This window comes from Nostoc sp. (genome assembly GCF_036918015.1).
Taxonomy (GTDB): Bacteria; Cyanobacteriota; Cyanobacteriia; order Cyanobacteriales; family Nostocaceae; genus Nostoc.
This window is the reverse complement of record NZ_JBALEO010000071.1, coordinates 1-49941: the sequence shown is the minus strand read 5'-3', so window position 1 is coordinate 49941 and position 49941 is coordinate 1. Positions and strand designations below refer to the sequence as shown.

At 42.5% G+C, this 49941-nt stretch carries 50 protein-coding genes, 1 tRNA gene and 4 pseudogenes; 16 read left to right on the top strand and 39 right to left on the bottom strand.

Annotated features, from left to right (window positions below; translation table 11 throughout):
* The 4 genes and pseudogenes from V7K61_RS18960 to V7K61_RS18945 all read right to left on the bottom strand — a co-directional run.
* Positions 1–866 (bottom strand): annotated as a pseudogene (locus tag V7K61_RS18960) (CHAT domain-containing protein); the annotation flags it as partial.
* A 297-nt stretch (positions 867–1163) separates the two neighbouring features.
* Positions 1164–1442, bottom strand: a complete 279-nt coding sequence (locus V7K61_RS18955; protein ID WP_335055538.1) for a BrnA antitoxin family protein — start codon at positions 1440–1442, stop codon at positions 1164–1166.
* Between the two features lie 154 nt (positions 1443–1596).
* The gene (locus tag V7K61_RS18950; protein ID WP_335055536.1) at positions 1597–2031 is read right to left on the bottom strand and encodes a DUF5615 family PIN-like protein; all 435 of its coding nucleotides are present in this window, start codon (positions 2029–2031) and stop codon (positions 1597–1599) included.
* Entirely contained in the window at positions 1943–2371 is a 429-nt protein-coding gene (locus V7K61_RS18945) for a DUF433 domain-containing protein (protein WP_335055534.1), read from the bottom strand. Before V7K61_RS18945 ends, V7K61_RS18950 begins: the two co-directional genes overlap by 89 nt.
* Before the next feature lie 51 nt (positions 2372–2422).
* Between V7K61_RS18945 and V7K61_RS18940 the strand changes: the two genes are divergently transcribed.
* Positions 2423–2755 carry a hypothetical protein gene (locus V7K61_RS18940; protein ID WP_335055532.1) on the top strand — a complete coding sequence of 111 codons (333 nt, stop codon included), beginning with the start codon at positions 2423–2425 and terminating at the stop codon, positions 2753–2755.
* A 132-nt stretch (positions 2756–2887) separates the two neighbouring features.
* Positions 2888–3325 (top strand): hypothetical protein, encoded by a 438-nt coding sequence (locus V7K61_RS18935; protein ID WP_335055530.1) that lies wholly within the window; start codon positions 2888–2890, stop codon positions 3323–3325.
* 278 nt (positions 3326–3603) lie between these two features.
* On the opposite strand, the gene V7K61_RS18930 is transcribed toward V7K61_RS18935, so the two are convergent.
* Positions 3604–3675: transfer RNA gene (locus V7K61_RS18930), tRNA-Thr, on the bottom strand.
* A 33-nt stretch (positions 3676–3708) separates the two neighbouring features.
* Between V7K61_RS18930 and V7K61_RS18925 the strand changes: the two genes are divergently transcribed.
* Positions 3709–4002: a DUF3493 domain-containing protein gene (locus tag V7K61_RS18925; RefSeq protein WP_335055528.1), complete on the top strand. Its 294-nt coding sequence runs from the start codon at positions 3709–3711 to the stop codon at positions 4000–4002.
* A 353-nt stretch (positions 4003–4355) separates the two neighbouring features.
* Here V7K61_RS18925 and V7K61_RS18920 read toward each other — a convergent pair whose 3' ends face one another.
* Positions 4356–6050, bottom strand: coding sequence for a DUF1565 domain-containing protein (locus tag V7K61_RS18920; protein WP_335055526.1), 1695 nt, complete (start codon positions 6048–6050; stop codon positions 4356–4358).
* 383 nt (positions 6051–6433) lie between these two features.
* On the opposite strand from V7K61_RS18920, the pseudogene V7K61_RS18915 reads away from it, so the two are divergent.
* Positions 6434–6988, top strand: a pseudogene (locus V7K61_RS18915) (alpha/beta hydrolase).
* On the opposite strand, the gene V7K61_RS18910 reads toward V7K61_RS18915, so the two are convergent.
* From V7K61_RS18910 to V7K61_RS18880, 7 genes are all read right to left on the bottom strand, one after another.
* Positions 6985–7182: a hypothetical protein gene (locus tag V7K61_RS18910; RefSeq protein WP_322731568.1), complete on the bottom strand. Its 198-nt coding sequence runs from the start codon at positions 7180–7182 to the stop codon at positions 6985–6987. The pseudogene V7K61_RS18915 and the gene V7K61_RS18910 overlap by 4 nt on opposite strands.
* A gap of 160 nt (positions 7183–7342) precedes the next feature.
* On the bottom strand, positions 7343–7963 hold the full coding sequence (locus V7K61_RS18905) for a low-complexity tail membrane protein (RefSeq protein WP_094348541.1): 621 nt from the start codon (positions 7961–7963) through the stop codon (positions 7343–7345).
* Positions 7964–8066: 103 nt separating this feature from the next.
* Positions 8067–11228, bottom strand: coding sequence for a translation initiation factor IF-2 (gene infB, locus V7K61_RS18900; protein WP_335055522.1), 3162 nt, complete (start codon positions 11226–11228; stop codon positions 8067–8069).
* Positions 11229–11707: 479 nt separating this feature from the next.
* Positions 11708–11977, bottom strand: a complete 270-nt coding sequence (locus V7K61_RS18895; protein WP_334822236.1) for a YlxR family protein — start codon at positions 11975–11977, stop codon at positions 11708–11710.
* 148 nt (positions 11978–12125) lie between these two features.
* Complete coding sequence (gene nusA / locus V7K61_RS18890) at positions 12126–13409, bottom strand: transcription termination factor NusA (RefSeq protein ID WP_335055521.1); 1284 nt, start codon at positions 13407–13409, stop codon at positions 12126–12128.
* A 230-nt stretch (positions 13410–13639) separates the two neighbouring features.
* Positions 13640–14101 (bottom strand): ribosome maturation factor RimP, encoded by a 462-nt coding sequence (gene rimP, locus V7K61_RS18885; protein ID WP_289796851.1) that lies wholly within the window; start codon positions 14099–14101, stop codon positions 13640–13642.
* A gap of 215 nt (positions 14102–14316) precedes the next feature.
* The gene (locus tag V7K61_RS18880) at positions 14317–15765 is read right to left on the bottom strand and encodes a hypothetical protein (protein ID WP_335055519.1); all 1449 of its coding nucleotides are present in this window, start codon (positions 15763–15765) and stop codon (positions 14317–14319) included.
* 625 nt (positions 15766–16390) lie between these two features.
* On the opposite strand from V7K61_RS18880, the gene V7K61_RS18875 reads away from it, so the two are divergent.
* Positions 16391–17104: a peptidoglycan-binding domain-containing protein gene (locus V7K61_RS18875; RefSeq protein ID WP_335055517.1), complete on the top strand. Its 714-nt coding sequence runs from the start codon at positions 16391–16393 to the stop codon at positions 17102–17104.
* 35 nt (positions 17105–17139) lie between these two features.
* On the opposite strand, the gene V7K61_RS18870 is transcribed toward V7K61_RS18875, so the two are convergent.
* Together V7K61_RS18870 and V7K61_RS18865 are read right to left on the bottom strand one after the other, a co-directional pair.
* Complete coding sequence (locus V7K61_RS18870) at positions 17140–18033, bottom strand: SDH family Clp fold serine proteinase (RefSeq protein ID WP_335055515.1); 894 nt, start codon at positions 18031–18033, stop codon at positions 17140–17142.
* Positions 18034–18183: 150 nt separating this feature from the next.
* A complete protein-coding gene (locus tag V7K61_RS18865; RefSeq protein WP_335055513.1) occupies positions 18184–20076 on the bottom strand; it encodes a serine/threonine-protein kinase in 1893 nt (630 codons plus the stop codon).
* A gap of 295 nt (positions 20077–20371) precedes the next feature.
* Here V7K61_RS18865 and V7K61_RS18860 point away from each other — a divergent pair, with 295 nt between their 5' ends.
* The gene (locus tag V7K61_RS18860; RefSeq protein ID WP_335055511.1) at positions 20372–21292 is read left to right on the top strand and encodes a Tll0287-like domain-containing protein; all 921 of its coding nucleotides are present in this window, start codon (positions 20372–20374) and stop codon (positions 21290–21292) included.
* 212 nt (positions 21293–21504) lie between these two features.
* On the opposite strand, the gene V7K61_RS18855 is transcribed toward V7K61_RS18860, so the two are convergent.
* On the bottom strand, positions 21505–22755 hold the full coding sequence (locus V7K61_RS18855; protein WP_335055542.1) for a serine/threonine-protein kinase: 1251 nt from the start codon (positions 22753–22755) through the stop codon (positions 21505–21507).
* Between the two features lie 358 nt (positions 22756–23113).
* On the opposite strand from V7K61_RS18855, the gene V7K61_RS18850 reads away from it, so the two are divergent.
* Complete coding sequence (locus V7K61_RS18850) at positions 23114–23356, top strand: hypothetical protein (RefSeq protein ID WP_335055509.1); 243 nt, start codon at positions 23114–23116, stop codon at positions 23354–23356.
* Here the strand turns inward: V7K61_RS18850 and V7K61_RS18845 are convergent.
* Entirely contained in the window at positions 23345–24172 is an 828-nt protein-coding gene (locus V7K61_RS18845; RefSeq protein ID WP_335055507.1) for a Uma2 family endonuclease, read from the bottom strand. The genes V7K61_RS18850 and V7K61_RS18845 overlap by 12 nt on opposite strands.
* 441 nt (positions 24173–24613) lie before the next feature.
* Here V7K61_RS18845 and V7K61_RS18840 point away from each other — a divergent pair, with 441 nt between their 5' ends.
* Positions 24614–25081 (top strand): hypothetical protein, encoded by a 468-nt coding sequence (locus V7K61_RS18840; protein WP_099102204.1) that lies wholly within the window; start codon positions 24614–24616, stop codon positions 25079–25081.
* Between the two features lie 637 nt (positions 25082–25718).
* On the opposite strand, the gene V7K61_RS18835 is transcribed toward V7K61_RS18840, so the two are convergent.
* The 10 genes and pseudogenes from V7K61_RS18835 to V7K61_RS18790 form a co-directional block, all read right to left on the bottom strand.
* Positions 25719–26168: an HNH endonuclease gene (locus V7K61_RS18835; protein WP_335055505.1), complete on the bottom strand. Its 450-nt coding sequence runs from the start codon at positions 26166–26168 to the stop codon at positions 25719–25721.
* Positions 26161–26400: a hypothetical protein gene (locus V7K61_RS18830; RefSeq protein ID WP_335055503.1), complete on the bottom strand. Its 240-nt coding sequence runs from the start codon at positions 26398–26400 to the stop codon at positions 26161–26163. Before V7K61_RS18830 ends, V7K61_RS18835 begins: the two co-directional genes overlap by 8 nt.
* Before the next feature lie 129 nt (positions 26401–26529).
* Positions 26530–26781, bottom strand: a complete 252-nt coding sequence (locus V7K61_RS18825; RefSeq protein ID WP_335055501.1) for a DUF2283 domain-containing protein — start codon at positions 26779–26781, stop codon at positions 26530–26532.
* A gap of 102 nt (positions 26782–26883) precedes the next feature.
* Entirely contained in the window at positions 26884–27006 is a 123-nt protein-coding gene (locus V7K61_RS18820; RefSeq protein ID WP_335055499.1) for a hypothetical protein, read from the bottom strand.
* A gap of 101 nt (positions 27007–27107) precedes the next feature.
* Complete coding sequence (locus V7K61_RS18815; RefSeq protein ID WP_335055497.1) at positions 27108–27350, bottom strand: DUF3368 domain-containing protein; 243 nt, start codon at positions 27348–27350, stop codon at positions 27108–27110.
* Entirely contained in the window at positions 27347–27595 is a 249-nt protein-coding gene (locus V7K61_RS18810) for a UPF0175 family protein (protein ID WP_335055495.1), read from the bottom strand. The genes V7K61_RS18815 and V7K61_RS18810 overlap by 4 nt, the downstream gene beginning before the upstream one ends.
* Before the next feature lie 49 nt (positions 27596–27644).
* Positions 27645–28268: pseudogene (locus V7K61_RS18805) on the bottom strand (WD40 repeat domain-containing protein); the annotation flags it as partial.
* A complete protein-coding gene (locus tag V7K61_RS18800; protein ID WP_335055491.1) occupies positions 28213–28440 on the bottom strand; it encodes a hypothetical protein in 228 nt (75 codons plus the stop codon). The pseudogene V7K61_RS18805 and the gene V7K61_RS18800, both read right to left, overlap by 56 nt.
* Before the next feature lie 70 nt (positions 28441–28510).
* On the bottom strand, positions 28511–28750 hold the full coding sequence (locus V7K61_RS18795) for a type II toxin-antitoxin system HicA family toxin (RefSeq protein WP_335055490.1): 240 nt from the start codon (positions 28748–28750) through the stop codon (positions 28511–28513).
* The gene (locus tag V7K61_RS18790) at positions 28750–28974 is read right to left on the bottom strand and encodes a type II toxin-antitoxin system HicB family antitoxin (RefSeq protein WP_335055488.1); all 225 of its coding nucleotides are present in this window, start codon (positions 28972–28974) and stop codon (positions 28750–28752) included. Before V7K61_RS18790 ends, V7K61_RS18795 begins: the two co-directional genes overlap by 1 nt.
* An 81-nt stretch (positions 28975–29055) precedes the next feature.
* On the opposite strand from V7K61_RS18790, the gene V7K61_RS18785 reads away from it, so the two are divergent.
* Together V7K61_RS18785 and V7K61_RS18780 are read left to right on the top strand one after the other, a co-directional pair.
* Complete coding sequence (locus tag V7K61_RS18785) at positions 29056–29292, top strand: hypothetical protein (protein WP_289796837.1); 237 nt, start codon at positions 29056–29058, stop codon at positions 29290–29292.
* A pseudogene (locus tag V7K61_RS18780) lies at positions 29289–29741 on the top strand (HNH endonuclease). Before V7K61_RS18785 ends, V7K61_RS18780 begins: the two are co-directional and overlap by 4 nt.
* A gap of 63 nt (positions 29742–29804) precedes the next feature.
* On the opposite strand, the gene V7K61_RS18775 reads toward V7K61_RS18780, so the two are convergent.
* From V7K61_RS18775 to radA, 3 genes are all read right to left on the bottom strand, one after another.
* Positions 29805–30083 carry a hypothetical protein gene (locus tag V7K61_RS18775; protein WP_335055486.1) on the bottom strand — a complete coding sequence of 93 codons (279 nt, stop codon included), beginning with the start codon at positions 30081–30083 and terminating at the stop codon, positions 29805–29807.
* Positions 30084–30353: 270 nt separating this feature from the next.
* Positions 30354–31079 carry a Uma2 family endonuclease gene (locus V7K61_RS18770; protein ID WP_335055484.1) on the bottom strand — a complete coding sequence of 242 codons (726 nt, stop codon included), beginning with the start codon at positions 31077–31079 and terminating at the stop codon, positions 30354–30356.
* An 86-nt stretch (positions 31080–31165) separates the two neighbouring features.
* Positions 31166–32692, bottom strand: a complete 1527-nt coding sequence (gene radA / locus V7K61_RS18765; RefSeq protein WP_335055482.1) for a DNA repair protein RadA — start codon at positions 32690–32692, stop codon at positions 31166–31168.
* A gap of 170 nt (positions 32693–32862) precedes the next feature.
* Here radA and rpaB point away from each other — a divergent pair, with 170 nt between their 5' ends.
* Positions 32863–33591 (top strand): response regulator transcription factor RpaB, encoded by a 729-nt coding sequence (gene rpaB / locus V7K61_RS18760; RefSeq protein WP_185582014.1) that lies wholly within the window; start codon positions 32863–32865, stop codon positions 33589–33591.
* Positions 33592–33668: 77 nt separating this feature from the next.
* On the top strand, positions 33669–34307 hold the full coding sequence (locus V7K61_RS18755) for a cofactor assembly of complex C subunit B (protein WP_335055480.1): 639 nt from the start codon (positions 33669–33671) through the stop codon (positions 34305–34307).
* A gap of 336 nt (positions 34308–34643) precedes the next feature.
* On the opposite strand, the gene V7K61_RS18750 is transcribed toward V7K61_RS18755, so the two are convergent.
* Positions 34644–35558 carry a M48 family metallopeptidase gene (locus tag V7K61_RS18750; RefSeq protein WP_335055478.1) on the bottom strand — a complete coding sequence of 305 codons (915 nt, stop codon included), beginning with the start codon at positions 35556–35558 and terminating at the stop codon, positions 34644–34646.
* Positions 35559–35918: 360 nt separating this feature from the next.
* On the opposite strand from V7K61_RS18750, the gene V7K61_RS18745 reads away from it, so the two are divergent.
* On the top strand, positions 35919–36437 hold the full coding sequence (locus V7K61_RS18745; protein ID WP_335055476.1) for a DUF456 domain-containing protein: 519 nt from the start codon (positions 35919–35921) through the stop codon (positions 36435–36437).
* A gap of 551 nt (positions 36438–36988) precedes the next feature.
* Positions 36989–37675, top strand: a complete 687-nt coding sequence (locus V7K61_RS18740; RefSeq protein WP_335055474.1) for a PEP-CTERM sorting domain-containing protein — start codon at positions 36989–36991, stop codon at positions 37673–37675.
* A gap of 248 nt (positions 37676–37923) precedes the next feature.
* Here V7K61_RS18740 and nblB read toward each other — a convergent pair whose 3' ends face one another.
* The 7 genes from nblB to V7K61_RS18705 form a co-directional block, all read right to left on the bottom strand.
* Positions 37924–38589 (bottom strand): phycobilisome degradation protein NblB, encoded by a 666-nt coding sequence (nblB, locus tag V7K61_RS18735; protein ID WP_335055472.1) that lies wholly within the window; start codon positions 38587–38589, stop codon positions 37924–37926.
* Positions 38590–38690: 101 nt separating this feature from the next.
* On the bottom strand, positions 38691–39158 hold the full coding sequence (locus V7K61_RS18730; RefSeq protein WP_335055470.1) for a CBS domain-containing protein: 468 nt from the start codon (positions 39156–39158) through the stop codon (positions 38691–38693).
* A gap of 239 nt (positions 39159–39397) precedes the next feature.
* Positions 39398–39814 (bottom strand): 8-oxo-dGTP diphosphatase MutT, encoded by a 417-nt coding sequence (gene mutT / locus V7K61_RS18725; protein WP_335055468.1) that lies wholly within the window; start codon positions 39812–39814, stop codon positions 39398–39400.
* Between the two features lie 543 nt (positions 39815–40357).
* Complete coding sequence (locus V7K61_RS18720; RefSeq protein WP_099102117.1) at positions 40358–40702, bottom strand: DUF760 domain-containing protein; 345 nt, start codon at positions 40700–40702, stop codon at positions 40358–40360.
* Between the two features lie 222 nt (positions 40703–40924).
* The gene (locus V7K61_RS18715) at positions 40925–41881 is read right to left on the bottom strand and encodes an RNA polymerase sigma factor, RpoD/SigA family (RefSeq protein WP_335055466.1); all 957 of its coding nucleotides are present in this window, start codon (positions 41879–41881) and stop codon (positions 40925–40927) included.
* A gap of 639 nt (positions 41882–42520) precedes the next feature.
* On the bottom strand, positions 42521–45781 hold the full coding sequence (gene carB, locus V7K61_RS18710) for a carbamoyl-phosphate synthase large subunit (protein ID WP_335055464.1): 3261 nt from the start codon (positions 45779–45781) through the stop codon (positions 42521–42523).
* Positions 45782–46323: 542 nt separating this feature from the next.
* Complete coding sequence (locus tag V7K61_RS18705) at positions 46324–46878, bottom strand: Dps family protein (RefSeq protein WP_194044835.1); 555 nt, start codon at positions 46876–46878, stop codon at positions 46324–46326.
* 453 nt (positions 46879–47331) lie between these two features.
* Here V7K61_RS18705 and V7K61_RS18700 point away from each other — a divergent pair, with 453 nt between their 5' ends.
* The gene (locus V7K61_RS18700) at positions 47332–47583 is read left to right on the top strand and encodes an Asr1405/Asl0597 family protein (RefSeq protein WP_335055462.1); all 252 of its coding nucleotides are present in this window, start codon (positions 47332–47334) and stop codon (positions 47581–47583) included.
* Positions 47584–47652: 69 nt separating this feature from the next.
* A complete protein-coding gene (locus V7K61_RS18695; protein ID WP_335055460.1) occupies positions 47653–48321 on the top strand; it encodes a (2Fe-2S) ferredoxin domain-containing protein in 669 nt (222 codons plus the stop codon).
* Positions 48322–48896: 575 nt separating this feature from the next.
* On the opposite strand, the gene V7K61_RS18690 is transcribed toward V7K61_RS18695, so the two are convergent.
* Positions 48897–49907 carry a tetratricopeptide repeat protein gene (locus V7K61_RS18690; RefSeq protein ID WP_335055540.1) on the bottom strand — a complete coding sequence of 337 codons (1011 nt, stop codon included), beginning with the start codon at positions 49905–49907 and terminating at the stop codon, positions 48897–48899.
* Between the last annotated feature and the right edge of the window lie 34 nt (positions 49908–49941).

Genomic DNA, 49941 nt, shown 5'->3' with positions numbered 1-49941 from the left:
TGAGGCAAAGCTTCTCTGGTGTAGACTTTTAAAGCAGCAGTATAAGCAGCGATCGCAATTTCGATGTTATCTGCCCTGTCTCCTTTTATTCTATCGCTGTAGGCATTTGCGAGATTATTTTGCGTTCCTGCCCAATAATATTGAGGCAAAGCTTCTTTGGTTGTGACAGTTAAAGCAGCAGTATAAGCCGCGATCGCATTTTCGATGTTATCTGCCCTGTCTCCTTTTATTCTACCCCTGTAGGCAATTGCGAGATTATTTTGCGTCATTGCCCAAGATTGAGGCAAAGCTTCTCTGGTGTAGACTATCAACGCGACTTCATAGCCAGTAATGGCAATTTCCATATTACTGGCTTTGCTACCCAAGGGGAATTGCGCTATTAAATTGCTAAATTCAACAATAACTGCTGCTAAATCTTCCGCTTCATCTGCTGTCACTTCCCCAAGGCTATTTATCCCCCAACAGCGCAATATTTCTGTTAGCACTCCGTCGAGTTTGTCTGTATTCTTTGCCAACAAGGAGTAAACTACCTGGGAATTACCCCTACTTTCTGCGGTTGCTATTATTACCTTCATCAAGAATTGGAAATATGCCTGTATCTCCTCCTCACTGAGAGACTGCAAATCTACTTTAGTATCTAGATTTAACGCTTCCCTGAGTTGCATTGCCAAACCTTGCAACCAACTCGCTGTATTCTCATATCCCTGCTGCGAAAACATCGCCGCCTTCGCTTCTAGCGTCTGCAAGAAGCCAACATCCACTAATTCTTGGTTTGCTGCCAAAATCTCTCCGACTTCATCGTGACTACTGCAATTCAAAAGACTTTGAATGAAGTTGAGATAAGCTTGCTGTCGCTGTTCATTCATGGGTCAGGGCGTGAGATGCAACTCGATCATCAGAATAATTCAACACCAACGCCCTAAATTCCAGAAAAGTGTAAAATTTCATCACAGGTGATGCGTTCTCAACGATAAAAGAACTTCGTGGATGAGTATTTTTCACTCATGAACAGACAATACACTGATTTTGCGATCGCTTGATTTCCAAAAGATGCGATCGCGTTTTGCTAAGAAGCTTTTGAGTAAATATCAAGCAATACCCCCCGATATAAATTGCCATCTAATCGAGGGGGAAGTTCCGGTGTAAGATTGAATTTTAAATTTTTACACTGCTCTGTGTTCGTTGCAGTTTTCGATGTAAAGACGTAAAACAGAGTTGATTAAGGTTTTATATTCTCCGCTTTGAGCTTGAAACCACTCTAGTATATCTGGCTCAATCTGTACCAATTGCTGTGCTTGAGGTGCGGGAACGCGGAGAGTAGCTTTCTGAAAAAAATCTTCTGTCAATGGTGGAATATCAGAGTAGTCAATTTCTTCATCGTTCATTGACTCCAATGCTGTCCAGTTAGTACGAGAGGTATTTCTCAAGTTTTTGTCGCTCATACCGATTTGCCCTTCGTGCTGAAATGATCCGAATCACATTATTTTTGCGTTCTGTCCAAACTACAACGGCTACGCCAACGCATTTATAGATTTGGCGATGCCTACGGCGGGCTACGCCAACGCAAAGTTCTGTTTTTCAATTGATACGCTATTCTCATCGCCATTGATTTAACCAACGTATTTGCCCAGGCCAGTCTTCTGCTTGAGTTTCTGATAGCAAGCGATCCAATGCTTGAATGAGGTCAGACAAATTCCAACTATTTTGTGCCGCTAGAATAATGCCTCTATGCTGCGGATACTGAATAACCAAGGACAAGAAATCTTTGATGTTGAAGGTAAAAATACACCGTCCGTTATCTGTGGCTTTCAGCAGTTGCATTTCATCGCTAGCATCTTCTGGCATCCATTCATTGGGAGTGCGAGTCACATCATGACCACGAGCAACTAGAGCCGTATGCAATGCTTTAATGGAGGTGTCTGCATCTAAATGCAGCAGGAGTTTAGACACCAGCAGTTTCAATCGCTTGTTCTGTAGCGATCGCTTCATCAATCTCGGTACGATGGGCAGTGTAAAAACCCAGTGCGTCATTGATCTGAGCTTCAGTAATACCATACTGTTGGACAATTTGCTCGCAAGACCAGCCCCACTGATGAGCAGCAATCGCTAGAGTTTGCACTCGAATTCCTGTACCACTAACAACGGGAACTTTTTGGCCACTGCTTCCAATGCGATAGCTAATCAAGGGAAAGGAGGGGTCGTTTAGTTGATGGCGAAGGGAGGCAACTTTTTCTGCTACTGCCCACAAAATAAATTCATCGAGGGAAATTCCTTGGCTAGTTGCCCATTGCTCTATCTCTTGCTGTAGTTGAACAGGTAAGTTGACCAAGTAGGAAGGCATTTGCTGAAGCTCAATGAATTGATTTTTCATTACTTGCTTTATTTTAAGCGATCGCCCCGTAGCAGTTTCAATTTATCGTTTGTGATTTTGGCGATGCCTGGGTTGGGCTACTCCAACGCATTTATCGATTTGGAGAATGCAATTGCTATTTCGGAGTACGCAATTGCTATTTCGGAGTACGCAATTGCTATTTCGGAGTACGCAATTGCTATTTCGGAGTACGCAATTGCTATTTCGGAGTACGCAATTGCTATTTCGGGGTATGCAATTGCTATTTCGGGGTACGCAATTGCTATTTCGGGGTACGCAATTGCTATTTCGGGGTATGCAATTGCTATTTCGGGGTACGCATTTATTGATTTTGTGATTACTGTTGCTGATTGTACTTATTCTCAAACAATAAATCGATATTAAAAATGAGTAAAAACACAGGTAAACTCGTAATTATTTCGTTGAACTTTTAAGTAAATAAATCCACAAAACTACCCATCTCAGGCAAAAAGATACTCCACTATCTTGAAAAAGGAATTAAAAAAAGGATATCTCATGTCTTTAAAAACTCGTGGTTCTGCTGCTGTTGACAAAGCCCAACTTCGTCTCGCCTTGCTTAAATCTATTGATGAAAATCTGGATTTAGGACATGGGTTAACCATTGAAGCTTACAACCACTTAATCAACACTACCCGTGCGATGGTAGAAGCTAATAATACCCTGGTGTCCAATCTGGAAGAATCGCGTAAAACAGTAACCCAGATGGATAAAGCTCTTTCCGAAATGTCTGAACGAATGCTAAGTGGAGTTGCAACTGTCTACGGCAAAAACAGTATGGAGTATTCCAAGGCTGGCGGCTCCAATCGAAAACGAAGTAAACAATCTAGTTCAAAAGTTACTCCACTTATAGCGGTTCTTACTACTCAACCTACTCAAGCTGCAATTGCCAATGCCTCAACTAACGGTAATGGCACAACTCCCTTGCTGCAATAATCCACACCTACTTAAACAAGAAATCAGATCCCCGACTTTTTAGAAAAGTCGGGGATCTTTTTGTCGCCAACATTTTTTATGTCAAGGATGCGATCGCTCCCGAATTAGTAGTAAATACCTGAATTCCTGGCACTGTCACATAATCACTATCATCAGTAATAATCTAAGTTTGATGACAATAATTTGTTACAATGACATCAATGTGTCACCGATCGCAAATAATTAGTCACTGTACATGATTTGTGTCAAACTTGACTATTGAGCAATACTTTAATTAAAGCCGATGATGGGATTTGAACCCACGGCCTGCTGATTACGAATCAGCTGCTCTACCACTGAGCCACATCGGCGTACACAATCTAAGAGTATAACATGATTTAGTCATGGTGGATCAAAATCGCAAAAATCGCCTTAACCCTGAACAATACGCCAGCCTCAAAGCAGAAATAGCCGCTCCTTATCGCGGCTTAAGACAATTTATTTACATTGCTTTTGGTGCTTCTGGCTCTATTGGCGCATTCGTTTTTTTCTTCCAAGTGCTTGCCGGACGCGATGTTGAGAGCGCAATGCCAAGTTTAGCTCTCCAAGTAGGGATAGTTGCTCTAATGGTTTTCCTCTGGCGCTGGGAACAGCGTCGGCAACAACGCCCCCAATCGGGTAAAAATTCTAATTCCTGAAGGGAGAAATTTTAGCTAGTTAATTTTTGACTCCTTTCTTTGGATATATCTTTATATTCTTCAAATTTATTAATGCTTTGATGAATATTAAAATATCAAGAAAGAAAAAATAAAAAAATTATTAGGAAATCCTAAAAAGCAAAAATTTCTGAGAAAATAGAAATCATTGAAACGGGGTCAGCCAATATAAAGACCCTGACCATAAACCCAATCACATTCAAATGGGGTCAGCTATATTTAAAGACCCCAATTTTTATGTTTAAAAACTCCCAAATTTAACAAAACTCACATTAATTGGAAGCACCAGACTAACAAATTATTAGTCTGGTGCTTCTAATTTGCTAACTAGGCATTTACTGGGCTGTTACCAAATAGGATGAAGGAATTGGTTGGGCACGTCCAGCATTGACAAGTGCCTGGTAAACAAAGGCAGCAACCTCAGCTCTAGTTGCCTGACGATTAGGATTGAGTTGCTTCACTGTGGGATAATTGATTACTAGTTGCCGTGCAGTTGCCGCAGCAACAGGAGCGATCGCATAATTAGGAATCTGGGCCGCATCGGTGTAAAAAGAAAGGATATTTTGATTACTTGCGGTTAAGCCCAAACCATTAGCTAAAGCGACTAACGCTTGCACTCTGGGAATTTGCTGCTGTGGCTTAAAAGTGCCATCGGGATAACCAGAAACAAATTGACTCTGGTAAGCAGATTGAATAGCAGCGTAAGCCCAGAAATTGCTTGCTACATCCTTAAACTGAATGGCTGGGCGTTTGGCTGCTGGCGTTAAAGCTTTAGTAACAATAGTGGCGAATTGAGCGCGGGTTACAGGTTCATTGGGTTTAAAGCTGCCATCAGGAAAGCCCGCAATAATATTTTGGGAGGCTAAGGCTTCGATGTAGCTTTTTGCCCAGTAATTTGCTGGCACATCTTTAAAGGCAACAGGCCCTCCGGGGGGTACGTCAACACTTGCGGCAACAAAATCTACTGAGCCAAAAATCTTTTTCTGATCGATATCGTTGCCAACAGCGACAATCTTACCTGTTTTGGTGGCGTTGTTCACATCATAACGAGTGTTGTTGCGAATAAGATTGCCACCAGGATTTTCGTTAGTGCCAAGATCGGGTAAAGCATTAACAGTTGCTACAACTCCATCCCGCTTATTATTTTGAATGACATTCTTACGCAATACGGGCTTCGCTGACTCTGAGATAAAAAGACCGTCTTGGTTTTCGATAACTTGGTTTTCTACAACTAGAGGTGTGGAAGTGCCACCGATCGCAAGACCAAAACCAGTATCCTGAAATAAGTTACTCCGAATTTCTCCTTGGGCAGCTTTAGCAATTGAAATCCCATTGCCTTTGTTTTGTACAAAGAGGTTACTTTCAATTTTGGGATTGCCTGTACCCGTAACAAAAACACCCTCTCTAACACTGTTAGTAAAAGTACTGTTTTTGATAATCGGATTAGTTGACTCTACCCACACACCCGTACCCCGGCTATTTGGGTTGGTAACGGTGACACCTGCGATCGTGGTATCTTGCTCGGCCAGGATGGTAATGTCCTGTCTGGCAAAGGTGCGACTAGTATAAAAGCCTCCACCTGCAATCAATATCGCTTGACCTTTAGTAGCTTCATCACCGCGCAGTGTCACCCCTGGTTTAAGTAAAAGCGGAAAGGTTTCACCACTTTCCTGGTTATAGTTACCAGGTGCTAATTGAATCACTGCACCTGCTTGAGCTTGACTGAGAGCGAAACTTATGCTTTTGTAGGGTGCAGATGAGGTGGCACCAGCACCAGCCCTATCTGCACCAGTTGCTGGATTAACGTAAATTGCTGCGGCAGTTGCAGGAGCTTGCGCTGTGATAGTTGGGGCGATATTTTCTGGATGAGTCGCACCAGCATTAACCTCATTAGGTAGTAGTATTGACCCACTAGAAACAACAAGTATTGCCGTTAGTCCGGCTCCTACGCGCAAAGTATATCTGAGATGACTGCTAGAAAGAAGGCGAAAATTTTTCGCTAGAGAAATGTGATAACCCCGATATTTCATTTTTTGAGTCTGTGATGTGCTGAATTACGGTATGTCGAACAAGGTTAAAGGTAGCAGCTTTGTAGCTGCTGTAAAACCCATGCAAACTATACTGGATGATTAGCACTGATTCAGCTAAATTCCCTAGATAGATCACAGAACTTATACATTGCTTATATTTAGGACTTAGGCACAGTCATGGAAAATCAAACCACAGAGGACGCAGAGGAATAAAAGGTAGAGAGGTTTTTTGCGTAAGTCCTAATATTGTGTTATCTAGAAAATTTTCTTATGGGTACTATGGGGATGAGGCGATTTTTAGTATTTTTTAAAGCTAGATACCGCGACTAATTCTGCTGGAATTACGATCGCAGAAAAAGCAAACTTATTGGAAATCGAGAGAAATGCATTTTAATTTTTTATGGCTGCGTCGCGTCTTAGTTTTAGCGGGTAGTATCTGTCTTCTGTTTTTGTCCACTCCTGCCTTTGCGGCAGAACGAGTAGTCCTGAAGTATGGTATTTTCCGTGAATCACTTTCTGTAGAGGAACTATCCACCTTTGCCCAAACAGGTGAACTCTCAGGTTTACTAAAAGTTAATTTAGCTTAGGCGCGACAAGACCCCAAAGCCATTCGTCAGTATTTAACAAAGCCAGTGAAGGTAAACCCTGTATTTTTAGATAGAGTGCTAAATAGCCAGATTGGTAATATTATTTTGGATCAAATTCGTCAACTTACTTATATACCGTCTCGGAGAGAAGATCGGCAGGCTTTACGAGCCGCTTTAATACTTTCTGCGAGTCAAGACAGGCAAGTATCGCTGATTGAAATTATTAAGAATTATTCCACCAATGAAGTGGAACTTGATGGCGTAGTTTACCGCCGTAGGCATCGCTTGGAGAGTGCATACCGTCAACTCCGCCGCTTGCAAACAAACCTACAAGATTTATTAGGTATTTAGTAAGCTAAAGTTTCTAAAGTTTCTCGTAAATACCGTTGTACCTGCTGTTCCAAGCGAATTCCATGCAATTGAGCATCGCGTTCTAGTTGCCAGCGCTGAAAACCGGAACTATTGGAGATTGCACATTTGAGACTATACCAAATTTCAGTATCAGCAGAAAATTGGCGATCGCTAGAAGCTGGAATTTGAGCCATAGTTCCTTATTCCTTTATTTTAGACTTCAACGGTAACTGGATATTGGAAATGGGGCATTGAGCATTGGTTATTAGTTATTCTCCTCTGCTCCTCTGCACCCCTGCCTCCCCTGCTCTTCTCTCTAGCCCTTGAAAGCGAAATAATATACTTTATGGGCTACTACGAATCTGTATTTATCCTAAACAATGATTGCAATAATCGGGGCACGATTTGATTAACCCGCACTCCTAAAATGGTGAAATCTTGCTTAATCTTTTCTAAAGATAATGGTTCTATGCCAGCGAATTCTGTCTCATTAATCACCAAAACTCGCATTACACTCACAGGTATTTGTAAAAATAGATTGCTGCCCAAAAAGGCTAATCCCGCAAGCACTAGTGCAAGGCTGCGCCATTGTGGGAGAAATTTAGCTGAATTTGCTACTAATGGGGCAATTTGGTAAAGATTCCACAGTATCCAAACCGATAATACTGCTGCTACTAATGCCAGGACACGATTTAATTTTGTATTAATTAAACAGAGAATTTTCCGCTGCCGTTCAGTCAGATTTTCTGGCTTTAGGGCTATTCCTAAAAGAGCAAATATATAAAAGGGGCGACGCAACTGCATCCATAGCAGAGGGAGAACACCAATGGCGGCAACTAAGAATAGCTCCATCCAGACCGGCAAAAATGGCTCGCCTACAGACAAAAACAATAAGCAGAGTACTAAAAAAACAGGCAACGTCGCCAATCCAGCGACGTGAATCCACAAAATAGGTTCAGAGCGAAATGAATGCATAATAAAAAGTTATGAGTTAAGAGTTAGGAGTTAAGAATTAGTAGTCTTTAACTCCTAACTCCTAATGTATCACTCCTAACTCCTAAGCATTTTACCCTTAACACTATCTCGTTAAGGTGAGAGTGCGGCGTTTCGTAACCATCTGATAGGATTCGATGATGTCACCTTCAACCCAATCATTGAATTTATCCATGCCGACACCGCATTCATAACCGGCGTTGACCTCACGGGTATCTTCTTTCATCCGTTTTAGGGAATCAAGGACGCCTTCAAAGATCACCTTACCGCCGCGTCGCACCCTGACTTTGCAGTTGCGAACTAGCTTGCCAGATTGAACGTAGCAACCGGCAACCGCACCACGACCGACTGGGAAGACGGCACGGACTTCGGTTTGACCCAAGGGTTCTTCCACCAACTCTGGTTCCAAAAGACCTTCCAAGGCATCTTGGATATCTTCTAGGAGTTTGTAGATGACGTTATATTCTCTGACATCTACACCTGCTTCATCAGCGGCCTGTCTAGCGCCACTGGCAAAGGTGGTGTTGAAGCCGATAATTACAGCGTTACTGGCAGCGGCTAAATCGATATCTGTCTCGGTGATTTCCCCAGCAGTCGCCAACAGCATCCGAATTTGGACTTCGTTTTGCGGGATTTGCTTGAGCGCTCCCACAATAGCTTCCACGGAACCTTGTACGTCTCCTTTCAAGATCAAGTTGAGTTCTTTCAACTCGCCTTCTTGGGCTTGAGCCGACAGGGTTGTGAGGGTAACACGTCCTTGTAACAGGCGGGATAGGCGTTGTCTATCGGCGCGATCGCTAGCGAGGGATCTGGCTTCTTTTTCGTTGTGGAAGACCTCGAACTCGTCGCCGGCGGCTGGCACATCACTTAAACCTAGTACCTCGACAGCAAAGGAAGGAGAAGCAATGTCTACTCTCTTACTTCTGTCATCCACCATCGCCCGGACTTTACCAAAGGCCGAGCCAGCTACCAAGATATCTCCCACATGCAGGGTGCCATTCTGAATTAGGAGGGTAGCAACTGCTCCCTTAGCTTTATCCAGATGTGCTTCAATGACAGTTCCTTTGGCGGTACGATCTGGGTTGGCAGATAGTTCTGCAACCTCTGCTACCAACAGAATCATCTCTAAGAGCGTATCCAGATTTTCACCTCTGATGGCGCTCACGGGAACCATGATTGTCTCACCGCCCCAGTCTTCTGCGGTCAGACCATACTGGGTTAGTTCTTGTTTAACCCGCTCTGGCTGTGCCCCTTCTTTGTCAATTTTGTTGATGGCAACAACAATTGGCACTCCCGCAGCTTGGGCGTGACTAATGGCTTCAATGGTTTGGGGACGGACACCATCATCAGCAGCCACTACTAACACGGCAATGTCTGTTACCCGCGCTCCTCGTGCCCGCATAGCTGTAAAGGCTTCGTGACCAGGAGTATCCAGGAAGACGATTTGCTGTGGTTTGCCCTCATGTACTATATCCACATGGTATGCACCAATGTGCTGAGTGATACCGCCAGCTTCGCCAGCAGCCACCTTGGTTTTGCGGATTGAGTCCAGCAGGGTTGTTTTACCGTGGTCTACGTGACCCATAATTGTCACGACAGGCGGACGGCGATGAAGATATTCTTGGTCTTCTACGCCGACCATTTCCGTGATTTTCCGAGCTTCTGCTTCTCGTTCGACGGTTTCAACTTCTATTTCTAGTTCTTTTCCTACCAGGGTAATTGTGGGAATATCTAGATTTTGAGTGATACTCACCGCCATACCTTTAAGGAACAGGATTTTGACAATCTCTGTATCAGGAACGCCTAATACGTCAGACAGTTCTTGCACAGTCAACGGCCCTGTGATCGTCACTTTTTCGGGGCGATCGCGCTTTGTCTCGGCTTCTTGGCGACGGTTTTGGTGATGGTCGCGGCCCGAAGACTTGGAACCAGACCTAGAACCAGATTTTCTCCCTCTTGCAGTTGGGGCGCTAGCAAGGGTTGCACCTGGCATCTGTACAGGTCGAGTCGCTTTCGGTTTGGGAGGACGAGCGATAGAAAGGCTGACTTGGACTGTGGCTGGTGAATCTATATCGTCATCATCGAGCAAATCTTCTTCAAACTCATCATCAAGGATGGGTTTGATCCGCTTGCCTTTGACGCCAGCTTTTGCCTTCTCTTTAACTTCGTCAATTATTTCCTCTTCTACCCATTTTTTGCCGCCTTTGGTCGGTCGAGGCGGACTTGGGCGTTTCAAATCGAGGAGATCCGGTGTGACTGGTTCATCACCCAATCCTTGAGATTTGCCCGCTATGCCTGACATCTGTCTGGGTGGAGTAGCGATCGGCATTGCGGCTGCTACTGCTTCACCTGGACGTGCCGGTCTGGGTCTTTGTCCCTCTCCTAGTTGTGATGGTGCAGATGGTCTATTGCCCCTCGGCTCTGGTCTGCTGGGTGCAGGGGTAGGACGACTTGTCCTTTGTGGCGCACCTGGTGCGGACTGGTCGGTTGGCAGTTTAGCAACTCTCGGCTTAATTTGTTCGCGATCGCCTTCCGCGGGACGTAGCCGTTGGTCGCGTTTGAGGATCGGTTTATCTGCCTGAGATACTGGCTGCTCATCTACCACCTGGGCAACTTCTGCCTCAGGTCTGGCTGGAGGAGCAACTAGTTGTGGTTTGATCGGTTTTTCCGATTTCGGTCTCGGTGAAACTGTTTTTTCCGGTTTTTGGGATGCTATTTTTTCCGCTGCCGGATTTGGATTAGGCGTTTGTTCCAAGTCAGCGATCGGAGGTTGCTCTTGAGTCTCAGATTGAGTCCGGGGCACAGGTCGAGTTGGTGCTGCCGGTTTCAGGGGTGAGACTGGTGTAGCGAAAGGCCGTGGAGGAGAGGGAGGATTAGCTTCAGACAAGGCAGCTTGGGTATTGTTAGCAAGTGACGCCTCTGGGGCGTTGGGAGTAGTATTTCTCAATATTTTGGGTTTGCGTATTTCCAAAATTTGCTGTTTGTGGGGTGCAGCAGGTCGGTTACGTCCGCCGTTGGGTGGTGAATTTGGCTTATGGCTGGTTGTACCTAGTTCCTTTTTGGCAGACACACTCGTAGTTGCAAGCTTTTCTGCTGCCGCCCGGATGTTTTCTGCCTCGGATTCGGAAATCGTGCTGCTATGGCTTTTGACTGCAATATCGAGCTGGTCGCAAATTGCTAGTAGCTCTTTGTTATCCAAATTCAATTCCTTTGATAATTCATAAATTCTAACTTTGCCGTTGGTCATCCACTCTTCCCCTTTAATTTACAGTTTTAGCGGATGGTTGCCTGGTTTGCGACATCTCCATCCTTGGATTACTGTTTTTAGACTGCCGTTCAGTTTTTGCCGGTGCCTCCAATCAGGAAAGAGAGATGTTTCGGTTTAATAATGGCATCCCCACCAGGAATGATGGTTGAGGGATACCCATAAAAATTTCTTAAATAAAAGATTTTTATAGGAATCCTTGACGCCGAACTGCGCCTAAGCGCTACCAGGTTGCCATTTTGTAGTTTCTTGTTTTGTTGATTCTGAGTCTTCCACAACACAATCGATTACATCTTGTTCTGGGAGTGTTGCCTCGCCCCTCGTTATTGGAGAGCCGAATGCCTTTTACACCCATTTACTATTTTGGCACTAACCTTAACGATCAACGGGGAGTGTGATGAAAGCACGACTTCGGCTTTCGACACAATTCCGCTAATGATTACGTCACAAAGTTGTTCCAACTAAATTTGGTTTTGGGTATTACTGCGGGCTAGACGTTGCGACAAGCTTTGGTACAGTGCTTCTGGCACTGATGCATGTAGCGATCGCCCTAGTCGATTTTTTTTTTGAGCCGCTTGTAAGCAACTCGTTTCTGGACAAATATAGGCTGAACGCCCCATGCCCTGATCTAATTGTACCTTTCCCGATGGAAAGACGCGGACAATCCGCCAAAACTCATCTTTTGAGCCTACTTTACGGCAACTAATACAGCGCCGATAATTTGGTTTCATCGGTTCTTTGCGATCTCAGTCCAGGATTTTGGGTGTAAAAAGAAGTTTATTATTACTATTTTTTACTGATACCAAGTAACTTTTGAGAAAATAATCCTTGAGACTGAGACTACAATCTACAGTATCAAAACTTTACAAAATTAATCAATTATTCATCATCGTTATTGTCAAAACTATCTTCTTCTAATTCTTCCTGACTTTCATCCTCGAATTCTTCCTCATATTCAAGATCGTCTTCCTCTGATTCCTCTGATTGATATTTTGTTCTGACGGCTGCAAATTTGGCATCCTCTCCTGCAAAGTCATACTTAGCTTTGTCTTTGATGTCTATTTTCCAGCCAGTCAGACGGGCTGCCAAACGGACGTTTTGCCCTTCCTTACCAATGGCCAAACTCAATTGATCTTCAGCTACAAGTACGTGAGTTTGCCGCGATTCTGGGTCCATTAGGCGTACTTCATCTACCCGTGCTGGACTTAAGGCATTAGCAATGTATGTTGCTGGGTCTGGCGACCAGCGAATTACATCTATTTTCTCACCGCGTAATTCGTTGACTACCACTTGAATTCGCGATCCCCTGGCTCCAATACAAGCGCCTACTGGGTCTACATCGCGATCGAGAGTATCTACTGCTATTTTAGTCCGGGGGCCGACATAACGGGAGGGGGGGTTTGCCTCCCTAGCTACGGCAACAATCCGTACCACTTCATCTTCAATTTCTGGGACTTCGTTGGCGAAAAGATAAACTACCAAACCAGCATCAGCACGAGACACAAGCAACTGTGGCCCTCGTTGCTGACCTTGGGATACTTTTTTCAGATATACCTTGAAGGTGGCATTTGCCCGATAATTATCGTTAGGTAGCTGTTCTCGCTTCGGTAATTCGGCTTCTACTTCTGGCTGACCAAAATTACTGGTCACTGCCAAAACCACTGATTGCCGCTCAAACCGCAGGACTCTTGCTTGGAGAACAGTTCCTTCTAAATCTTGGAACTCTTCTTGCACCATCTGGCGCTGTTGATCCCGTAATTTTTGCGCCAATACCTGCTTAGTTTGCATCGCCGCCATCCGCCCAAATTCTCCTTGATCGGGGGTAACATCTAGCACCACAGAGTCGCCTAACTGGGCTTCGGGAGCAACTTGCTGAACTTCGTCCAGTGAAATTTGGTGGTCTGTGTTATCTACTTCTTCAACAATGGTTTTGGTGGAAAGAACGCGAAAGCCTTCTCCTTCAATATCGAGTTCTACTTCAAAATTCTCAAAATAATCTTCGTCAAACTGTCTGCGCTCTAAATTTTGGGCACGACGATAACGTTCGTAGCCTTTGAGTAGTGCTTCTCTAATCGCTGATTGAACTGCAAGCCGGGGTAAATTGCGATCGCGACTTATACTTTCAATTAATTCTTTTAATCCAGGTAAAGTAACCATTGACATAAGCAATCTCCTTTAAAAATTAGGGAGTGGGGAGAGATGCGATTAATCGCGTCTCTACTGAGTGGGGACTGGGGACTAGGGACTGAAAACTACGCACTAGAGCCAGGGATTAGAGAATAGCTTTAAACTAATCTCTAACCTCTAGCCTCTAACCTTTAGCCCTTAGTTCCTAATCTTTAGCCTTGAGCTAAGGTGCTCTAGTCTCTAACTCTTGAGCCATAGCCCTTTGTTTATCGGCGCTCCTCTAACTGCACCTTAGTAATTAGGGAGCGGGGAATTTCGACTACACGACCTTTTTGGTTTAAGTAAAGTGCTGTCTCATCCCGACGAATCAACAGACCAATCCACTCTTGTTGTCCGTCGTAGGGGGGCGTTGTGGAGATAATGACAGGAAATCCTTTAAAGGAAATAAACTCCCTGTCTGTTACCAGTTGCCGCGAAATACCAGGACTAGACACTTCCAAGACGTATGTATCTGGAACGATTTCCGCAGCATCTAAGGAGGCTTCTAAAGCACGGCTCATCCTCTCACAATCGTTCAACCCAGTGTCTTGCTCAGGATTGCGAATGTCTACCCGCAACACTGGTGGACTTTGGTTGGTGTGAAAAACCACGCCAACCACTTCCAATCCCAGTTCTTCTGCCACTGGTGTCGCCAAATCAATAATTTGTGGAACTAAAGGATGAGCCATGAGAGAATTCAATAAAAAAAGTGGGCATCGACCCACTTCCTGCGATAGGTATATCTTCCAAGAAGTCTTGTGACGAACCAAATGATGATTCGCCTAATTCGAGTTTAGCGCATTTCTTAGATAGTCATTAGTCATTAGTCATTAGTCATTGGGCATTGGCTTTAGTAATCCTCCTTGTCTCCCTGCTCCCCTGCCCCTCTGCCCCTCTGCTCTCCCTACCCTTCTCGTATTTTTGGGAGAGTAACGCCTTTATCCACTACCACCGGAACTGATACTTGTGTTCGTAGCTGCCTGGTTTGCTCGATAATTTGGTCTATGTCTTCTTGGGATAAACGCTGGACGTAGTTGAGTTTGATTTCCTCTAAGAAGTCAAAAAGTAAACTCTGAATTTCTGAGAGTACATGTTTTTCCTTGATTTGAGATCCCAATACCTTGGTGAAGCTTTCTACTAGCTGACTGGTGAGTTTTGCTCCTACAGGGTCTTCAACAGCGCTAACTAAAGTTTTGTAAAGATTAGTTGTGATTTGGGTCGCCAGTTGTTCGCTTAACTGGGTTTGGGCCTGACCCACGCCAGGGAGATTCTGGAGGTTGCGGTAGACGGGGACTTGATGGAAGACGGTTTCGATGTTGTGGCGCAGAATGGCAACGATCGCAGGTTGGATATCAGGTAGCACTTGGTAGACAATTGTTTTTACCAAAAGACCTGCGATCGCTTCCACTTCATTCACATTATTAATATCTATGTAGGGACGTAAATTTTCTTGTTGGGAGAGCCAACTTGTCAATTCACCCCGCTGAATTGAACCCTGAACCTGATTAATCACCCTCACCACGACAATTTCTGTGAGTTCTTCGGCAAAATTGGCGACAATCCCCTGATTAAGTTGCTTTCGCACTGGATGCAGATTCAATAACTGCGCTTGATCGAGGCGAATTAATACAGGTATAATTCGGAACTCTCGCCAAAATGGTAGTAGTAAAAATAAATCGTACCAACGCCACAATAGTGCTTCTAACCAGCTAAAACCAGGATGTTGGCGTTTGAGCAAGAAGGTGCGCCCCAGCAATTCTACGCCAAATAAAATCACAAAGGGTAAGTCAATAATCCAGAATTTATCAATAAAATCGCCATTTTCCCCGATTTGGCGGTAGTAGTTACTGGCGATTAAAGGACGAATGCTCTTGTTAAAAAAATTAATTTCTTCAAGCCAGCCATTTTGTGATATGTATGGCTGACTCCAAAAAGTAGCGAAGGACTGCTTTGCAGATTCATTACCGATGTGCGATCGCATCCTTTGTTTGATTTTTTCCAGAGTCCCACTCTTATTTGCTCCCGCAAACGGGTTACTGTCAATCATCTCGCTGCTAAGACGACTTATTTGTATTAGCCTGCTATTTACCTGAGGCGACTGTAACCCTGTTTGCCTAACTTGTTCTTCTAATGCGTCTACTGTTTCTAGATAACTTTTTGTGTCTCGATGACTTTCAATACCTTTGATTGGGTCATAAATCTTAGTAATTTGGGGAAGTTTTCGCAAGTAGAAATCTCGCCAAGGTACGTAACTTAAATCAAACAAAACTAAACTTAAATTTACGGTGGCAGCAATTGCCATAAATCTTTCAAACCAAAGATTACGCTGCTTAGAAGATTTTACATTTTTCATTTTCTGTAAAATATGATACTTGTTTGGGTATTTAAAATATAAACTCTTTCATTTAGAGTGTTCCAAAAAATAAATGATCCAAAACCCGTCATTGCGTTCGCCCTTCGGGAACGCCAAGGGCGAACGCAATGACAATTGGGCATTTTTTTACTTGGAGTACTCTTATTAATTTTCTTTCTGCCCTTTCTAACCAATTACAGCAATTTCCAGTCGAGTAGAACCCCAGCGGACACATCTGTTATGGATGTCAACTTTAGCCCAAACCAAAACCCCTTTTTCAACCATAGGCTGAAAATACTCCTCATTGAAGCATAGCCATAGGTCAAGAGACTGCCTTTCATCTTAAGTTGACACCAATGCACAGATGTGAGCTACACGGCAATTTAGTGTTAAAAAGGTGTATTTGATTTAAACGAGCGGATCGCTGTTGCACCTGCCACAGCAAGATGCTTCTTTTGATAGATGACACAAATTACTTTTTAAGTTGATAGCCAAATTTAACAAAAAAAAATCACAATTTGTTCAAAATTCATTAAATAATCGTGAAAAAAGTTATTAAACAAACTTAAAATGCAGCTGTTAACGTTTATGATCCTGCTGATTTAACCCAAAGGAGTTTTTAAGTATGTGGTGTGGGTTTGGAAAATCAAGCGCAACCTTTGCTGTTACTTGCCTGATGACTGCTAGTTTGGTAATTGCAGACACAGGTTTTGCAGCCCCTCAAAAAAGTTATACGCCCCAGCAATTCCGTGAGGTATTGCGGGGATTAGGCTATAACGTCAAGGTAACAAATACTGCTTTGACGGATGAGGAAACTAAAAAGGCAATTCGAGAATTTCAGACTGGTTACAAGCTAAAACCAGTTGATGGCATCGCAGGGCCAAAAACCCAAGATTTTGCTGGTAACATTGTTCAAATTCTGCACAAAAATTTGAATGCAGTGGTGAAGCCAAATCCTCCTCTGCCGCGCGATCATTTTTATGGTTCCCGCACGGAAGAAGTGGTGAAGGAGTATCAGAAGAAATATCAGTTGCAAGAAACTGGAATTGCTAATTTAGCACTCCGCCAAAAGCTGAATGAAGAAGCAAAGACACTCTTTAGCCAGCCGACAACTAAACCAACAACTAAGCCGACAACTAAACCGACAGCTAAACCAACAGCTAAACCAACAGCTACACCGACAGCTACACCGACAGCTACACCGACAGCTACACCGACAGCTACACCAACAGCTACACCAACAGCTACACCGACAGCTACACCAACAGCTACACCAACAGCTACACCGACAGCTACACCGACAACTACACCAACAGCTACACCGACAACTACACCTTAGTCCCCACAAAAAACTCCTACCCCAAAACTAGCCCCTCAGGTTATCTGATTTGGTTCCTCTAAGGGTCTGCCCTTGGGTGTAGGTAGAATTGGACGGAGATCGTTGTAAGGCATAGGAATGTACTGCACGCTGGGTCGTCCTCCTTGTGACTGTGGGTAAAGATCCATGAGATCATAAATAGAATGGGGCAGTCCGACGGTTACGGGCAGCCCCATTTCTGTTGCTTCTTCAATAGTGATGGGATAGTCGTGGGTGACGCGCCCAGTTGTCAAGGCTTCGATAATCGGTTCGATATTTTCTGGCAGAACTTTTTGTTTAGGTATACTGTCTTTTAGCAAAGTTCGTACAAATCGCTGTACCTGCTGTATGGCTTTGCGTGAGAGGTCGGCCATAATTAGAGTTTGGTCATCAATCTCACTGATGGGTTTATCTTCAACCACTTTCAGGATACTGGCTGCGGGGTAATTACCCAGTTGGGGATCAACTGGCCCCAGGACAGCGTTAGCGTCCATAATAATTTCATCAGACGCGATCGCAAGCATTGTACCGCCACTCATCGCATAGTGGGGTACAAAAACTGTGACTTTTGCTTGGTGGCGAATTAACGCTCTAGCGATTTGTTCTGTAGCCAAAACCAAACCACCAGGAGTGTGCAAAATTAAGTCAATCGGTACATCTGGGGGTGTGAGGCGAATTGCTCGTAGTATTTGTTCTGAGTCTTCAATAGTAATGTAGCGAGATATGGGAATTCCCAAAAAGCTAATGGACTCTTGGCGGTGAATCAGCAAAATCACCCGGCTTTTGCGTTCCTGCTGGAATTGTTGTAAAGCACGCAAGCGGCGATATTCTATTTGACGTTTTTGCCAAAGGGGTTGCAAAGAAGTCAGAAGGAGGAAAATCCAGAATAAATCACCAATACCAAAGCCCATATAATTTATTTTTGTTCAAAAATAACGGTTGCCGTCATTATTGTCACAAATTTAGGGCGATCGCAGTTCTATCTGTAGATTTATAGAAAAATTACGAATTACGAACTACGAACTTGTACTGAGCGTAGCCGAAGTATTACGAATTATTTACTACCCCCTTCGCCAAATTTTAATAGTGTCGTCATCACTACCACTAACTAGGGTTTGGCCATCGGGACTGAAGGCAACACATCTAACATAGTTGGAATGCCCTGTAAGTGTGCTGATTTCTATACCACTGTGTATATGCCACAGTTTGATAGTGTTGTCCCAACTGCCACTAGCGAGAAATTGTCCATCCTGGCTAAAGGCGACTGACCAAACTGAATCAGAATGACCAATGAGAGTACGAATTTCTCTGCCTGTATTTATATGCCAGAGTTTAACCGTGTTGTCACCACTACCACTAGCAATAATTTCTCCATTTTTGCTGAAGGCGATACAGTTTACAAAGAAAGAATGGCCTGTGAGTGTGTAAATGTTTCTGCCTGTGTATACTTGCCACAGTTTAATAGTGTAATCATTACTGCCACTAGCCACTAGTTGTCTATCCTGGCTATTGGTTGCAGGCGTTCTCGGAGAATAGGCGACTGACGAAACTGAGTCGGAATGACCTGCAAAAGTTTGGATTTCTATGCCTGTGTTTACCTGCCACAGTTTGATTGTGCAGTCAGCGCTAGCACTAGCCAAAAACTTGCTATCTGGACTAAAAGTGACAGAATTCACCCAATTAGCATGACCAGTGAGAGTACGAATTTCTTTACCCGTCTTGACATCCCACAATTTGATTGTATTATCCCAACTCCCGCTAGCTAAGATTCCCCCGTTCAGGTCTGTAACTCCCGCAGATTTGCCGGATTCGCCATAAGAAAGGTTTGAAGAGATTGGGCTAAAGGCGACGGAATGAACCATACTGGAATGACTAGAAGACCAACGACCCAGTTGACGCACTAACTTACCAGTACCGACTAGCCAAAGTTTGATGGTCTTGTCATTACTGCCACTAGCAATAAATTGCCCGTCTGGGCTAATGGCGATCGCATGAACCATACTAGAATGACCTTTGAGGGTCTGTACACATTGCCAGTTCTGCCGATCTAATACAACAGGTACAGGTACAGCTAGTTTCACTCTAGGCGTTATCACTAAAGTAGATGATATTTTAGTTATATCTTCCCCAGTATCAGAACCCAATAAATCCAACCACTCCTGTACAGACTGGGGACGATACGTTGACTCCAGATCCATGCCGCACATAATAGCCTGATTTACCCTATTGCTGATGTTGGGATTAAAATATTGTGGTGGTTCTAAATTAATATTGTGACGTCTATCATCTGCACTAGTTGGTACAACTGCGGTAAGCAAGTTATACAAAGTAGCAGCTAGGGCGTAAATATCAATGTATTCTCCTCGCGGCGCTTCTGATTCATACTGTTCAGGTGGGGCAAAACCAGGAGTACGATACACTGTATGCCTTTGGATCATATTAGGAACAAATTCTCTAGCAATGCCAAAGTCTATCAGCACTGCTTCTAATTTATCAATGCGGATCATGATGTTGCGTGGTTTGAGATCCCGATGCAACAGTCCTTTAGAATGGATTAGGGTCAAAGCATCGCCAATTTGTCGGATGTAAAGTAGCGCTTCTGCCTCTGATAGCACCCCTATTCGCCTCAAGCGCTGTGCTAAGTCTTCCCCTTCGATGTAATCCATCACCATGCAGGGCAAATTCCCCTCATCAAAGATGGTTTCTATCTGTACTATATGAGGATGGTGGCACACAGCCAGCCGAACTGCTTCATCACGAAAGTCTTGCCGTAACTTGTTTCGGTGGAGTATCCAGGCGGGGTGATTCAGGATTTCTTCTTTGAGGGTTTTAATCACTCGCTGTTGATTTCGTTGATTTCTGGCAAGATAAGTAATGCCAATTCCGCCTTCACCTAATTGGCCTTCAATAATGTAGCGTCCCCCGAATAAAGACTTTCCTGCATTCCACACCATTAGTAATATTTGACAATTGCTGGTATTTATTTTGGCAAGGTATCAGAACAGCCAACACGAATTTTTGGGAATTCCATTTGAATCGCTGTTGTAGCCTTTTGGAACTTAATTACTTAGATAACATTTTCATTAACCTCAATAATTACTAATAGTATAAAGTTTGGATATATCCTCATAGTTTTGGCTAAACCATGCCTTTACATGAAAATATGAAAGTTGATTGCTCATGCTAGAGTAAACAGTGACTTTAGACATATTTGTTCATAATAATTTGACTTGTAGGTAATCTAAAATTATGCTAAAGAATCTAAATTTGAAACAAAAATTTACAATTCTGCTACTGGTAATTTTGACATTTGGTCTGAGCTTGAGTGGATTTACTCTTTCTTCTCTACTGAGGGAGAATGCTAAACAAGATATTAGCTCCACTGGTCTCATGCTCATCCAAACAATGAGTTCTGTTCGTAAATACACCAGTACTCAAGTGAATCCAGAGCTAGTTGATAAATTAGCTACTGAATTTTTGCCGCAAACCGTTCCTGGATACTCAGCACGAGAAGTGTTTGAAATTTTACGTAAAACAACAGACTACCGTGATTTCTTTTATAAAGAAGCAACTCTCAATCCCACAAATCTTCGGGATAAGGCTGACGGTTTTGAGACGGAAATTGTAGAACAGTTCAGAAATAAATCAGACCTTAAAGAAGTTAGTGGATTTCGCTCAATTCCTGGAGGGGATATCTTTTATATTGCTCGTCCCTTAGCAGTTTCTGAACAAAGCTGTCTGGTCTGTCATAGTGTACCTGAAGCTGCACCTCAAAGTATGATTAGTCTTTATGGTGCTGCTAATGGATTTGGGTGGAAGCTTAATGAAATTGTTGGCGCTCAGATTATATCAGTACCTGCAAAGAATGTCATCAGCAAAGCCAATCAGTCTTCCTTAGTAATTATCTTGATTGTATCAGCTATATTTATAGCGACTATCCTGTTAGTCAACTTGTTCTTGAATCGACAAGTTGTGATACCTCTCAAACGTATGACTCGCATAGCCGAAGAAGTTAGTACGGGACACATGGAAGTTGAATTCGAGCAGATGTCTAATGATGAAATCGGTAATTTAGCTAAAGCCTTTAAACGGATGCAGTTAAGTTTAGAAATGGCGATGAAAAGAATCAAACGTACTCAAGGAGGTACAAGCGATTACAATAATTCCTAATCATGCTCTCTACAAGACGCTGCGTTTAGCTTGCTTAAGAGCACGGGTACGTAGATTAGCTACCGCTACGCTAACGTAATAACTTTCTGTAGAAGACGTTGCGTGTAGCTTTGCCAAAAACCCTTGTTACTTTTATTAGCTCTCTTGACTTAAACTTACATAATTGGTTAAGAGATGAAAAATTATTCATCAATTTCATGATGTCTAAATCTCTATGAAAATAAGCTTTTTTTGAATTCAAAAGCTGCTTGAAAGTTAGGAATTTCCTTAGTTACAAGTTCAATGAATTGGTCAGCTGAAATATAAGGATTGTGAGCTAGTATTTCTTCTATAATCAGATTTGCCATTGGGCCGATGTGGTAGGCTAATTCTTGCTGGCAATGTTTGATAAATGCTGGTTGGAGTGAGGATTGTTGTTGCTGTTGTTCAATTCGTCGCCCATTTTGTGGGCTAGTCGGTGAACTAAAAATTGTTTCTTCAGATTGGTTATATGACTGCGATATGGCTGACATAGCCTGAAATTCAGGGTTAAATACCGTGGCTGGCAAATCATCAACCATGATTGCAGAAGACATTTCTACTTCTGGTTCTCCAATACGCTCTAAATCTCTAAGAACTTCGCTGGCTGTTTGGTATCGCTTGTTAGGTCTATCTTCCAACATACAATCAAGTACTTGAGCAAACCCATCAGTAACATAGGTATAATCACGCCAGTTCCATTCAAGTGAGTATTGATCCATTAGTAAAGATGGATCTCTAGCTGTGAGTAATACAATAGCAGTTACACCCAAAGCATAAAGGTCACTAGAGGGTGAACATAAACCCAAACTAATCTGTTCGCGGGGAGCATATCCAACTTTGCCTACAAGGGACATTTTGCCAACAAACGTTACCTGGTGGTTGGAACTTCTCCCTTCGTTAATATCAGCAATTTGCTTACCTACCCCGAAATCAATCAGCACTGGCAGATCCTTACCATCGGGTAACATGATGTTGTCAGGAGAAATATCTCGGTGGATGATGTTGTGCTGATGGACATATTCCAAAACAGGTAGCAGATTCTTTAGCCACTGTATAACTTCGTCTTCAGAAAAATTTCTTCCTTGACGTTGAAGTTCTCCTAGCAGTCTCGAATATGTTTTACCGTCAACATACTCTTGTACTAAAAATAGTCGGCCATCTCCTTCAAAGCAAGCCAAAAACTTGGGAATTTGAGGATGTTGCAATTGATGAAGAATTTTTGCCTCTCTTTTAAATAAGTTACGATATTGTTCCAGTCCACTTTCGCCTGTGCCAATGGGTGCAAATTCTTTGAGAACACAGGCTTCATTAAACCGACGAGTGTCAAATGCTAAGTAAGTTCGTCCCAACCCTCCCTGTCCTAGAAGTTTTTGGATAATATAGCGGTTATCGATTAGAGTTCCAGCAGCTATTTCTGGTCTTGTCATAGGGGACTGTGACATCATCATCGCACTCCTAGCGATTTTGTTATTGATAAATTATCTAATTTGCTGAAAGTCAGAAACTCTAGCAGATAAGGGCTGATAACATTCTTTAAATTGAGGTTAGCACCACTATCGAGTCAAGGAAATACACTTTTCTACAATTTTCTGATGGTCTTGTGTTACCAAATAGACAATTTTAACCTGAGTAGTTAGATCGTACTACTCATACTTAAGTATTTTAGCCGCCGCAACATAATTAGTGTCTGCGGTAATATCTGCAAATGTTCAGGGTATCGCCTTTGAGAGTTGCTGCTGAACCTTATTTTCCCCTTAGTAACCCAATTGAAACTGGGTTGAGGGACAGTAAGGATATAGCGTGACATCATGGTTTTTCATACAAAATGAGGTTGCTATAGACTTGCTGAAAGAAATATTATATGTATTTCAACTGCTAAATATGCGATCGCTCTCAAAAATTAATCTTTATGAGAGCCAATATCGTTATCAGATAACTGTTTTAGCATCGGCTATCAAGGTTTTCAGTATAAATGATTCCTCAAAAGCAGAAAATGATACTGCGTATCAGAAAAGACTCCCGAAGCTACAATCATTCATCTAGTTCATCAGGATTCACGCCTAACTGACGCAAACGTTCTGCTAATTGTTCTGCTTTTCGTTTGGCTTGAGCTGCTTCTTGTTTAGCTTCCGTAGCTTCTTGTTCTGCAATAATAGCTCGTTGAGTTGCAGCAGAAGCTTCCTCTGTGGGTGCGGGAATTAGTTCTCCCGCCAAGGTGAACCACCTTAACCACAACCTTTCAATATCTCGAAATGAACCCTGCCATAAGCCTAAACTTAAATCTATCTCTGGCATTAGCAGGTATCCATTAGTCAAGTTCATCGGTTCATAGTGACCGCCGACTAACTGAAAAGCCCGAAGTTCACTAGTGTAGCGACTAAATACAACATAGTAGGGAATCCGTAAAATTCGCTCATAAACTTCCCATTTACTAGGAGGTTTATCTACTGCACTTTCTCTTCTTGTCCCTAAATCTTCGTCTTCCGTACCTGGAGATAATAACTCAACAACTACGAAGGGATTTGCTGGTTCTTGCCAAGTTACATAACTTAACCGTAAGTCTTGCCCTTTATATAATTTTCCTACGCCTACCACACCAAACCAATCTGGGCGCTTATACCACAAAGGATGCTGTAAATCATAGTAGAGATTAAGGTCAGCCGCACTGTAAACTAGTTCGGGATTACAGTTAATGGACTGAAAAGTTAAGTATAAAAGTAAGGGTTGTAAAAAGTGGAAATCGTCTGGCAAACCTGGTTCTTCTGGGTTGTCACTTGGTAAATCATACATCGTTGGTAGCGTTTCCCAAGGAGGAAGCGGCGGGTCAGATTGAGGGATGTAATGGGGAGAAGAAGTCATAATAAAAATTGGGTTTGATATTTTTCGGCTATTACTTTTATGGCTCTACCGTACTGATTATGCTAAATTTACAGCTTCTAAAAGGGAATAGGGAATAAGTAATAGAAGCGAATAGATGTGTACTGAGTTTTTTCACGCAATCAAATAGGATTGCTATAGAAGTAATAATGTTATTTCACAATTAGCTGCGAAGTGCTAGCGCACCGCTCTGCTAACGCCAAATTTTTAGATTACCTCTGCTACTATTATTCTCTAAATGTTCGGCTTCCTTGGGTCAAATGCCACTGGACTCCAATCGTGAAACTTGCTCAAGGTTGCTAATTAGCGAGATATCACGTATTTAAAGGTATAAAAAATTTTCTTAATTGCTTATAAATAACTATTACTTTCTAAATTACTTGGGGAATACTGAAATTTAGTACCATTAAAGGTGTATGGAAAATGGCAGATAATAAAGTCAGTGCAAAACTTTCCTCCGCAGACAGGGAGGCCGTGATGCAAGCTATTACTACTATCCGCGAAAAGTTACCGTTTTTGATTGATTTGACAACCGAGGAGCGTAAAGCTTTACCCAAGTTGGGGGATAAGAGTCGGGCGTTTGTGAGTAAGGCGTTGGAAATCGGTACACAAAACCCTGACTTCTTACCTCGTTCTTTTGACTTGAATGAAATGCGCCAAGATATCGAATTATTTGAAGCCCTTTATCCCATTTTGCTGTCGTTGACGCAACTGCAAGAACTGGTGGATGATACATCTGTGGCTGTTGGTAGTGAAGCTTATGCGGCGGGGTTGATGGTATATAACTATGCAAAAGTCAGTGGTAAAGGCGCGGGTTTAGAGTCAATGATTGATGATTTAGGACGCAGATTTGCCCGGAAAGCTAAAAAAGTGCAACCACAAAGTTCATAAGGGACTTCCAACAAATAAATTATCCAATCTTGTGGGGTGGACATCTTGTCCGCCCAAGGCTTAGGGCTATCGTGTCGCCCACCGCACAAGAAGTAGTTGAGTATTTTTTTATTTGGAGTTCCTAAGTCGAGAAATTAACTTAGCGCTTCTACCTAAAAACCTAAAACCTTGAGCTTCTGGGCTTAGGTGTTTCTGTTTCAAGTGAAAAACTTCCAGTCAGAAGCTCAAATTTTGCTGTTGTCAGCAAGAACGTTTTCGTTTGAAGTGAGAATGTTTTGGTTTTAAACAAGAACTTTCTGGTTTGAAGTGAGAATGTTCTGGTTGAAAACGAGAAGTTTTTGGTTTGAAGTGAGAATGTTTTGGTTGAAAACGAGAAGTTTTTGGTTTGAAGTGAGAATGTTTTCGTTTGAAGCCGGAAAGTATGTGTTTAGAACTAAACAGTTGTAGGTTAAAGAGCAATAGGGTTTGTAGGGCTTCTCGGTTGAGTGGAATAAAGACCTAACCCCCAGCCCCTTCCCTACAAGGGAAGGGGAGTAAGATTCAAAGGCTCTTTCCTTTTACGAGAGAGGAATGGAAGTGAGGTCAAAGTGTATTGCATACAAACGAGAACCGCTATAGATAAGGAGAATCTTAGCGACTAAGTAAGTCGGGGATCTTTATTAGGACGATGTAAGCCAGCTTGAAACCAAAAACCCCGCGCACTGCGAATGGCGTCATCTTCTGGATAGCGTTCATCCTTAATATCTAGTCGGTTGCAGGTTGCTCTACCAGTGGGAGTAACTCCAATAATTGTCCTATCATTTGCTGACCACAGAAAATGCTCTGACCAAATTTGTTGACGAGGATTAAATAGAGGTACTACTGCTTTAGTCTCTAAGTCATATCCGGCGACAAAGTTGTAGCGACGTTCATTACAACGACGACAAGCTAAGGCTAAATTATTAATTTCATCAGCACCACCAATAGATTTTGGTATAAAATGGTCTACTGTAAATCTGGTTGTGGAAATACGTTCGGGAGAATGGCAATACTCACACAAATAATTGGCGCGTTTTCGGACAATTTCTTTAGTAGCATCATCAATCATTGTGTTGAGCTACTAGCATCGCGTTGAGATGGGTGAAAATTCTATCTAGTTTTCCAATTTCTTCAAGTGCGATCGCTTCTTCTGGAGTTAGTAAATCAGCTTTTTTGCGTTCTAAAAGTTCTTCCATCCGTGCTTGCAGTTCATCATTAAATTTGAATAGGTTAAATTTATCCAGTTTTTCTATTCTGATACTGCCAATCAAGGATGAAGGTCTAGCAATTACGGTTGTCATAGTCAGCGCGATACAATTTATGATATGTGTTTCTCTAAAGATATTGTATCAAGGAAAAATTCTATAAATATCTTTACGATGTGCGACTCTTAGCTATGTTGTACCTTGGATCGTAAGTAATTTTCATTGTCAGGCTGTTGTTTTTTCAACATTTGTCATGTTTTCACTAGTAACTGACAAACCTATTCCTTCAATAATTACTTGGCGGAGAGTTTCTTGTCCGCCAAATCGTTTGACAGCATCTAATATCTCGATACCAGCTAATTGTCCTTCTGCATCATAATCGGCGGCGATTCCTTCAGCTAAATGTTGCGTTGTTACAGTGGTTTCGCGGAAAGTGATACTGAGAGCATCAACTTCGGCATCATAGCTAATTTTCATAGGAATATCTCTTTTACTCCTGTATTATCTCCTCTTGGACGGTCTACCATTTCTTTCAAGATGATATTTTGACGCTGTTATTCTATAATTAACTGCGAAGTGCTAGCGCACCGCTCTGCGATCGCCAAATTTTGATATTTCCGCTACTATCTCCAGCCACCAGCCAATTGCGATCGCGGCTAAAGGCGACTGAACTAGCTGAGTTAAAAAATTTTGATAATACACAAGTTAAAACTAATATGTTGTAAAACTGCGATCGCAATTTGATTACATAACACGCATCAGATTCAGATTGATAATTTTAGATTGCTTAAATGGTGTCTGTGTTACTCTGCCACAATATGTAGAATACGGGCATAGAGAGCATCAGCAACTCTAAACTCGGCGGTAGCAATTAGCTGATTAAGTAGAGGTTTAACAGCTAAAATAAATCCCTTTTGTTTGGCTTCAATCAGAACACCTAACAACCCTGTAATCCGCAATCCTATATTATATAGTTGCCTGAGTAAGTCTAATTGACCTATTGCAGCCAAGCTGGTGATTGGCGAGGTATCACTAATTACAATCACAACCTGCCTAACTCCCGCAAGTTTTTTAAATCGAGTTCAAAATCTTCTATTTCATAAGAATAAAGCGGAATTTGGCGTTCTTTGAGCAGTTGTCGAAACCGTACTTTATCCATTTCTGCTAACTTGCTGGCGTGTCCTACAGCCAACTTACCAGACTCAAACAATAGCAATGCAATTTCCTGTTTGAATTCGGTTGCGGTCATTCCACAGGCATTTAAGGTTTCATCCGATATAATGATGCTCATATTTGTTGATTGTTTGCAAGTATTACTTACTATTTTGACGCTGTTATTGTCAGACTAACTGCGATCGCCAAATTTTGATATTTCCGCTATCATCTCCCGCAGTCAGCCAATCTCCATCGGGGGTAAAGGCGACAGATAAAACTCCGTCAAAATGAGTCAGGCTATTAATTTCTTTACCTGTTGATATTTCCCATAGTTTGATAGTGTTGTCCCCACTACCACTAGCGAGAATTTGCCCATCACTGCTGATGGCAACGGAAACAACCCCACCGCAATGACCAGTAAGGGTGCGAATTTCTCTACCTGTTGCTATTGACCACAGTTTTATAGTGCTATCCAAACTACCACTAGCGAGAATTTGCCCGTCACGACTGATGGCTACGGAATGAACCGAATAGGAATGACCAGTGAGGGTGCGAATTTCCCTTCCTGTTGTCACCGACCACAGTTTGATAGTGTTGTCATAACCACCACTAGCGAGAATTTGCCCATCGCTACTGATGGCTACGGAATAAACCGACTCGGAATGACCAGTGAGGGTACGAATTTCCCTTCCTGTTGTCAAAGACCACAGTTTGATAGTTGTGTCGCCACTACCACTAGCGAGAATTTGCCCGTCACGACTGATGGCTACGGAATAAACCGACTCGGAATGACCAGTGAGGGTACGAATGATGTGGTATCCATTTGAGATCATTGAGTATTTGTTCTCTGAGGGTTTTGATGACTCGCAATTCACCGCGTCGATTTTTAGCGAGATAGGTAATCCCAACTCCACCTTCGCCTAATTTTCTCTCGATAATGTAGCGACTACCAAATAACTCCTGCCCTGGATTCCACGCCATTGGTCAAAACCGTAGTTTTACTGATATTTTATTTTGGCACACCATAAATATCAGTTTTTGGCATCTTTACTCAGCTTTGCTCATAGGCTGTTAAGAATTCGTCCCGTGAGATACCTACTTGAGTGCAAATTGCTCTTAATGTTCCTGATTTAATTTGAGATTGATTAGGCATTACTAATGGTGTCTGCGAGCCATCTTCATTTTCTCGCGCCATGACAATATGTTCACGTTCCCGAATAATAAGAAATCCTAACAACTCAAATGCTTTGATAACTCTCTTCTTCGGAGCATCGACAGGAAACTTCGGCATTAAATAGCCACCTCTGCTTCTGTCAGAAAAGCCTCAATTATTGGTGAGTCATCTTCGAGCATTTCTTTGCCAAATATTTCAATGTAGCAGCGAATAGCTGACTTGATATCGGCTAAGGCTTCTTCATAAGTGTCACCTTGACCAACGATCGCCCCTTTTATACCCAGAGGGTAGGCAACATAACCGTCAGAATGTTTTTCGACAATAATTTTGATTTGTTTCATCACTAGAGCGTTTAGCAAAGTAAACTTTAGGCAATTCTGATGCAGCCTACAATAAACAGTATATTCAATCGCCATAAACTTATGACACCAGCAGTAGTTAAACCTTCATCTTGGCTAACGACTGGTATCCGAGTCGAAAAAGTCAATAATCTTAATCTGTTTAAATTTACAGACGAATTGGGTTTGCGGATGCAAGAATTGCTAGATAGAAAAAAAGCTGATTCTTTGACACCAGAAGAAGCTGCTGAACTGGAGGCGATTGGGGAATTAGATGAGATTTTCAGCTATATCAATGCAATGATTGCATCTCAGGTATGACAATTCCTAATCATATCCAAGAGTTTGTTCGTAAACGTGCTGGCTTTCGATGTGAATACTGCCATTATCCTGAATCATTAAGCACGTCTCCTCTGACAATTGATCATATTCATCCACAATCTTTAGGTGGCTCTGATGATGTGGATAATTTGGCTCTAGCTTGTCGTCGATGTAACGAGCGTCATTATAATTTTACGGTGGGAATTGACCCAGAAACTAAGCAAGAAGTCGCCTTATTTAATGCCCGTCAGCAACAGTGGTCTGAACACTTTGTTTGGTCAGCAGATGCTACAAAAATTATTGGTATCACACCCACAGGTCGGGCAACTTGTAATAGATTAGATTAGAATGATCTACGCCGTAGCGATCGCTTCATTCAAAAATCCCGGCAACTTTGGATAAAAGGAGGTTTTCATCCTCCCTCTGAAGATCCACGACAGGAAAAATAGAGACCTTGCGCTGTTCAGAACCCCGACTTTTCAAAAAAGTCGGGGTTCTAAGTTAGATAGGGGTTATTGCGTTAAAATTTGACGGCTTAAAATACTCATTACTTCACTTGGGTTGGCGGTTGGTAGCAGTGGACTCCAATCTCCTACACTGGCATAGCCAATTACCTGCAAGTAGTGAATTGTACTGCTAACGGCTTTGGGAGAACCAATTAGTAGATGCTTAATCGGTTCTCTGTTGGGAAATGGCTGTGCAGTTGATTCTTTGCGGGTGGGTGTATCTAAATTTTCACCCAGGTATTGCTTTAACTGTGATTGGGCAGACTTTTGTAATTGTGCCATCATTGTATTTATCTCCTGATAAGGGGGACAGATAACGGCGATCGCATTCTTCTTTCCGGGATTAGGCGATCGCCTTTATCATGTCTTTATATTAAGGTATAAATTTATACTTGCCAACTACAAATTGAAAATTTATTATTAATAATTCCCAAGTTTTAACGGCAATAAATTAGACTGAATTCGAGTTATTTCAAATTTTATTACTCTAAAAAAAATGCTAGATTTAGCAAATTTTTAACTAAACCTAGCAAACCTAAATTATTTACAAAAAGTCTAATCTTCCGGCTCAATCCCCGCCGCCCGTAATTGTGCTGCTAGTCGTTCAGCGCGTTGGCGTTCTTGTTCAGTGCGTTGGCGTTCTTGTTCAGCTAATTCTGTTCCCCAAGGTAAAAGGTTTCCTTGTTCATCCCACCACCTTAACCACTTTCCTGTGCGGTTTTCACGAGTACCTTGGGACACTCCAAGATAAAGATTCATTTCTGCTATCCAGTAGCGTTGATTTTCATCAGGCTCTTGCAAAATGTACTGTTCATTTTGTAAGTGATACATCTCGAAACTACCGCTGTCTGGCTCAAATATGATGTAGTTTGGTACTTTTAAAATGCGCTCGTAGAAAAACCATTTTCCTGGGGGATATGTCGCTTTGATAGAATACTCTGTCTGCTGTGTATCGGAAACAAATTCCATCACAATTACGGGAATTTCACCTTGTAATTGAGGGGTGTAACTGCGTGCTACTTCTTCTCTACTAACATTAATTTTGGCAATGAAAGCCCAATCAGGAGCTTTAATGACCATTTTGTTGTTTAAAGTGGCACAAATGCCGTAATTAGTTGTTGTTAGGGCGTTAGCTGAAATTTTTCCGGCTAATTGTAGGCTTTCTGTGAGTGCAGCGGCTAAGGCTGGTTGGTTGATGTTGTCCACTGGATCGTCTGGTAGTTTGTAATCATCGGGTAGTTTTTCCCAAGTGATTTGGTAGTCTTGGGTGAGGGTTGTCATAGCGGGTTTTCCTTTGGTGTGTAAAAGGGACTGTTGAGTTAGGAGTGAAGAGTTAGGAGTTATTCTCCCTCATCTCCCCGTTATCCTTACTCATCTTCATCGGGTTCTAAATCGTCGGCTGTCAATTCTTGATGCGGAATGGCGGCGATAATTGCATCTATGACTTTAGATACTGGTAATATTTCAATATTCAGGTCAGGAAATTTTGTACCTTTGGGCACGATCGCTCTTTTAAATCCCAACTTAGCTGCTTCTTTTAACCGCAGTTCCATTTGGGAAACCGATCGCACTTGTCCACCTAAGCCAACTTCACCGATTAATACTGTACCGGGATCGACGATGCGATCGCGGAAACTAGCGACAATTGCGATCGCAATTCCTAAATCTACTGCCGGTTCTTCCACATTCAACCCACCCGCAGAAGCAACGTAGGAATCTAACTTGGACATGGGAATTCCCACCCGTTTTTCTAAGACGGCGAGAATTTGTACTAGGCGGTTGTAGTCTACGCCAGTTCCAGCACGCCGAGGGGAAGGGTAACTGGTGGGACTCACCAAAGCTTGCAATTCCACAACGATGGGGCGAGTACCTTCGCAAGCAACCACAATTGCCGTACCTGGCGCTGGATCGTCACGGTTGCCTAAAAATAACTCTGAGGGATTGGAGACTTCTCGCAATCCCTCGGCTACCATTTCAAAGATGCCGATTTCGTGGGTTGCACCGAAGCGATTTTTTACTGTCCGTAATAACCGATGGGAGGCAAAGCGATCGCCTTCAAAATACAACACTGTATCTACTAAATGTTCTAAAACTTTTGGCCCCGCGATCGCTCCTTCTTTGGTAACGTGTCCCACAATCAGCATGGTGACATCTTCATGCTTCGCCACCTTCATCAGTGCTGCGGTACATTCCCGTACCTGAGCTACTGAACCTGGTGCAGAAGTCAGTGCCGGAAAAAACACCGTTTGGATACTATCAATCACCGCCACATTTGGCTTGAGAGAGTCTATTTCCCGTAAAATTTCTTCTAAATCTGTTTCTGGCAGTACATATAAATCTGCACCAATACTGTCAGGGTCTATAGGAAGTGTAGGATCTACTACTACCTTAATATTCTCCTCATTAACCACACTTAGGGGTTTTGATACTCCCAAACGGGAAGCTCGTAATTTTACCTGCTGTCCCGATTCTTCACCAGTTACGTAAAGGATGCGGTATTTCTGTGCTAATTGATTAGATACTTGCAACAATAAAGTCGATTTACCAATACCTGGATCGCCACCAATCAGCACCATTGAGCCAGGGACAACCCCACCTCCAAGCACTCGATCTAATTCTCCATAACCAGACTCCCAGCGAGCGATTTGGCGATCGGTAATTTGATCGAATGTTAAGGAGGCTCGCGCTTTGGCTGGTTTAGCATGAGATTTGCCATTGCCTTGAGCGGATTGCCAACTACTCACCCCCCCTCGACTGGGTACATCTACTGAGGATTGAATAGAAATTTGTTCTTCTAGAGAGTTGTAAGTACCGCAAGCTGGACACTTACCAAACCACTGGGGCGATTCTGCTCCACATTCGTTACAAGTGAAAAAGGTTTTTGGCTTTGCCATTCTTAAATCTTATTAAATAATCTTAATATTTACTTAATTCTTGAAAAAAACTAAAAACTAATAATAGTGGTATTTAGAGCTTTTTCCAAATCAATTCATGGAATGATATCTTAATATTATGGTATTAAAAATTAATCATGTAAATTTTTAGTCAAGGAGCCTAGAGAAACTTGGAAAGTCATAAAGAAAAAATCTTGGTGGTAGACGACGAAGCCAGCATTCGCCGGATTTTGGAAACGCGCCTTTCCATGATTGGCTACGATGTAGTGACGGCTGGTGATGGGGAAGAAGCTTTGGAAATTTTTCGCAAAACTGAGCCTGACCTGGTAGTTTTAGATGTAATGATGCCAAAGCTAGATGGCTATGGTGTATGTCAAGAATTACGAAAAGAATCAGATGTCCCCATTATTATGCTAACAGCCTTAGGTGATGTAGCTGATCGCATCACCGGGTTAGAATTGGGTGCTGATGATTATGTAGTTAAACCATTTTCCCCCAAGGAGCTAGAAGCCCGGATTCGCTCGGTGCTGCGGCGAGTAGATAAAAACGGAGCTTCTGGAATTCCCAGTTCTGGGGTAATCCATGTTGCTAATATTAAAATCGATACGAATAAGCGACAAGTCTACAAAGGCGATGAGCGCATTCGATTGACGGGTATGGAGTTCAGCTTGTTAGAGTTGTTAGTCAGTCGCTCTGGAGAAGCTTTTTCTCGTTCGGAAATTTTGCAGGAAGTATGGGGTTATACACCAGAACGTCATGTGGATACCCGCGTAGTAGATGTGCATATATCACGTTTACGGGCAAAATTAGAAGACGATCCTAGCAACCCAGAATTGATTCTCACTGCACGGGGTACTGGTTATCTTTTCCAGCGGATTATTGAACCAGGAGAGGAGTGAAAATAGTTAGGAGTGAGGAGTTAAAAGTGAGGAGTTAAAAACTTTCTTCAACTCATAACTCATAACTTTTCCCAAGCATGACTAAACCTGATCCTAATCGAGTTTTGCGGCGTCTACCTATTGTCGTGGGTGGGCTAGGCGCTTTACTTTTATTGATTAACCGTTTATTGACACCGGAATTAACCCAGTCTCAATCGCGTGGTGATGTAGTGGGTGTGATTTTGAGTGCGGTGTTAATTTTGACGGGTTTAATTTGGCAGCAAGTTCAGCCGCGATCGCCTGATATTGTAGAACTAATTGGAGAAGAAGGGTTTGTACTTGCAGCAGATTTACCCGAAGCCGTGAAAACAGAGCTAGCCTGGGCATCTCATTTGTTGTTGACTAATACAGTAACGCGATCGCTTGTGGTTTTTTATCAAGGTAAAGTTTTGTTGCGTCGCGGCATTCTGGGTACTAAATCTGAAGTTGTGCCAGGAGTAATCTTAAAACAGGTACTCGAAAAACAAAAACCGATTTATCTAGTTGCTCTAAAAATATATCCAGGTAGGCTTGAATTTGATTATTTACCAGAAAATACTCAAGGTGTAATTTGTCAACCTATTGGCAACCAAGGGGCATTAATTTTGGGAGCAAATGCTCCTCGTAGTTACACCAAACAAGATGAAAACTGGATTGCGGGAATTGCTGATAAATTAGCCGTTACTCTTAGTACTTAGGTTGTCAGCTAGTTTAAAAGCCAGCCAATTTTAGTGAGACAAGGGGCTTAGAGGGTGTTTGAAAAGTCTAAATTATTACTACCCTTGGCGACTAGAAGTCACGGCTACACAGACAAAACCCACCTACGTGGGTTAAATTTGATTTTGTGTTAGTCCGCGTAGGCGGACTTTGCTTGTGTAGCCGCGATTTCCAATCGCCCAAAACTTTTCAAACATCCTCTTAAGCCCCTTGTTTGGGAGCAAGCTCACAGCTAATCGGTATTAGTAAGTTATTAGGTGTCACAAGCGCATTTTAAATTTAAAAATTAAATCTAAAATCTTAAGTTTTAAATTCAATCACCAAGAAGTTAAAAAATTCCAACCTTCCTTTTCTTGCGGTGTCTTTCCTTCTTTTTCTTCTAATTCTTCCGGGATCTTTAAATTTGTCTGTTGAATTAAATTATCATATTCTCCTGAATCAACCCATTTCAATAACTCGCCAGCCCGCATAACTACCCAAGAAAGCCCAGATTCTGTATAGCTTAATATTTTGGTGACTTTATCCACACTATCAAAGTTATTGGATGCAAACTCACGGGCTTGAATGAGAAAATCTTCAATTACAGCAGTAGTCAAGTACTCATCTGGTAAACCCGCGAGTTTCATCAGTGTAGTAGTTGCTACGTCAATATCCTGACAAGCTAGCATTGCAGCCCGATCGGCAGTAAACCTAGCCATCATCCGCCAATTATACAAACCTAGTTCCATTCCACCAGCTACTAAGCCACCGACTCCCAGTGTGGTACTGCTCAACAAATTTTTCAAGGTTGGCATAACAATTGCCATTTGGTGATAAACCATGTGCTGACTCTTGATGCGAGCAACTTCATGTCCGAAAACGTAAATTAATTCATCCGAGTCAAGCCACTCCATTGCATCTAAATTGATACCGACAAGGGGTTTTTCCACGCCAACAATGTAGGTTTGAATGTTACCTGTGCCTCGAAATAGATACAATTCAGGAAGTGGATCAACATCAAGAATTTGGCAAGTTTCTACAAATGCTTGATGTAATTGGGGAAAATTACGGGGTGAAATTCTGATTTCACTACCAAGGCTTTGCAGTCTGAGTAGGCGATCGATACCGTATTCGTTAATTTTTTTAAGTAGTAGGGAGACACCGGGCATATTTTGCAAAGAAGCCAAGGCTTTGCGATCGAAGGGGTGCTCGTAGGCTTTAGAACTTAGTCCAGTTAATATTTTTCTCGTCATAGGTTTTGAGCTTTTAAATAGCAGTTTAGAAGCATTAGGCAAACTTGCACCACATTGTACGAGGCATTTTTCGCTATCTTACCCAGATAGAATAAACAGTAGGAGCGCGCAGATGTGCATACGTGTCAACTTAACGCTAAACCCGCTTGGTGACAACGTTTTGCCCTCACCACCCTGCCTCTTCCATCCGTGAGAGGGGAGTAAGACATTCAATATCCCCTTCTCCCAAGGAAGAAGGGGTTAGGGGATCAGGGCGTGAGGGATTTGCAAAACGCCTGTCCGATATAGTTTTCGGCTTAAGTTGACACCAATGGCAGATGTGCGTCCCTATGAGAAAATTTGGAAATTTACAATTAATCTATGCAAATTATTTATTGGCTATTAATTGCCGTAATGCTTGTGGGTATTATTGGTGCTGTAGTTCCCGCGATTCCCGGTAGCAGCTTAATTTTAATTGCAATTATTGTCTGGGGAATCGTTAGTAGTTCCTTTGCAGCTATTAAAATTCCCCTAATTGTGACAATTATAGTTTTACTACTCAGTGTCGGAGTAGATTTTTTAGCTAGCTATGTAGGGGCAAAACAAGCTGGAGCTAGCAAGTGGGGGCAAATTGGCGCAATTGTTGGTTTGGTGGTAGGATTTTTGGGATTATTGCCAACTTTACCTTTTGGGGGGCCGCTGCTAGGAATTTTACTAGGCCCGCTTTTGGGAGCAATTATTGGTGAGTACCTTTACCGACGCGAATTTGGGTTAGCAGTTAAAGCAGGTATAGGAATTGTAGTCGGATCTTTGGTTGGAAATTTGATTCAAGGGTTGTTAGCGATCGCCGCAGTTGTAGTTTTTGTTGTGACAACTTGGCCACAAGTATTTGGCTCTTAGTATTTGAAAAATCTGACAGGTTTGAGAACAGCGTTAATAGCTAGTAATTAGCTGTTTGTTACAAACAATTCAATTTGATCGCAAAGACTATCCATAGTAAACAAATACAGCGGTTCCTCCCATTTATTCTATGAGAGGAACCGTTTCACTAAATATTGGCAACTCGAAAGATTATAGATACACTGCATACTCCATTTATCTAAAATATGATTGAGTTGTTTACGTATAAAAATATACTTTTCTTATAATTACGTAAATATTTTTTCTTAAAGCCAGAGCTATTGTCAATAATTTAAACCCTAGAGAGTAAGAGATATACGAAGCGCAGATATGTAAGAAATTAAAATTTTATGAAGACTATTTGTTAGTTGAAGATGTGATGAAGACCACTCAGTAAATATTGCAGGTTCTAAGTCTATGTGATTTTATGGAGATAAGAAATACATCACGCAAGTTTTGCTTTCACTGACAGTATTTTAAATAGATTACTGATAGTAAAAGTCAAGCAATCAATTTCTCTGTTCCGTTATTATTAGGACTCTCAAAGGCTCATGATTAGTTTAAAATCTAAATTAGTAAACGCGACTCTGGCTGCTACTTTCGCAATCCCCTTGGCTACTGCTGGGATGTTTGCCTCTGCTGGTTCTGCTCAAGCGGCTTTTCTTAGTAGTGTTTCTTTCTCGGGAAATTTGACTCTTCAAGAAACAGGAAAAAATACTCCAAACATTGAAGTAGCCCAATTTGATAATCCAGCAACGGTAACATCTGCTAATGGTATATTTACTGGTGTACAGAAAGTTACAGTAGGGAACAACGACCCTTACAGCTTAATTTTAGATCTACTTCCAGGCACCACAAAATCTAAACCTACAACGGTATCAGCAGATTACAAAGTTCGTGTGAGTTCAATAGTTGACCCATTCCTTAGTTTTGATAATGGGATAAAGTTTAAGGCAACTACTATAGATGACATTACTAGGAAAAATACAAAGAGTATAAACAACATATATACTACTAGCTTAGATGCATTTAAAATCTATGGAACATTCTATAATGGTACAAATGCCATAGGGGATGGATCGGTTACTACTCTAAAGCAAGGTAATAATCCTGGTCAGTATATATTTCAAATAGATGCTATCTCACAATCCGTTCCTGAGCCAACAACAATACTAGGCTTAGGTGCATTAGGTACAGTCATGGCTATGTCTCGCCGTCGCAAAACTCTGGCTAATTAATGAAAAATATCCAGCAGATAAATTGCTGAGAAAAAAGGTGGTAGAACAATTGTAAAGACTACCACCTTGTACAAAATCTATCTAATTAGATCGGTTGTCAATGAAATGTTATAGGTTTTGGGTTCGTAGTAATTTAGCGATTACTGCGAACCTTTAATTATTTCCAAGAAAAACTTTATTGAAAACGACTTTTCCAGTTTCGGTAATTCTATGGAAAAATCAGGTTAACTATTCCTAGAAAGACGAATTCAGACTGACTGCAAAGAATTTTTGGCTTCAGTTGCGATCGCCTCTACTTCATCATTAGCCAAAATTTCTAATATAGATTTAGCTTCTGGATTACTTAAACGAGCCAAGGCTTGTACAAGTCTGTAACGAATTTGCCAATCTGGGTTGGTAGCATAGGGAGCCAACAGAGGAACTGCTTGTACATCTCCCAAGTCACCCAAAGAACTAATAGCAGCAGTTTGGACTAATTCATTTTCTGATGAGAGTGCCTCTTTGAGTAGTTCAAAGGCTCGCGGATCGCCCAATTCTCCTAATGTAGCAATAATACTGAATTGTATTAGCCATTCACCGGTTGTATGATAAAGCTGCTGTAAATCTTCAAAAGCTTCGCTTAACTTTAGAGCGCCCAAACAGTCTGCTGCTGCTGCTTGTACATCTACTTCGGAGTCATGAAGCAAGCGATCGCGCAAGATATCCAAGGATAACTGTAAATCTTGGGTTCCAAGTGTATCCATTTGACTCACTGCTGAGTAACGGACACGGGAATTGCGATCGCCAATAGCACTTTGAATTAATTCAAAGCCAACCGCAGGTTCCAATTGGCGGATTTGATTTACTGCACGTAAGCGATCGCCTAAATCCTCAGAACTGAGCAATTGCTTAACAGACTCCGGAGTAATACTCATTTAGTTATCCTTGATTTTCAAATGTATAAAAAAGACAGACGCGATTAATCGCGTCTTTATTTTTGGCTTTTGTATGCGATTAATCGCGTCTCTATTTTTGACTAATCTTGACTAGCAGCCATAGCCCGAATAATATCACCACGAGTGAGGATACCAATTACTTGTTGACTCGTGCCCTCAAGTACTGGTAAGCGGTGAACGCTGCGATCGTGCATGATTGTAGCTGCTTCTCTTAAAGTTTTATCAGGGGAAATAGCGATCGGGTTTTTACTCATCACCTCCCCAACGGTTTGCCCTAGAGCCTTGTGCAAATCACGGTCATACGTAGCAGGATTTTTTAAATAGATAACACTATCAAGAAACATAATGTACGCAGGTGGAGTAACACCAGTTTCTTGCCACATCAAATCGGTTTCCGAGATAATGCCCACCAATTTACCGAGATCGTCCACAACAGGTAGTCCGCTGATATGGCGTTCTGCGAGAATTTGGATAGCTTCCTTGAGTGGAGTTTCCTCCCGGACAACAATAGGATCGCGGCTCATCACATCGGCAACGGTTTTAGGCATTTATTTCCTGACACCTTAAATCAAAGTCCCTGCGCCTATTGTAGAAAATTGCGGGACTCAACCTGATGCAATTAATAGATTGTTACGGGATTGGTCATTTGTCATTGGTCATTTGTCATTGGGCATTTGTCATTGGGCATTGGTTATTAATTATTCTCCTCTGCTCCCCGGTCACTGAGCGTAGCCGTTCGCGGAGCGTCTCGTAGAGAAGCTGCTCCCCTGCTCCCTCTGCTTCTTTCCTAGCCCCCACTTCCTTTCAATGCAGCAATAATTTGAGCATTTGCTTTCGGAAAATTAAAATGCTCCAGTTCTTCCAAAGTTACCCAGCGAATTTCATCGGATTCCAAAGGTTGGGGGATACCTGTAAGATGGCGGCAGTGATGTACTGTAAGGGTAACGCGCAAGTTTGTATAGCTGTGGTCAATAGTAATCAGATGCTCTCCCACTTCAATCACTATTCCCAGTTCTTCGGAAATTTCTCGTTGAATACATTCTTGGATGGTTTCACCAGGCTCAATTTTACCACCAGGAAATTCCCACAAACCACCCATCGCTCCTTCTGGACGACGGCGGTCAATTAAAATTTGCTTTTGGTCATTCCAAATTACTGCAACACCAATGATTTTATGGGGTGGGAAAGAACTGGTTTCACTCATAGTTTAATAGGGAGTAGAGAAATAATTCCTGAATTTTGATTCTTGACTAATAACAAAACTCGGCAGACTAGTTGTAACTCTGCCGAGTTTTGATTTATTACAAAGGTGATTTAGCGCTGTTCGTTTATCCACAAATGTGCATTCATCATTTATAAATAAGCCTCTAGTATCATGTTCGGTTAAATACTTAATTATTCAGACCGCAAAAAGGTTTAGAGGAGAGGGATTTTTATGCTTTCTGCATAGGTTCGGGAGTTATAACTAACTAGCCTGACATCCCTGATATCATACATATAATTGATTGAATTAATCACAAAATTACAGGAGTTTACAGAGAAGCGAAATCAAAGACTCCGCGTTCCTCTGCGTTGAAATTTCAACCTGAATTCGTCACTATTTTGGATATTTTAAAAAACTTAGCTGATGTATAATCGGGAATTAGCAGCAAAAATTTCACAGACACTTATTTTCAATTCGCATCGCTGTAACTATGATTAGCTCTCAGTCCAACAATATTAATTGAATTTCCCGAATTTTACATTTCTAGTCAATTTCGCTGTTGTCGGTTTCAGATCCTTGTAGAGCCATTTCAAAATTCATTCTCTGTTCAGCGTTACGCAAGAAATAACCACTAATCATCGCAGAAGCAAGAAGCCTACCTAGATTTTCCCGATTTGTGGTTACAGTAACACCAAAGTGTTCTGAAGGTAAATTACCTAATAGCCCTGTAATATTCCGTTCCATCACCTGAAAGACTTCGGCAGACGTGGGTTTGGATAGCTGGGTAACTGTCTCTGGACTCAAGGATTTAACGTACTGCCAGAGTAAATCGTTAGTTTCTGATTCGCTATTAAAAAATTCTGAGACACGATTGGATGGGTTACTCATTTTTTAGCTCCTTAACTACCACTATTGGCTGCGGTGCTTGTGATTTGAATATTAAATGTCTGTTTTGGATTTGACTTAGTTATTTTGTCTTCCTGTCAACTAATGTAACAGCCTAGCGCAAGAGTGGAAGTAGGTGTAACCGTACCAAACTCAGCGTATTTTCTCACCCCAATAAATAGGTGAGGAGTGGGGAGTTAATTACAAACTCATCACTCCTAACTTCTAACTTGCCAAATATTCATCCATATTGGCTTTAGACTTGCGAAGTTTGCTTAAGGCTTCCCGTTCAATTTGTCGGACTCGTTCTCGACTGATGTTCAATATTTCACCAATTCTAGCCAGAGTCAGGGCTTGCCCATCAGTTAAGCCAAAGCGCAATGTGATTACTTCCCTCTGTTGTGGTGTGAGATCGCCCATCAGACGATCTAAGTCATAAGATAGGGAAGATTGCATAACAAACTCTTCGGGAGAAGCGCCTGGATCTTCCAGCATTTCTCCGAGTTCGGTGTCGTAGTTATCACCCAGCCGCAAATCTAAAGAAAGGGGCAAACGCGCCTTTTCTAAATACTCTCGTACTTGTTTGGGGGTCAATTCTAATTCTTCAGCTAGCTCACCAGCCGTAGGAGCGCGTCCCAATTTTTGAGACAGTTGGCGCTGTGCCTTTTTAATCTTATTTAATTTTTCGGTGATATGGATCGGCAGGCGAATGGTGCGAGCTTTTTCGGCTATTGCACGAGTAATCGCTTGCCGAATCCACCAATAGGCATAAGTAGAAAATCTGTACCCTTTGGTGGGGTCAAACTTTTCTACGCCCCGTTGCATACCAATACTACCTTCTTGGATCAAGTCCAGTAAATCGACGTTGCGCTTGATGTATTTTTTGGCAACGGACACTACCAGCCGCAAATTGGCTTCTACCATCTTGCGTTTGGCAATTTCACCATCTGCGATCGCTTCGTTCAACTCTGCTGGTTCTAGGTTTGTTGCTGTGGCCCACTCTTCTAGAGTCGGTTGACGATCTAGCTGGGTGGCAAGAGATTCCCTTGATTCGTGCAAAACACAGGAACGTTGCACCTGTTTACCATAGAAAATCTCTTCCTCGTGTGTTAAGAGTGGCACACGGCCAATCTCACGCAGGTAAGTCCGCACGAGGTCTGTGGCTGTCTGAGCGGTCTTCATGGCGCTACTCTTTGGTAATGATGGGGTTGGCGGTAGGGTCATTAAGGGATAGATGCTTTCTTTATTTATTAGGGTGCTACCCAGTCAGACTGGGAACCCATGTTATGGTTTGCAACTTACGCGCCTGAGAAACTCGGCTGCTCATAATCATCAAATTTAGGCTTCTTAACTGCTAAAACTACAGTTATTTCCTAGTTTTCACAAGTATCTACAGTTAGATAAAAGGTTGCTTTTTAAACATTTTTTATGGAAGTCTTATTAAAAATTGTAACATTTATGAGAAGATTTTGGCTAGATAACGACAGGAAATCTTCTGGTTTTTCCAGTTAATGCAACGTTGCCCTCTATCTTAAGGCTGACTAAAAGTCAATTTAAGAAATTATCTGGTTCAAATAATTTTCCTCATATTTGTTAAAGTATCTCAATGAGAACTATATTCATTCTCTTCTAACAATTGTTTAATTTTTTCTGGGAATTGGGGATGGGGCATTAGGAGTACTGTTAGCGGTAGCGGGGCGTTTAGCCCGTGCTGAGTTAGGAGTTAGGAGTTAGGAGTTAAGAGTTAGGAGTTTTGTTTACCCCCTTGTCCTCTTGTCCCCCCATCTCCCCCTGCTCCCTCTGCTCCCTACTTCCTACTCCCTAATCCTTCGCACAGTACTCTTGGATAGTTTTTACATCCAAAGTCGTATTTTGTAAGGAACGGATGGCGGCGACGGTAGCTTTTGCACCGGCAATGGTAGTAATGATGGGAATTTTGTAAGCTAAGGCTGTGCGGCGGATTAACCTAGCATCAGTCTGGGCTTCTTCCCCTGATGGTGTGTTGATAATAAGTTGGATTTTCTGGTTTTTGATCGCATCGAGGACGTGGGGACGACCTTCATGGAGTTTTAAGACTAATTCAATCTTTAGCCCCTGTTCCAGAAGAACTCGGCGTGTACCAAGGGTAGCCATCACTGTAAAGCCCAAATCGATAAATTCCTTCACCACACCACTTGCAGCAGCTTTATCGCGATCGCTCATTGATACAAATACAGTTCCCGTTAACGGTAAACGCTCCCCAGCACCCAATTCCGCTTTGGCAAAGGCACGGCCAAAGTCGCTGTCAATCCCCATCACCTCACCAGTCGATCTCATTTCTGGGCCCAATATTGTATCAGTTCCTGGGAATTTATTAAAGGGTAATACTGCTTCTTTTACAGCAATGTGGGTTGGTATGACTTCCTCGGTGAAATGTAGTTCCTCTAAGGTTTTCCCCGACATAATTAAGGATGCTAGTTTCGCTAACTGTACGCCTGTTGCCTTAGAGACAAAGGGCACTGTGCGGGAGGCGCGGGGGTTAGCTTCCAGTATGTAAACTTGGGGAGAATAACTACTTGCACCCACAACGGCAAACTGAATATTCATCAATCCCACAACTGACAGCGCTTGTGCTAGCTGCACCGTCCAAGTGCGAATTTGATTGAGAACTGCTGGTGATAGGGAAATGGAAGGTAGAGAACAAGCGGAATCTCCTGAGTGAATTCCCGCTTGTTCGATGTGTTCCATGATGCCACCAATTACCACCCGTCCCGTATGATCGGCGATCGCATCGACATCGACTTCAATGGCGTTTTCCAAAAACTTATCAATCAAAATCGGATGTTCTGGTTCCACTAGTACCGCAAAGGTCATGTAGCGTTCTAACTCAGCATCGGAATAAACGATTTCCATCGCCCGTCCCCCCAACACATAGCTGGGACGCACCACCACCGGATAGCCAATACGTTTAGCAACAATCAGTGCGTCTTCGTAACTCCGAGCGATACCATTAGGCGGTTGGGAAATATTCAACTGTTGGAGAATCTTTTCAAACCGTTCCCGGTTTTCTGCCATATCGATGGAATCTGGTGATGTACCCCAGATTTTAGTGACTAGTCCAGAAGTGTTATTGCTAAGGAATTCTTGTAATGGGATAGCCAACTTCAGCGGTGTTTGTCCGCCAAACTGGATAATTACCCCAACTGGATTTTCAGTTTCGATGATGTTTAGGACATCTTCTTTTGTTAAAGGCTCAAAGTAAAGGCGATCGCTGGTATCATAATCTGTCGAAACTGTCTCTGGGTTAGAGTTGACCATGATTGTCTCATACCCCGCTCCCTTCAAAGCATAAGCGGCGTGACAACAACAATAGTCAAACTCAATTCCTTGCCCAATGCGGTTGGGACCACCACCCAAAATCAACACTTTGGGCTTGGTTGCAGGCAAAACCTCTGTTTCTTCTTCGTAGGTAGAGTAGTAGTAGGGGGTAAAGGCTTCAAACTCAGCGGCGCAGGTATCTACGGTTTTGTAAACTGGGATGATTCCTAGTGACTTGCGGTAAGCGCGAACTTCATCTTCGGTGGTTTTGGTGGCATAAGCAATTTGGCGATCGCTATATCCGTCCCGCTTCACTTCATAAAGTTGCTCTTTTGTCAATTGCTGCAAAGGTGTCCGCTTCAGGAATTTCTCGACATCTAGCAGTTGCTGAAATTTATCTAGGAACCACGGGTCAATACCAGTCAGTTCATAGATTTCCTCAGCACTAATTCCTAGTTGCAAGGCATGGCGGACGGAGAAAATGCGATCGGGGTTAGGTGTCCGCAGTTGGGCGCGAATTTGTTCGCCACTAGGTAATTTTTCGGCTTTATCGCAACCCCAACCAGCGCGTCCGGTTTCGAGCGATCGCAGTGCCTTTTGAAAGGATTCGTTGAACGTCCGCCCAATTGCCATTGCTTCCCCGACTGATTTCATTTGGGTTGTCAGCACTGGGTCAGAACCGGGGAATTTTTCAAAGGCGAAGCGGGGGATTTTTGTCACCACATAGTCAATTGTCGGCTCAAAGGATGCCGGAGTTTTCTTGGTGATGTCATTTTTAATTTCATCCAAGGTGTAACCCACAGCCAATTTTGCGGCCATTTTGGCGATGGGGAAACCCGTAGCTTTGGAAGATAAAGCCGAACTACGGGAAACGCGGGGGTTCATTTCAATTACAACCACATCCCCATTCAGCGGATTGACGGCAAACTGGATATTAGAACCGCCAGTTTCCACCCCAATCTCGCGGATGATTTTAATTGCCATATCCCGCAGCCTTTGATATTCTTTATCAGTCAGGGTTTGCGCGGGAGCGACGGTAATAGAGTCCCCTGTGTGAATGCCCATCGGGTCAAGGTTTTCGATGGAACAGATAATCACCACGTTATCTGCCAAGTCACGCATCACTTCGAGTTCGTATTCTTTCCAGCCGAGTAAAGACTGATCGATGAGAATTTGCGAAACAGGACTAGCATCTATACCCACCTGTGCCATTTCTTCAAATTCTTCTTGGTTGTAGGCAATACCACCGCCACTTCCACCCATTGTGAAAGCTGGACGAATAATTAGGGGATAAGTACCAATTTGGCGGGCAACAGCTTTGGCTTCTTCTAAAGTTTCGGCTGTGTCGCTGGGACACACAGCTACCCCAATCCTTGCCATTGCTTCACCAAACAACTTTCGATCTTCGGCTTTTTCGATCGCTGGGAGTTTAGCGCCAATTAACTCAACACCGTACTTTTCCAACACGCCATTTTTGGCTAAAGCAACGGCGAGATTGAGGGCAGTTTGTCCTCCCATCGTTGGTAGTAAAGCATCGGGGCGTTCTTTCTCAATAACTTTTTCGACCAATTCCGGCGTCAGCGGCTCAATGTAAGTGCGATCGGCCGTTTCCGGGTCGGTCATAATCGTTGCAGGGTTGGAGTTGACCAAAACCACTTCATAGCCTTCTTCTCGGAGCGCTTTGCAGGCTTGAGTGCCAGAGTAGTCAAACTCACAGGCTTGTCCGATCACAATTGGACCAGAACCTAACAGTAGAATCTTCTGGAGGTCGTCACGGCGGGGCATAGTCGTTGCCTTGGAATATGAGAATAGAAATCCTGATCATTTTAAGGGTCTTTATCCCCTCTGGTGCTTTTTATTATTAAGTTTTCTAAGTTTGATGACAGGAAGGGAGTGGGGAATGGGGGAGCAGAGGGGCAGAGGGGCAGGGGAGCAGAGGGGCAGGGGAGCAGAGGAGAATAATTAAGAATTAATGCCTAATGATTATTTTGTATTTTTAATTTTATTTAATTATGATGCTCAAATTTCTGAAGCTTTTGCGAATCTTTATTATTTAATCTGATAACTCTTGCGATAAATGATGATTTATTTTGGTATGTATCTGTCTGCCTATTTATGCACAAATAGATTACTTAGATAAAAATTTATCTGAACTAGCTAATTGCTAAACATTTTCAACGTTAAATATTATATAAATATGTTTACTTAGATTAAAAATGGCAGAGAAATAGGGATACCATTCTCTGCCATTTTTTATAATATTTTAATAGTTGGTGCTGCCAACTTTTCCTTTCAGTCTAGTTAGACAAATCTAGATTATGAGAATTTTAGCTTTGAGCAGCTTGGACAAACCCTAAAGTTAAGCTGTCTTTGGCGAGGAAGTGAGATAAATGATACGCACGTTCCTCAGTTTTCAACAAAATCTTTTCGTATAGATAGCGTGTGCCCCGATCGCCTAAACTCTCTGCCTGAGCGGCTTGGCGACGAATTACGCCAATGATTGCTTGTTCGGCAGCTAGGTCATTTTCCACCATTTGGCGAGAGGAATATACGCCTTCAGATTCTTGCTCAAAACAGGTTAATTCTGCTAATTTGCTGAAGGTAGCTACTGGCACACCACCCAGTCCATCCAAACGTTCTCCAATTTCATGAACGTGGTCTTGTACTTGGTTGTAGCTTTCGTTAAAAAACTCATGCAGAGAGTAAAATTCTGAGCCTTCAACTACAAAATGATGCTTTTGGTACTGCAAGTACAGTGCCTGGAAACTAGCTAATACAACGTTAAATCCTTCTGTAACTGGAGCGGTTACACTGTGATCCAGCAATACAGGATTGTCATATACATGACCAAAATTCCGTAACAAAGTTTGCGTTTCAGACATTGTTCTCCTCGTTATTTAGCAATTATAGATTTTAACTGCTTATTCCTTACATATTAACATTTTCACAATAAGAGCAAGCCAATTTGCCATCACGAGATTTTGTATTTTTGTTTACTAAAAATCTTAAGTTTATTGTTTGCTGGATTATGGCGCGCTCATCAAGTTGTGTATCTTTCTCATTACTGTTGACATTAAGAGTTAAATGTGCGTGTATTCCGAAGGAGTGAGGGGAGATGGAGGAGTAAATGCCTCCTTGCCCTAATACTCCTTGTCATCCCCCGATCTCTCTCATGGAACGATCGCAAGAATTTTATTTTTTTTGCAAAATTAATGAGAATTGTTTGCACTTAAGGTATGCTGGTTTTAAGAGGCTAGACTACTAATATTTTCAAAAAGCAGGGAGTTAAATGGCGGTAGTTACTGCAAGTTTGTTGCACTTTGAGGGCAATTCTCTTGAAATCGTATAGTTCAGAAATAGAAATAAACCACCTTGTAGAGGTGAATTGGGTAGACCGCTGGCAAGTCTATCAACGGTTAGAGGAGTTAGACATTCCCTGTAGTTGTGCGGCTAACCAGCCATTAAAAGTTGAAATTAGCAATCCGACTGCGGCTGTTCAACTTTGGAGTGTAGTACGGCGATTTACAGCCTCTCGTCAAGACCAGATTTGGACTCTTGAGTGTTGCTGGAAAAGTCGCTATCAATAGTTCTAATTTTTAGCTACTGCTGAGAATATCTCGCTTGACAGCTTGTATTAACTAAAAGGAGGTTAAAAAATGGGTGCATCTCACAATATGGAAGTATCAGAATTTTGCCTTGAGGGCAGATTTATAGATTTTGTGATTAAAGACGGCTATAAGCTGAAAGGTTTACTGCTGAGTACTCATGAGGGTGAATGCTACGTTAAACTTGCTAAACATTTACGGGCTGCTTTTGATTTGCGGCTACCAGCAGGTACTTGGCTACAAGTTGTTGGTTATAAAGAATACGATATAAAAAAAGACAAAGTTACACTGAAAGCTGAACGTGTGATGGCGGCGAATCCTGAAATGGCGGCAGTTAAAACGATCGCAGCACCACAAGAACCCCCATCTATTGATAATGTCAAGGTAAAACCAGCTAAGACTAAGGCCACCATTTTGGTGTGTCAAAAGTCTGATTGTATGAAACGCGGTGGTAATGGAGTTTGTCAGGCATTGGAAGCCGCTTTAAGCGATCGCGGTTTAGAAGACCAAGTTACAATCAAGGGCACTGGTTGTATGAAGAACTGTAAAGCTGGGCCGAATTTAGTAATGCCAGATAAAACCCGCCATAGCCGAATTCAAGCTGCACAGGTTCCAGCCTTGATGAATCAGCATTTTGGCGACAAAAATTTGTCAGCACAGCCTGAGAATTTAAGGGAAGTAGCGACATCTAATGGCAAACTTTGGGGAAGTAGTTCATAAAATCTTGACATTTGAGTGAGAAAGCTTAATAATATCTTCTCAAGTGTGTTCCGTTAATACTCGGCCGTAAAGTCCGCTAGAAGTTTGCAATAAAATCAAAAAACTGGCTTTAATTAAAGGCCAGTTTTTTGAATGAAGAGGATTTTTATTAAGCAATTTTTAACTGGGATGCTTCGGTAATTTGGAAAGATTCAAGGGAACGTGATTGATTGGTGAGTAGGTAGACGTACTGTATCTAACATCTCTATGCAATTGAATTGAGCGATCGCTTACGATTTGTCATGAGCAAGGCAAAGTAGTTGCGTAGGCGTAGCCCGCCGCAGGCATCGCTTAATATTTGTATGTAATTAATTTTAGCCGCCAGTCTCCCGAAGGCAAGCTAGCTGGGATTTTGCATTTACCCATGCGTCCGCCAGAGATTGAAATCTCAGGCTCATAGCGCAAGTCCACTCAAGTGGACTGAAACCCTTTTCCGGTCTTGTTTAGAAGACTTTAGGTATAAGAAGGGGAATTGATTCCCAGGCGGTTGTTGGGACTTGTGAGTTTTCTGGTGGCTAGGTTGAAAATTACATGACCTAAGTTAGAGAAGACTGCAACAACTGTCGCATGGATGTAGCCTGCACATGGTCAGGGAAGACAGTTAAAAAGTAATTTAGGTCTTGGATAGCTACGTAGATACGCTCTAAGGAAGCACCTTGAGATAAAACATAGCGATATAACTGCTCTGCTGGTTGATTATATTGAGCAGCTAAATAGTAAAGAGCTAAGTTAAAGGCATTATTCCAGTCTTTAGCATCTTTTTCGTAATGCTGTTTAGCAAGCTTGATCGCAAGTGCTAGGTCAGCCCATGCTTTATCTGGTTGGTTAAGGGCTTGGTAGGCTAAAGCGCGATTATATAAATACCAATTACTGTCAGAATCTAAGTCAATAGCGCGGTTGAAATCTGCAAGAGCCTTATTATATAACTTTAGCATCAGGTAAGTTTGACCGCGACTTGCGATCGCCCAGTCAGATTTGGGGTTAAGTTCAATAGCGCGGTCAAAATCTTCTAGGGCTTCTGGGTAACGCTTCATTAAGCGGTAAGTTTGACCGCGATTTGCGATCGCCCAGTCAGATTTGGGGTTAAGTTCAATGGCGCGGTCAAAATCTTTTAGGGCTTCTGGGTAAAGCTCCATTGAGCGGTAAGTTTGACCGCGACTTGCGATCGCCGAGTCATATTTGGGGTTAAGTTCAATGGCGCGGTCAAAATCTTCTAGTGCTTCTGAGTAACGCTTCATTAAGTGGTAAGTTTGACCGCGAAGTGCTGTGAACGCCGAGTCATATTTGGGGTTAAGTTCAATGGCGCGGTCAAAATCTTTTAGGGCTTCTGGGTAAAGCTCCATTGAGAAGTAAGTTATACCGCGGCTTGCGATCGCCCAGTCAGATTTGGGGTTAAGTTCAATGGCGCGGTCAAAATCTTCTAGGGCTTCTGGGTAACGCTCCATTGATTGGTAAGTTTGACCGCGATTTGCGATCGCCCAGTCATATTTGGGGTTAAGTTCAATGGCGCGGTCAAAATCTTCTAGGGCTTCTGGGTAACGCTCCATTGATTGGTAAGTTTGACCGCGATTTGCGATCGCC

Bases quoted from the DNA above. Each gene is read 5' to 3' on its own strand.
- V7K61_RS18875 (WP_335055517.1), top strand. From the start codon at position 16,391: ATGTGGTGTGGGTTTGGAAAATCAAGCGCAACCTTTGCTGTTACTTGC.
- V7K61_RS18715 (WP_335055466.1), bottom strand. From the start codon at position 41,881: ATGAAGACCGCTCAGACAGCCACAGACCTCGTGCGGACTTACCTGCGT.
- V7K61_RS18730 (WP_335055470.1), bottom strand. From the start codon at position 39,158: ATGCCTAAAACCGTTGCCGATGTGATGAGCCGCGATCCTATTGTTGTC.
- V7K61_RS18785 (WP_289796837.1), top strand. From the start codon at position 29,056: ATGACACCAGCAGTAGTTAAACCTTCATCTTGGCTAACGACTGGTATC.
- V7K61_RS18910 (WP_322731568.1), bottom strand. From the start codon at position 7,182: ATGGCTCAAATTCCAGCTTCTAGCGATCGCCAATTTTCTGCTGATACT.
- V7K61_RS18775 (WP_335055486.1), bottom strand. From the start codon at position 30,083: ATGATGGCACAATTACAAAAGTCTGCCCAATCACAGTTAAAGCAATAC.
- V7K61_RS18790 (WP_335055488.1), bottom strand. From the start codon at position 28,974: ATGAAACAAATCAAAATTATTGTCGAAAAACATTCTGACGGTTATGTT.
- V7K61_RS18865 (WP_335055513.1), bottom strand. From the start codon at position 20,076: ATGGTGTGGAATGCAGGAAAGTCTTTATTCGGGGGACGCTACATTATT.
- nblB (WP_335055472.1), bottom strand. From the start codon at position 38,589: ATGAGTATTACTCCGGAGTCTGTTAAGCAATTGCTCAGTTCTGAGGAT.
- V7K61_RS18950 (WP_335055536.1), bottom strand. From the start codon at position 2,031: ATGACGCACTGGGTTTTTACACTGCCCATCGTACCGAGATTGATGAAG.
- infB (WP_335055522.1), bottom strand. From the start codon at position 11,228: ATGACCAACGGCAAAGTTAGAATTTATGAATTATCAAAGGAATTGAAT.
- V7K61_RS18720 (WP_099102117.1), bottom strand. From the start codon at position 40,702: ATGAGTAACCCATCCAATCGTGTCTCAGAATTTTTTAATAGCGAATCA.
- V7K61_RS18925 (WP_335055528.1), top strand. From the start codon at position 3,709: ATGGTGGATCAAAATCGCAAAAATCGCCTTAACCCTGAACAATACGCC.
- V7K61_RS18795 (WP_335055490.1), bottom strand. From the start codon at position 28,750: ATGCCGAAGTTTCCTGTCGATGCTCCGAAGAAGAGAGTTATCAAAGCA.
- V7K61_RS18745 (WP_335055476.1), top strand. From the start codon at position 35,919: ATGCAAATTATTTATTGGCTATTAATTGCCGTAATGCTTGTGGGTATT.
- V7K61_RS18750 (WP_335055478.1), bottom strand. From the start codon at position 35,558: ATGACGAGAAAAATATTAACTGGACTAAGTTCTAAAGCCTACGAGCAC.
- V7K61_RS18880 (WP_335055519.1), bottom strand. From the start codon at position 15,765: ATGAAAAATGTAAAATCTTCTAAGCAGCGTAATCTTTGGTTTGAAAGA.
- V7K61_RS18845 (WP_335055507.1), bottom strand. From the start codon at position 24,172: ATGACTTCTTCTCCCCATTACATCCCTCAATCTGACCCGCCGCTTCCT.
- V7K61_RS18695 (WP_335055460.1), top strand. From the start codon at position 47,653: ATGGGTGCATCTCACAATATGGAAGTATCAGAATTTTGCCTTGAGGGC.
- V7K61_RS18855 (WP_335055542.1), bottom strand. From the start codon at position 22,755: ATGTCACAGTCCCCTATGACAAGACCAGAAATAGCTGCTGGAACTCTA.
- V7K61_RS18935 (WP_335055530.1), top strand. From the start codon at position 2,888: ATGTCTTTAAAAACTCGTGGTTCTGCTGCTGTTGACAAAGCCCAACTT.
- V7K61_RS18800 (WP_335055491.1), bottom strand. From the start codon at position 28,440: ATGGCGTGGAATCCAGGGCAGGAGTTATTTGGTAGTCGCTACATTATC.
- V7K61_RS18860 (WP_335055511.1), top strand. From the start codon at position 20,372: ATGCTAAAGAATCTAAATTTGAAACAAAAATTTACAATTCTGCTACTG.
- V7K61_RS18835 (WP_335055505.1), bottom strand. From the start codon at position 26,168: ATGATTGATGATGCTACTAAAGAAATTGTCCGAAAACGCGCCAATTAT.
- V7K61_RS18840 (WP_099102204.1), top strand. From the start codon at position 24,614: ATGGCAGATAATAAAGTCAGTGCAAAACTTTCCTCCGCAGACAGGGAG.
- V7K61_RS18740 (WP_335055474.1), top strand. From the start codon at position 36,989: ATGATTAGTTTAAAATCTAAATTAGTAAACGCGACTCTGGCTGCTACT.
- V7K61_RS18810 (WP_335055495.1), bottom strand. From the start codon at position 27,595: ATGAGCATCATTATATCGGATGAAACCTTAAATGCCTGTGGAATGACC.
- V7K61_RS18895 (WP_334822236.1), bottom strand. From the start codon at position 11,977: ATGAAACCAAATTATCGGCGCTGTATTAGTTGCCGTAAAGTAGGCTCA.
- mutT (WP_335055468.1), bottom strand. From the start codon at position 39,814: ATGAGTGAAACCAGTTCTTTCCCACCCCATAAAATCATTGGTGTTGCA.
- carB (WP_335055464.1), bottom strand. From the start codon at position 45,781: ATGCCCCGCCGTGACGACCTCCAGAAGATTCTACTGTTAGGTTCTGGT.
- V7K61_RS18870 (WP_335055515.1), bottom strand. From the start codon at position 18,033: ATGGGCTTTGGTATTGGTGATTTATTCTGGATTTTCCTCCTTCTGACT.
- V7K61_RS18905 (WP_094348541.1), bottom strand. From the start codon at position 7,963: ATGCATTCATTTCGCTCTGAACCTATTTTGTGGATTCACGTCGCTGGA.
- rimP (WP_289796851.1), bottom strand. From the start codon at position 14,101: ATGGCTCATCCTTTAGTTCCACAAATTATTGATTTGGCGACACCAGTG.
- radA (WP_335055482.1), bottom strand. From the start codon at position 32,692: ATGGCAAAGCCAAAAACCTTTTTCACTTGTAACGAATGTGGAGCAGAA.
- V7K61_RS18955 (WP_335055538.1), bottom strand. From the start codon at position 1,442: ATGAGCGACAAAAACTTGAGAAATACCTCTCGTACTAACTGGACAGCA.
- V7K61_RS18825 (WP_335055501.1), bottom strand. From the start codon at position 26,781: ATGAAAATTAGCTATGATGCCGAAGTTGATGCTCTCAGTATCACTTTC.
- nusA (WP_335055521.1), bottom strand. From the start codon at position 13,409: ATGTCAATGGTTACTTTACCTGGATTAAAAGAATTAATTGAAAGTATA.
- V7K61_RS18755 (WP_335055480.1), top strand. From the start codon at position 33,669: ATGACTAAACCTGATCCTAATCGAGTTTTGCGGCGTCTACCTATTGTC.
- V7K61_RS18705 (WP_194044835.1), bottom strand. From the start codon at position 46,878: ATGTCTGAAACGCAAACTTTGTTACGGAATTTTGGTCATGTATATGAC.
- V7K61_RS18830 (WP_335055503.1), bottom strand. From the start codon at position 26,400: ATGACAACCGTAATTGCTAGACCTTCATCCTTGATTGGCAGTATCAGA.
- V7K61_RS18770 (WP_335055484.1), bottom strand. From the start codon at position 31,079: ATGACAACCCTCACCCAAGACTACCAAATCACTTGGGAAAAACTACCC.
- V7K61_RS18945 (WP_335055534.1), bottom strand. From the start codon at position 2,371: ATGAAAAATCAATTCATTGAGCTTCAGCAAATGCCTTCCTACTTGGTC.
- V7K61_RS18690 (WP_335055540.1), bottom strand. From the start codon at position 49,907: ATGGAGCGTTACCCAGAAGCCCTAGAAGATTTTGACCGCGCCATTGAA.
- V7K61_RS18920 (WP_335055526.1), bottom strand. From the start codon at position 6,050: ATGAAATATCGGGGTTATCACATTTCTCTAGCGAAAAATTTTCGCCTT.